Source organism: Bacillus paramycoides (assembly GCF_001884235.1).
GTDB lineage: Bacteria > Bacillota > Bacilli > Bacillales > Bacillaceae_G > Bacillus_A > Bacillus_A paramycoides.
The window spans coordinates 1-57,245 of the sequence record NZ_MAOI01000023.1 but is presented as its reverse complement, the minus strand read 5'-3'; the positions used below and the strand labels follow the sequence as shown (position 1 = coordinate 57,245).

General features: G+C 35.3%; 63 protein-coding genes, 3 pseudogenes and 2 other annotated features (1 of these 68 running past the window's edge). Of the genes and pseudogenes, 45 read left to right on the top strand and 21 right to left on the bottom strand.

Annotation, left to right across the window (positions count from 1 at the left end; genetic code table 11):
• Positions 1–424, top strand: partial view of an ABC transporter permease subunit gene (locus BAU28_RS03720; RefSeq protein ID WP_071717786.1) — the 3' end only. The gene continues 443 nt to the left of window position 1, outside the view; 424 of the gene's 867 nt are visible here — the last part of the coding sequence; the start codon falls outside the window, past its left edge; the stop codon is at positions 422–424.
• Position 425: 1 nt separating this feature from the next.
• Entirely contained in the window at positions 426–1,439 is a 1,014-nt protein-coding gene (locus BAU28_RS03715; protein WP_071717785.1) for an ABC transporter permease, read from the top strand.
• Between the two features lie 40 nt (positions 1,440–1,479).
• Here BAU28_RS03715 and brnQ2 read toward each other — a convergent pair whose 3' ends face one another.
• The 4 genes from brnQ2 to BAU28_RS03695 all read right to left on the bottom strand — a co-directional run bounded on the left by brnQ2 (position 1,480) and on the right by BAU28_RS03695 (position 4,201).
• Positions 1,480–2,796: a branched-chain amino acid transport system II carrier protein BrnQ2 gene (brnQ2, locus tag BAU28_RS03710; protein ID WP_071717784.1), complete on the bottom strand. Its 1,317-nt coding sequence runs from the start codon at positions 2,794–2,796 to the stop codon at positions 1,480–1,482.
• 217 nt (positions 2,797–3,013) lie between these two features.
• Positions 3,014–3,583: a spore coat protein CotJC gene (gene cotJC / locus BAU28_RS03705; protein ID WP_071717783.1), complete on the bottom strand. Its 570-nt coding sequence runs from the start codon at positions 3,581–3,583 to the stop codon at positions 3,014–3,016.
• Positions 3,584–3,713: 130 nt separating this feature from the next.
• Positions 3,714–3,977, bottom strand: coding sequence for a spore coat protein CotJB (locus BAU28_RS03700; protein WP_048373601.1), 264 nt, complete (start codon positions 3,975–3,977; stop codon positions 3,714–3,716).
• A gap of 8 nt (positions 3,978–3,985) precedes the next feature.
• Positions 3,986–4,201: a spore coat associated protein CotJA gene (locus BAU28_RS03695; protein ID WP_002170512.1), complete on the bottom strand. Its 216-nt coding sequence runs from the start codon at positions 4,199–4,201 to the stop codon at positions 3,986–3,988.
• A gap of 108 nt (positions 4,202–4,309) precedes the next feature.
• Between BAU28_RS03695 and BAU28_RS03690 the strand changes: the two genes are divergently transcribed.
• From BAU28_RS03690 to BAU28_RS03675, 4 genes and pseudogenes are all read left to right on the top strand, one after another.
• The gene (locus BAU28_RS03690; protein ID WP_048373598.1) at positions 4,310–4,684 is read left to right on the top strand and encodes a VOC family protein; all 375 of its coding nucleotides are present in this window, start codon (positions 4,310–4,312) and stop codon (positions 4,682–4,684) included.
• Positions 4,685–4,960: 276 nt separating this feature from the next.
• On the top strand, positions 4,961–5,242 hold the full coding sequence (locus tag BAU28_RS03685) for a YkvA family protein (protein WP_071717782.1): 282 nt from the start codon (positions 4,961–4,963) through the stop codon (positions 5,240–5,242).
• A gap of 11 nt (positions 5,243–5,253) precedes the next feature.
• Positions 5,254–5,859, top strand: coding sequence for a DedA family protein (locus BAU28_RS03680; protein WP_048373594.1), 606 nt, complete (start codon positions 5,254–5,256; stop codon positions 5,857–5,859).
• Between the two features lie 169 nt (positions 5,860–6,028).
• Positions 6,029–6,270 (top strand): annotated as a pseudogene (locus BAU28_RS03675) (S-Ena type endospore appendage).
• Between the two features lie 74 nt (positions 6,271–6,344).
• On the opposite strand, the pseudogene BAU28_RS28940 reads toward BAU28_RS03675, so the two are convergent.
• Positions 6,345–6,488, bottom strand: a pseudogene (locus tag BAU28_RS28940) (S-Ena type endospore appendage); the annotation flags it as partial.
• A 149-nt stretch (positions 6,489–6,637) separates the two neighbouring features.
• Between BAU28_RS28940 and BAU28_RS03665 the strand changes: the two are divergent.
• Positions 6,638–9,100 (top strand): LamG-like jellyroll fold domain-containing protein, encoded by a 2,463-nt coding sequence (locus BAU28_RS03665; protein ID WP_071717781.1) that lies wholly within the window; start codon positions 6,638–6,640, stop codon positions 9,098–9,100.
• A gap of 80 nt (positions 9,101–9,180) precedes the next feature.
• Positions 9,181–9,384, top strand: a complete 204-nt coding sequence (locus BAU28_RS03660; RefSeq protein WP_002170516.1) for a hypothetical protein — start codon at positions 9,181–9,183, stop codon at positions 9,382–9,384.
• 132 nt (positions 9,385–9,516) lie between these two features.
• Here the strand turns inward: BAU28_RS03660 and BAU28_RS03655 are convergent, their stop codons facing one another.
• Complete coding sequence (locus BAU28_RS03655; protein WP_116500282.1) at positions 9,517–10,938, bottom strand: branched-chain amino acid transporter BcaP; 1,422 nt, start codon at positions 10,936–10,938, stop codon at positions 9,517–9,519.
• Positions 10,939–11,147: 209 nt separating this feature from the next.
• On the opposite strand from BAU28_RS03655, the gene BAU28_RS03650 reads away from it, so the two are divergent.
• The 9 genes from BAU28_RS03650 (at position 11,148) to BAU28_RS03610 (ending at position 18,900) form a co-directional block, all read left to right on the top strand.
• A complete protein-coding gene (locus BAU28_RS03650; protein ID WP_071717780.1) occupies positions 11,148–12,329 on the top strand; it encodes a cation:proton antiporter in 1,182 nt (393 codons plus the stop codon).
• Between the two features lie 124 nt (positions 12,330–12,453).
• Entirely contained in the window at positions 12,454–12,771 is a 318-nt protein-coding gene (locus BAU28_RS03645; protein ID WP_071717779.1) for an outer surface protein, read from the top strand.
• Positions 12,772–12,801: 30 nt separating this feature from the next.
• Positions 12,802–13,665 carry a MurR/RpiR family transcriptional regulator gene (locus BAU28_RS03640; RefSeq protein ID WP_071717778.1) on the top strand — a complete coding sequence of 288 codons (864 nt, stop codon included), beginning with the start codon at positions 12,802–12,804 and terminating at the stop codon, positions 13,663–13,665.
• Positions 13,666–13,820: 155 nt separating this feature from the next.
• Entirely contained in the window at positions 13,821–14,705 is an 885-nt protein-coding gene (murQ, locus tag BAU28_RS03635) for an N-acetylmuramic acid 6-phosphate etherase (RefSeq protein WP_071717777.1), read from the top strand.
• 23 nt (positions 14,706–14,728) lie between these two features.
• Entirely contained in the window at positions 14,729–16,093 is a 1,365-nt protein-coding gene (locus BAU28_RS03630; protein WP_071717776.1) for a PTS transporter subunit EIIC, read from the top strand.
• A gap of 48 nt (positions 16,094–16,141) precedes the next feature.
• Entirely contained in the window at positions 16,142–17,200 is a 1,059-nt protein-coding gene (locus BAU28_RS03625) for a DUF871 domain-containing protein (RefSeq protein WP_071717775.1), read from the top strand.
• Positions 17,201–17,369: 169 nt separating this feature from the next.
• Positions 17,370–17,774 (top strand): DoxX family protein, encoded by a 405-nt coding sequence (locus tag BAU28_RS03620; RefSeq protein WP_002150357.1) that lies wholly within the window; start codon positions 17,370–17,372, stop codon positions 17,772–17,774.
• 153 nt (positions 17,775–17,927) lie between these two features.
• Positions 17,928–18,329 (top strand): nuclear transport factor 2 family protein, encoded by a 402-nt coding sequence (locus tag BAU28_RS03615; RefSeq protein WP_071717774.1) that lies wholly within the window; start codon positions 17,928–17,930, stop codon positions 18,327–18,329.
• An 88-nt stretch (positions 18,330–18,417) separates the two neighbouring features.
• The gene (locus BAU28_RS03610; RefSeq protein WP_071717773.1) at positions 18,418–18,900 is read left to right on the top strand and encodes a PRK06770 family protein; all 483 of its coding nucleotides are present in this window, start codon (positions 18,418–18,420) and stop codon (positions 18,898–18,900) included.
• Positions 18,901–18,934: 34 nt separating this feature from the next.
• Here the strand turns inward: BAU28_RS03610 and BAU28_RS03605 are convergent, their stop codons facing one another.
• Positions 18,935–19,846 (bottom strand): DMT family transporter, encoded by a 912-nt coding sequence (locus BAU28_RS03605; protein ID WP_002170526.1) that lies wholly within the window; start codon positions 19,844–19,846, stop codon positions 18,935–18,937.
• Positions 19,847–20,051: 205 nt separating this feature from the next.
• On the opposite strand from BAU28_RS03605, the gene BAU28_RS03600 reads away from it, so the two are divergent.
• Both BAU28_RS03600 and BAU28_RS03595 read left to right on the top strand, forming a co-directional pair.
• Positions 20,052–20,546 carry an Lrp/AsnC family transcriptional regulator gene (locus tag BAU28_RS03600; protein ID WP_071717772.1) on the top strand — a complete coding sequence of 165 codons (495 nt, stop codon included), beginning with the start codon at positions 20,052–20,054 and terminating at the stop codon, positions 20,544–20,546.
• Between the two features lie 138 nt (positions 20,547–20,684).
• Positions 20,685–21,140, top strand: coding sequence for an N-acetyltransferase (locus tag BAU28_RS03595; RefSeq protein ID WP_071717771.1), 456 nt, complete (start codon positions 20,685–20,687; stop codon positions 21,138–21,140).
• 78 nt (positions 21,141–21,218) lie between these two features.
• Here BAU28_RS03595 and BAU28_RS03590 read toward each other — a convergent pair whose 3' ends face one another.
• Positions 21,219–21,989: an SDR family NAD(P)-dependent oxidoreductase gene (locus BAU28_RS03590; protein ID WP_071717770.1), complete on the bottom strand. Its 771-nt coding sequence runs from the start codon at positions 21,987–21,989 to the stop codon at positions 21,219–21,221.
• 140 nt (positions 21,990–22,129) lie between these two features.
• Here BAU28_RS03590 and BAU28_RS03585 point away from each other — a divergent pair, with 140 nt between their 5' ends.
• The 5 genes from BAU28_RS03585 to BAU28_RS03565 all read left to right on the top strand — a co-directional run bounded on the left by BAU28_RS03585 (position 22,130) and on the right by BAU28_RS03565 (position 25,857).
• Positions 22,130–22,489 (top strand): MerR family transcriptional regulator, encoded by a 360-nt coding sequence (locus tag BAU28_RS03585; protein WP_071717769.1) that lies wholly within the window; start codon positions 22,130–22,132, stop codon positions 22,487–22,489.
• 492 nt (positions 22,490–22,981) lie between these two features.
• Complete coding sequence (locus BAU28_RS03580; RefSeq protein ID WP_071717768.1) at positions 22,982–23,338, top strand: DMT family transporter; 357 nt, start codon at positions 22,982–22,984, stop codon at positions 23,336–23,338.
• A 2-nt stretch (positions 23,339–23,340) separates the two neighbouring features.
• On the top strand, positions 23,341–23,655 hold the full coding sequence (locus tag BAU28_RS03575; RefSeq protein WP_071717767.1) for a DMT family transporter: 315 nt from the start codon (positions 23,341–23,343) through the stop codon (positions 23,653–23,655).
• A 178-nt stretch (positions 23,656–23,833) separates the two neighbouring features.
• A complete protein-coding gene (locus BAU28_RS03570; protein ID WP_071717766.1) occupies positions 23,834–24,412 on the top strand; it encodes a TetR/AcrR family transcriptional regulator in 579 nt (192 codons plus the stop codon).
• Positions 24,413–24,654: 242 nt separating this feature from the next.
• A complete protein-coding gene (locus BAU28_RS03565) occupies positions 24,655–25,857 on the top strand; it encodes an MFS transporter (protein WP_071717765.1) in 1,203 nt (400 codons plus the stop codon).
• A 47-nt stretch (positions 25,858–25,904) separates the two neighbouring features.
• Here the strand turns inward: BAU28_RS03565 and BAU28_RS03560 are convergent, their stop codons facing one another.
• Positions 25,905–26,243: a winged helix-turn-helix transcriptional regulator gene (locus tag BAU28_RS03560; protein WP_002170535.1), complete on the bottom strand. Its 339-nt coding sequence runs from the start codon at positions 26,241–26,243 to the stop codon at positions 25,905–25,907.
• A gap of 167 nt (positions 26,244–26,410) precedes the next feature.
• Here BAU28_RS03560 and BAU28_RS03555 point away from each other — a divergent pair, with 167 nt between their 5' ends.
• Together BAU28_RS03555 and BAU28_RS03550 are read left to right on the top strand one after the other, a co-directional pair.
• The gene (locus tag BAU28_RS03555) at positions 26,411–26,950 is read left to right on the top strand and encodes an ester cyclase (RefSeq protein WP_071717764.1); all 540 of its coding nucleotides are present in this window, start codon (positions 26,411–26,413) and stop codon (positions 26,948–26,950) included.
• A 22-nt stretch (positions 26,951–26,972) separates the two neighbouring features.
• Positions 26,973–27,518 (top strand): NAD(P)H-dependent oxidoreductase, encoded by a 546-nt coding sequence (locus BAU28_RS03550; RefSeq protein WP_071717835.1) that lies wholly within the window; start codon positions 26,973–26,975, stop codon positions 27,516–27,518.
• Between the two features lie 185 nt (positions 27,519–27,703).
• Here the strand turns inward: BAU28_RS03550 and BAU28_RS03545 are convergent, their stop codons facing one another.
• Both BAU28_RS03545 and BAU28_RS03540 read right to left on the bottom strand, forming a co-directional pair.
• Positions 27,704–28,222 (bottom strand): general stress protein, encoded by a 519-nt coding sequence (locus BAU28_RS03545; RefSeq protein WP_071717763.1) that lies wholly within the window; start codon positions 28,220–28,222, stop codon positions 27,704–27,706.
• 46 nt (positions 28,223–28,268) lie between these two features.
• Positions 28,269–30,011, bottom strand: a complete 1,743-nt coding sequence (locus BAU28_RS03540; RefSeq protein WP_071717762.1) for an SgrR family transcriptional regulator — start codon at positions 30,009–30,011, stop codon at positions 28,269–28,271.
• Between the two features lie 106 nt (positions 30,012–30,117).
• Here BAU28_RS03540 and BAU28_RS03535 point away from each other — a divergent pair, with 106 nt between their 5' ends.
• Positions 30,118–31,380, top strand: coding sequence for an MDR family MFS transporter (locus BAU28_RS03535; protein WP_083594505.1), 1,263 nt, complete (start codon positions 30,118–30,120; stop codon positions 31,378–31,380).
• A 52-nt stretch (positions 31,381–31,432) separates the two neighbouring features.
• On the opposite strand, the pseudogene BAU28_RS03530 reads toward BAU28_RS03535, so the two are convergent.
• Together BAU28_RS03530 and BAU28_RS03525 are read right to left on the bottom strand one after the other, a co-directional pair.
• Positions 31,433–31,635 (bottom strand): annotated as a pseudogene (locus tag BAU28_RS03530) (hypothetical protein).
• 630 nt (positions 31,636–32,265) lie between these two features.
• Positions 32,266–33,084 (bottom strand): class I SAM-dependent methyltransferase, encoded by an 819-nt coding sequence (locus tag BAU28_RS03525; RefSeq protein ID WP_071717760.1) that lies wholly within the window; start codon positions 33,082–33,084, stop codon positions 32,266–32,268.
• A gap of 114 nt (positions 33,085–33,198) precedes the next feature.
• Positions 33,199–33,469, top strand: a binding site (T-box leader).
• 50 nt (positions 33,470–33,519) lie between these two features.
• Here BAU28_RS03525 and metG point away from each other — a divergent pair.
• Positions 33,520–35,154, top strand: a complete 1,635-nt coding sequence (gene metG, locus BAU28_RS03520) for a methionine--tRNA ligase (RefSeq protein WP_071717759.1) — start codon at positions 33,520–33,522, stop codon at positions 35,152–35,154.
• Positions 35,155–35,292: 138 nt separating this feature from the next.
• Here the strand turns inward: metG and BAU28_RS03515 are convergent, their stop codons facing one another.
• From BAU28_RS03515 to BAU28_RS03490, 5 genes are all read right to left on the bottom strand, one after another.
• Positions 35,293–36,195: an EamA family transporter gene (locus BAU28_RS03515; RefSeq protein WP_071717758.1), complete on the bottom strand. Its 903-nt coding sequence runs from the start codon at positions 36,193–36,195 to the stop codon at positions 35,293–35,295.
• Positions 36,196–36,485: 290 nt separating this feature from the next.
• Positions 36,486–37,934, bottom strand: a complete 1,449-nt coding sequence (locus BAU28_RS03505) for a sensor histidine kinase (RefSeq protein WP_071717756.1) — start codon at positions 37,932–37,934, stop codon at positions 36,486–36,488.
• Entirely contained in the window at positions 37,912–38,577 is a 666-nt protein-coding gene (locus BAU28_RS03500; RefSeq protein WP_002174104.1) for a response regulator transcription factor, read from the bottom strand. The genes BAU28_RS03505 and BAU28_RS03500 overlap by 23 nt, the downstream gene beginning before the upstream one ends.
• 364 nt (positions 38,578–38,941) lie before the next feature.
• On the bottom strand, positions 38,942–39,403 hold the full coding sequence (locus BAU28_RS03495) for a L,D-transpeptidase (protein ID WP_071717755.1): 462 nt from the start codon (positions 39,401–39,403) through the stop codon (positions 38,942–38,944).
• 30 nt (positions 39,404–39,433) lie between these two features.
• Positions 39,434–39,877 (bottom strand): DUF3978 family protein, encoded by a 444-nt coding sequence (locus tag BAU28_RS03490; protein WP_071717754.1) that lies wholly within the window; start codon positions 39,875–39,877, stop codon positions 39,434–39,436.
• A gap of 414 nt (positions 39,878–40,291) precedes the next feature.
• On the opposite strand from BAU28_RS03490, the gene BAU28_RS03485 reads away from it, so the two are divergent.
• The gene (locus tag BAU28_RS03485; protein ID WP_048375423.1) at positions 40,292–40,906 is read left to right on the top strand and encodes a DedA family protein; all 615 of its coding nucleotides are present in this window, start codon (positions 40,292–40,294) and stop codon (positions 40,904–40,906) included.
• A gap of 57 nt (positions 40,907–40,963) precedes the next feature.
• Here the strand turns inward: BAU28_RS03485 and BAU28_RS03480 are convergent, their stop codons facing one another.
• Complete coding sequence (locus BAU28_RS03480; protein ID WP_071717753.1) at positions 40,964–41,746, bottom strand: PPC domain-containing protein; 783 nt, start codon at positions 41,744–41,746, stop codon at positions 40,964–40,966.
• Between the two features lie 143 nt (positions 41,747–41,889).
• Between BAU28_RS03480 and BAU28_RS03475 the strand changes: the two genes are divergently transcribed.
• From BAU28_RS03475 to BAU28_RS30835, 9 genes are all read left to right on the top strand, one after another.
• Positions 41,890–42,111 carry a helix-turn-helix transcriptional regulator gene (locus BAU28_RS03475; protein WP_071717752.1) on the top strand — a complete coding sequence of 74 codons (222 nt, stop codon included), beginning with the start codon at positions 41,890–41,892 and terminating at the stop codon, positions 42,109–42,111.
• Between the two features lie 19 nt (positions 42,112–42,130).
• On the top strand, positions 42,131–43,213 hold the full coding sequence (locus tag BAU28_RS03470) for a M50 family metallopeptidase (RefSeq protein WP_083594520.1): 1,083 nt from the start codon (positions 42,131–42,133) through the stop codon (positions 43,211–43,213).
• Positions 43,214–43,309: 96 nt separating this feature from the next.
• On the top strand, positions 43,310–43,450 hold the full coding sequence (locus BAU28_RS03465; RefSeq protein WP_000404783.1) for a DUF3985 family protein: 141 nt from the start codon (positions 43,310–43,312) through the stop codon (positions 43,448–43,450).
• A gap of 248 nt (positions 43,451–43,698) precedes the next feature.
• Positions 43,699–44,427 (top strand): ABC transporter ATP-binding protein, encoded by a 729-nt coding sequence (locus BAU28_RS03455; protein WP_071717750.1) that lies wholly within the window; start codon positions 43,699–43,701, stop codon positions 44,425–44,427.
• Entirely contained in the window at positions 44,424–45,242 is an 819-nt protein-coding gene (locus BAU28_RS03450; RefSeq protein WP_071717749.1) for an ABC-2 transporter permease, read from the top strand. The genes BAU28_RS03455 and BAU28_RS03450 overlap by 4 nt, the downstream gene beginning before the upstream one ends.
• A 10-nt stretch (positions 45,243–45,252) precedes the next feature.
• On the top strand, positions 45,253–46,023 hold the full coding sequence (locus BAU28_RS03445; protein WP_071717748.1) for an ABC transporter permease: 771 nt from the start codon (positions 45,253–45,255) through the stop codon (positions 46,021–46,023).
• Positions 46,024–46,035: 12 nt separating this feature from the next.
• Positions 46,036–46,725 carry a response regulator transcription factor gene (locus BAU28_RS03440; RefSeq protein ID WP_048375409.1) on the top strand — a complete coding sequence of 230 codons (690 nt, stop codon included), beginning with the start codon at positions 46,036–46,038 and terminating at the stop codon, positions 46,723–46,725.
• The gene (locus tag BAU28_RS03435; RefSeq protein ID WP_244158064.1) at positions 46,725–47,732 is read left to right on the top strand and encodes a histidine kinase dimerization/phospho-acceptor domain-containing protein; all 1,008 of its coding nucleotides are present in this window, start codon (positions 46,725–46,727) and stop codon (positions 47,730–47,732) included. Before BAU28_RS03440 ends, BAU28_RS03435 begins: the two co-directional genes overlap by 1 nt.
• Before the next feature lie 9 nt (positions 47,733–47,741).
• On the top strand, positions 47,742–48,158 hold the full coding sequence (locus BAU28_RS30835) for a sensor histidine kinase (RefSeq protein WP_338061963.1): 417 nt from the start codon (positions 47,742–47,744) through the stop codon (positions 48,156–48,158).
• Between the two features lie 106 nt (positions 48,159–48,264).
• Here BAU28_RS30835 and BAU28_RS03430 read toward each other — a convergent pair whose 3' ends face one another.
• Both BAU28_RS03430 and BAU28_RS03425 read right to left on the bottom strand, forming a co-directional pair.
• Positions 48,265–48,651, bottom strand: a complete 387-nt coding sequence (locus tag BAU28_RS03430; RefSeq protein ID WP_002174092.1) for a DUF3938 domain-containing protein — start codon at positions 48,649–48,651, stop codon at positions 48,265–48,267.
• Positions 48,652–48,914: 263 nt separating this feature from the next.
• Positions 48,915–49,808 carry a YitT family protein gene (locus BAU28_RS03425; RefSeq protein WP_048375405.1) on the bottom strand — a complete coding sequence of 298 codons (894 nt, stop codon included), beginning with the start codon at positions 49,806–49,808 and terminating at the stop codon, positions 48,915–48,917.
• Positions 49,809–50,084: 276 nt separating this feature from the next.
• Between BAU28_RS03425 and BAU28_RS03420 the strand changes: the two genes are divergently transcribed.
• The 7 genes from BAU28_RS03420 to BAU28_RS03390 form a co-directional block, all read left to right on the top strand.
• Positions 50,085–50,369, top strand: coding sequence for a hypothetical protein (locus BAU28_RS03420; RefSeq protein WP_025148284.1), 285 nt, complete (start codon positions 50,085–50,087; stop codon positions 50,367–50,369).
• A 28-nt stretch (positions 50,370–50,397) separates the two neighbouring features.
• Positions 50,398–51,180, top strand: a complete 783-nt coding sequence (locus tag BAU28_RS03415; protein WP_071717747.1) for a membrane protein insertase YidC — start codon at positions 50,398–50,400, stop codon at positions 51,178–51,180.
• Positions 51,181–51,309: 129 nt separating this feature from the next.
• Positions 51,310–52,275 carry a hypothetical protein gene (locus BAU28_RS03410; protein ID WP_071717746.1) on the top strand — a complete coding sequence of 322 codons (966 nt, stop codon included), beginning with the start codon at positions 51,310–51,312 and terminating at the stop codon, positions 52,273–52,275.
• Positions 52,276–52,569: 294 nt separating this feature from the next.
• Positions 52,570–52,806: a binding site (T-box leader), on the top strand.
• 65 nt (positions 52,807–52,871) lie between these two features.
• Positions 52,872–54,185, top strand: coding sequence for an APC family permease (locus BAU28_RS03405; RefSeq protein ID WP_071717745.1), 1,314 nt, complete (start codon positions 52,872–52,874; stop codon positions 54,183–54,185).
• Positions 54,186–54,293: 108 nt separating this feature from the next.
• Positions 54,294–55,478: an MFS transporter gene (locus BAU28_RS03400; RefSeq protein ID WP_116500286.1), complete on the top strand. Its 1,185-nt coding sequence runs from the start codon at positions 54,294–54,296 to the stop codon at positions 55,476–55,478.
• Positions 55,479–55,558: 80 nt separating this feature from the next.
• Positions 55,559–55,723 carry a hypothetical protein gene (locus BAU28_RS30320; RefSeq protein ID WP_071717743.1) on the top strand — a complete coding sequence of 55 codons (165 nt, stop codon included), beginning with the start codon at positions 55,559–55,561 and terminating at the stop codon, positions 55,721–55,723.
• Positions 55,724–56,020: 297 nt separating this feature from the next.
• On the top strand, positions 56,021–57,245 hold a 1,225-nt coding region (locus BAU28_RS03390; RefSeq protein WP_116500280.1), incomplete at its 3' end, for a SpaA isopeptide-forming pilin-related protein.

The following is a 57,245-nucleotide window of genomic DNA, read 5'->3' as shown; positions in this document are numbered from 1 at the left end:
AATTGCGGCAATTGGAGATGAATCCATTCGGGGATTGCCAATATTTTGCTTGAGCATCCCGACTACGATTATGTTTGTAAAACTGTTAGTGCTTCGGTTTGAAAATGAGTTAGAAAAAGATTATGTATTATTTGCTAAGGCGAAGGGTTTGGGTCGCTTTCATATTTTAAATCGTCATATTTTCCGAAATGTACTGTTTAGTACACTTTTCTTTGCAAAAACGAATATTTGGTTTATGTTATCTAATTTATATATTATAGAATGGATTTTTAATACGAGAGGTATTTTTATGTTTTTGAAATCATATCCGGCTATGAGTGTTGATTTGTTCATTGTTGGTGTACTCCTTATTTATATTCCGATTTTTATTTTATTTAAACTGTTTCATTATCTCGTTCCAGCTGCGATGAAGGAGAGATTATAATATGTGGACGTATATAAAACGTGATAAAAGGTTTTGGATAAGCATTGGATTTCTTCTCATATTAGTTCTTTTGAGCATCGGAAATACGATATGGAATGATGGACAGATTAGAAAAGTTACACTGCAATATGATGCGGCTGGAAACCCGGAAGTGCCACCATTTTCACCTTCATTACAATTTTTACTTGGGACAGACCGGAATGGTCATGACCTTTTACATTTAGTAATTGAGGGAGCAAAGTGGACGATTGGAATATCGTTTTTAATCGCAGTACTTAGAATGGTAATGGGTGTGTTTTTCGGTGTATTGCTCGGAACATACATAAAAAGAGGATTTTCAAAGATTGAGGCTTTTTTTGATAGTTTTACAGTTATTCCGACAGTTATGATTGCGTATTTCTTTCTTCAAGCTGTTAATAGATTTGGAAGTGGAGAAGAAACAACAACTTTTTTTGAAAGGGCTTCGTTCCAAGTTGTATTACTTGTAGCGCTTGCGATGCCGGTTATTGCACTGTATGTTGCGAAGGAAGTTCGTAAATTACAAACAGAAGAATTTATTGATGCTGCGCGCATATTAGGCGGGTCGAGAAGGCATATTGTTATAAAGCATCTTTTTCCGCATCTCTATATGACATTTATACTGGTATTTCTTCAGCAGTTTACTCAGACTCTGACCGTTTTACTTCATTTAGGGTTACTTGAGGTGTTTTTTGGTGGAACAGTTCAGTTTGGCGGACCAATTCAAGGGATAAACGAAATAGATTCTTACACACATGAATGGTCAGGTTTAATTGGAGTCTATTTTAGATCATTAACAGTGCATCCATGGATCCCTCTTGTCCCAATTACATTTTTCGGGCTTACTATTTTTTCAGGGAATATGATTGTAAAAAGTATAGAAGAAGCGATGATGAAAGTTCGGTTAGGGGGAGAGAGAAAGAAGACCGTTGTAGAAGAGGAACAGCCTGCTGTGCAGTCAAAAGAAGAGTTGTTTACATTTAAACATACGATGTGAAAATAGAAAAGAAGCAAGCATAATCAATGCTTGCTTCTTTTTACTTTGCAGAAACTTCACCTTCAGCTTCTGTTTGCGGAATAAAGTATCCGATTATACCACCGATGATTGCTGGGACAATCCAGCCGATTCCTAAGTTATAAAAAGGAATTGTGTGTACGATATTAGCGATAAAACTTGGTATCATTCCCACATTATCAAGTGCATGAATACAGCTAATCATGAATGCTGCGATCATTGCCCCGATGTAGACAGAAGGTTTACGTTTCGTATATTTATCAATAAATGATACGAAAATTAAAATGATTGTAATTGGATATAAAATAATTAATACAGGTAATGTAATTTTAATCAATAAACTTAATCCTAAGTTTGAAATAACGAAGCTAAAGATACAAACGTATAGTACAAGCTTCTTATATGAAACATTTGTTAGTACTGTTGTGAAATAGTTGGCGAATGCACTTACAACACCGATTGCAGTCGTTAAACAAGCAGCTATAATCGCGATACTTAATAAAACATTACCGCTTGTCCCAAAGAATTGATACATAATTGTTGCTAGTAGCTGACCGCCATTTTCGAATTGTCCTAAGTTTCCGTTTGAAGCCCCGATATAACCGAGTAAGAAATAAACAATTGTTAAGAAAAGGGCAGCAATGCTTCCGCAAATAATTGTATATTTCGCAATGGATTTTTTCTCTTGTATACCGTTTTGACGAATTGCATTTACAACAATTGTTGATAATACGAGAGCTCCGATTGCATCTAAAGTTAAAAACCCTTCAAGAAACCCTTTGAAAAATGGGATGTCTTTATAGTCACCGATAGGCTCAGCGAATGATCCTGGTGAAAGAATTGCTTTTGTTGCCATAATTGCAATAATTCCAAGTAAAATTGGCGTTAATATTTTACCGATATGATCTACTAATTTGGATGGGTTTAATGATAAGAAGTAGACGACTGTAAAGAAAATCGCACTAAAGACTAACATAGAATACCATTGATCAGGGAAAAGTGGTGCAATCCCAATTTCGTAAGATACAGATCCAGTTCGTGGAATAACAAATAGTGGGCCGATTGAAAGATAAATAATGATAGCGAATACTGCTGCGAATTTTGGATGAACACGGCTTGCTAAAGTGTTAAAACTACCACCGGCAAGGGCAACTGCGACGATAGCAAGTAAAGATAAGCCGACGTCTGTAATAATAAATCCTGTAATGGAAACCCACATATTTTCTCCAGAAGAGAGGCCGAGAAGGGGCGGGAAAATCATATTACCAGCACCGAAGAAAACTGCGAATAGTAGTAAACTAATCGAAAGTATTTGCGCTGGTTTTAAAGTTGTACGCATATAAAGAAAATCCTCCTAATGAGTGCTTTTGTCGAAAATTCAAACAATTTGTCGAGTAACTGTTATTATTTTAAAGGTCTGATGACTAGAAAGCAAGAGGGAATTTTATAAATATTAAAAAATGATGCATTAAATTGAATAAATATACTATTTATATGTTAATTAGGAAGTATTTAACTTTTAACGTAAAAAAACACATATCGTTAGGATATGTGTTTTAAAAATAAATTTTTCGATCACGCTCTTCTTTTAAAATTTCTACTGCTTCTCGGAAGCGTTGTGAATGAACAATTTCTCGTTCGCGTAAAAAGCGTAAGCTGTCATTTATGTCTGGATCGTCGGATAAATCAATAAGCCATTGATAGGTTGCTCGTGCTTTTTCTTCAGCTGCGATATCCTCATATAAATCTGCAATAGGATCTCCTTTTGCTTGAATATAAGTAGCGGTAAAGGGAACGCCACCTGCATTATGATAAAACAAAGCGCTATCGTGATTAGCGTATTGCGCGTCTAATCCAGTAGCTTTCATTTGTTCAGGTGTTGCATCTTTTGTTAATTTATAAATCATTGTAGCAATCATTTCTAGATGTGCGAACTCTTCTGTACCAATATCGGTTAGTAAGCCAACGACTTTGTCGGGAATTGTATAACGTTGATTTAAGTAACGAAGGGCAGCGGCTAGTTCACCGTCCGCACCACCATACTGTTCAACTAATAATTTTGCAAGAGCTGGATTACAAGTACTCACTTTAACAGGATATTGTAATTTCTTTTCATAAATCCACATATTTTCTCTCCTTCATCTTGTGTTAATGGACAGTAATAAGCATTCTTCTAGGCGAAGAAATAGCTGGGAATGCATAGTAGGCTTCATAATGATTTGGATTAAAGAATTCAAAACTAATGAAAGTTTTACGTTATATTTGCCATGGCCAAGGTCCTTTGCTCCATTCCCATGGAGCGTTAGAATAACTATTTCCAAATTGCTGAAGTGGACCAAATTTCTCTTCAATTTTTTGTTTTAATACTCTTCGTTTATAGGAGAAATCGTTGAATTGATTTATAGCTGTAGTATCGTCGGGATGCGTATCTAAATAGAGGGTAAGTTCAACTAATACAAAATCAAGTTCTTGTAGTTCTTCAATCCATTTGTAATATTCATCAGGCAATGTTTGTGTCACGTTTTTGCTCACCGTCCTTTTTTGTGAGGGTTTTCATAAAAATCATAAAATGCAGGCCATAGAGTCCCTTTTCTTAGAGCCTCTTTTGGTGGGAATTGGGGTAAATTAGTTGGTTGAAAGCCCATGTATAAGTGGGGGGGAGTCGAGTAATATTTTTTTCCGATTGGAGGGCAAGGATCGTTTGGGCCGTGAAAAGGTATGTAGGATTTCATGAATTCATCCATGTTACACTCCTCCTTTATAAATGAAATATTCATCACTATGTATTGTATTCGTACATAATTGTAAATTATGACTCATATAGAAAACTAATAGAGACAGGGGGAGTGCGGATGGAAAGTATTACAACATGTATTGTATTAGAATCCAAAAACTTAAAGGAAACATTATATTTTTATGAAGGAATTCTAGGTTTTAAACCAAGCGAGGAGAGGCCACAATTACGTGTAACAGGTGTTTGGTATGATATTGATTCAACGAGAATTTGTTTTGTTGTAAATCGGAATTTTGGGGAGAATAGAGAGACTGTCACATCATCAGTTAAGGAAATATTTTTAAAAACTGCAAATATCGAGCGAATAAAGAAAAAGTTAGAATTTTATCATATATCATTTACAGAAGAATGCTGTGGTGAAGAAGTAAGAATAACTTGCTATGATCCAGACCGTTTTAAGCTCCAAATTGTTTCAACAGAGAATATAGAATAGCGTCTTTTATAATGTAATAATCTTAGTGGCAAATGAAAAAAATATTGACAAGCCTCTCCAAATATTTTAATGTGATTGTATAAAATTGTGTATATAAAGGGGAGTAACTTATTACAATAAAGTCGTCATTACAGGGAGAAACCCTCGGCTTTATTGGCAACGTTTCGTTGTTAGTGAGACCTTTACCAGCAATGGTAAAGGCCCCTTATTGTCTTTTTTAGGACCCTTACCATATTTGGTAGGGTCCTTTTTGTATACAAAGAGAGGAGAAATAAAATGAAAAAACTTATAAGTAGATTAAGAGTTGTATTTCATGTCCGCCAGTTTGTTCCATTTTTATTTGACTTTTTCACTTCAAAAGAGGTTTCAATAAAGAAGAAAATCTTATCTATTGTTTTTTTAGTAGGGTATGTTGCTATGCCACTCGATTTAATTCCAGACTTCTTACCGTTTATCGGTATTTTAGATGATATTGGAATTGTTTTATTCATTTTGAACCGAATCGTAAAGATGGCGCCAGTACATTTGCAAGAAAAGCATAATGTGAATATAGGATAGGAGTTAAAAGTGTGGAGCAAATTATTTTAGATATAATTGAGTATTTAAAGCAGTTTTCTTATTTTGGAGTTGTGTTAGCTTTAACTTTTGAATTTATTCCAGCAGAGGTTGTTTTGCCGCTTGTCGGGTATTGGGTGTACGAGGGTGATATGAATTTTTGGCTAGCTGTGTTAGCCGGAACACTTGGTGGAACGACAGGGCCATTAACTTTATACGCGCTCGGTTATTACGGTGGTCGTCCTCTGTTGCTAAAATATGGGAAATACTTCTTTGTTAAAGAAGAACAAATTCAAAAAGCAGATGATTTCTTTGCGAAGTATGGCCCGGTTGTAGCATTTGTTGGACGCTTCGTTCCAGGGGTCAGAACACTTATTTCTGTTCCATGTGGTATGGCGAAAATGAACATATGGCAATTTATCATATATACATTTATAGCAATGTTCCCGTTAACGGCCTTGTATATTTATGTAGGGATGAAATTAGGACCGCATTGGGAAAAAGCAGGGGCTATTGTTGGGGAGTACATGTTACCTATACTAGTAGTTGTTCTTGTGATTGTGGGTAGTATCTTAATCTATAAATATATGAAAAAGAGGGACAAAACGGAATCTATTTAAAGATAAAGTGAAACTTTAATCAGTGGGGGTTTTGTTCATCCCCCACTGATTATCAGCCCTCACCAATCGGGCGTTTACGGGCAGTTGATCTCCCACCTAACTTCCTCGCATTCTCCGAATTTTGAGGTGGGAGTCTTACTGCCCTCAAATAGCGGGATAAAGGTGCATAATTTCTTGTGAATGCTCAGGAGCAGCGTTAACTTGTTGTCCAGATAAAAATTTTATACAAGATAAAGTGTGTAGTCCATGGTCAGGAACTGTAGTTGCTACTGCAATTACAAATGTGCTGTACAACCACAAAGTAGCGGCTCGTTTACAGTAAGGTATTTTACTACAATTCAAATTGTAACAACAGGGACGGCAACGAGCCAAGGGCAATTATGCCTTACAGTGCGTTATCCGATTTCATAAGAAAAGGCATACCAAAATGGTATGCCTTTTCTCTATGGTTTGTAGGTTCATAAGTAAAGAAGAGGAAACTTATCTTATAAACAAAATGAAAACTGACAACAATATTTCCCCTCTATATAGGGGAGTGGATTATTTGGAATATTAATAATTGTAATGGATTGTAATGATTTCCCTGTGTACGACATCGTGTTGCCAGGAAAAACAGTAAAGGTGGTTGTATAAGATAGTACAAGTAATGTTGGATGTTACATAAAATTGACTGTATATTTACAAAAGTAAAATAATTTTTAACTTTAATTTAAATGAAGTTAATATGTGTTCGGTACAATAACCATTGTAATTAATTCATTATATGAGGAGGATTCACGTGGAAAGAACTGCTTTACGAAAAGTAAAAGGCCTTATTGGATTATTGATGGTTTTTGTATTAGCATTTGTATCATTTCCGTGGAGTACATCGGTCAAAGCGGAAGAGAAAAAACAAGAAAAGGCACCAAGTGAGAAGAAGCTTGTTTTTCCAGTTGTAAGTGATGTGCATATTAAAAATAGTGGAACAGATGATACGTTTCGCTGGAAACGAGCGATTGAGCAATTTAATACGCTTGCACCAAAGCAAGATGCTTTTGTTATTGTAGGTGATTTCACGGATACAGGATCGCTGCAACAATATGATCGTTTCATGCAAGTGTATAACGAAAATGCAAATAAAGATGCGGTACGAATGAATTCTCTAGGTAATCATGATTATTGGAATGGCTTATCTGTAGAGGGAGCGCAGAAGCGTTTCTTAGAAAAAACAGGAATGGAATCGATTTATTATCATAAAGTGGTAAAAGGGTATCATTTCCTTGTTATGTCTCCAGAGGATGGGACAACACATGGATATTATTCGGACAAGCAAATTAATTGGTTAAAGGAAGAAATGGCAAAGGCACAAAAAGAGGATCCAGAAAAACCGATTTTTGTGTTTTTACATCAACATATTAAAGATACAGTGTACGGTAGCCAAGAATGGGGAACGCAGGATAGTGCAAAAATTAATGCGGTATTAAAAGAATATCCACAAGTCATTACGTTTTCAGGTCATTCGCATTATCCGTTAGATGATCCAAGATCGATTCATCAAAAAGACTTTACGTCCGTTGGAACATCTTCTGTAAGCTATATGGAAGTTGAAGGTGGTAAAGTACAAGGAAATATCCCGCCAGGAGCTAGTACATTAAGCCAAGGTTTATTAGTAGAGGTAGATGACAAAGAGGTAACAATTAATCGCCGTGATTTCCATACAAATTCTTGGACAGGCGAACCTTGGAAAATTAAGTTACCAACGAAAAAAGAAGGATTCAACTATGTAGAAGATCGTGATAAAGAAAAGCCATACTTTGCGAAGGATGCAAAGCTTGCTGTATCAAATGTAACGGAAAATGCGGCAACAGTAACATTCCCGCAAGCGTTGGACAACCTTCTTGTTCATTCTTATCGCTTGCAAGCAAAGGATAAACAAACAGGTGAGATTAAAAATAAGCTATTAGCGTTCTCCGAGTTTTATCGTGATCCAGTGCCGAAAGAACTTACATTTACACTTGCAGGATTAGATGGCGGGAAAACATATAAGCTTGAAGTGGTTGCGATTGATTCGTTTGGCAATGAAAGTGAACAACCGTTAACAGCGGAAATTACAACGAAAAAAGATAATATTGATCCGAATGTGAAAGTGCCAAAGGCAGACGTTTTTGATGTGAATTTTTTAGATGGTACATTTACAGATAATTCACCATTTGGGACAAAAGGTGATGTGAAAGGAAACGTATCAATTGAATACGATAAAGCCTTGAAAAAACATGTAATGAAGTTAAATGGAAAAGCAAATACGTTTGGTTACATTCCGTTTTCAGCGGCACAAAAAGAAAAAGTAGCGAATACGTTTACGTTAGAAACTGTATTTTCGATGAATGAAATTCGTGGACAAGGGATTTTACAAAATACAGAGAGCGGTGGAATTGGTTTTGAATCTACAGGAAGTGGATATGTAGAATTGTGGGCTCATATTGGCGGAAGCTATAAGCGTGTTGGCGCTCAATTAGAAGCAAACAAAACGTACCATTTAACCGGAACGTATAATGGAAGTGAAGTAGCAATTTATGTAGATGGTAAAAAAGTAAATAGTCAGCCAGCCAATGGGAAAGTGTATCATCCGAACGTACCATTTGCATTTGGTGCAGACCCAGATAGTAATGGAAATGGCGGTATTCCGTTAAATGGACAAATTGCGCTCGCAAAATTATATAGTAAAGCGTTAAGCTCTTCAGAAGTATTAGCAGCGTACAATGAGTTTTCTAACCGTACAAAATTAGAGCAAGTAAATGCGTTATATGAAGAGATTGGAAAAGTGAAAGAAGTATTGGCAGGTACTTATGAATTTGGTGAGAAGCCAGGTCAATATTCACAAGAAGCGTTTAACGAATTACAAAAAAGTTATAGTAATGCAAAGAAAGTATTCGAAAACGCAGCAAGCACAGGAGAAGAAATTGTTCAAACGTATAATGAATTAAAAACAGCAAACCAAACATTTGTACAATCAAAAGTGGCAGAAGAGCAGCCAAAAACACCGAAAGAAAAATTACAAGTGAATATTGAATCTGCAAAAGCTTTAGTAAAGAAAGCGCAAGCTGGAGAAATAACAGATGGATCAGTTAAATCATTAACTCAAAAAATCACAGTTGCAGAAGCGGTGTTAAAAGATAAAAATGTAAAAGATGAGTATGTAGAATCAATGAATCGTACGTTAGAGCATGTTATTTCATTGGTTGAAAAAAGCATTAACAAATAAGGAAGAAGAAAAAGAAGCTTATCATGATAGGCTTCTTTTTTGTTATACTAAAAGTAGAATAGAAAAAGGGAGCGAATAATTTGGAAGAGAAAAAGATAAAAAGAATTCTTGAATATGTATGGATCGCTGTTGTGCTCCTTGTAGGATATTATTTATTAAAAGATAAAAGTATATGGGTTCTATTTTTAATGACATTTTTATTAGCGGGATTAGGAACGCTATTTATTAACTTTTTCTTTGATAGTGTAAACGCGTGGAGAAAGAAAAAGAAGGAGACGAAGTAAGGGGAAATAAGCATGCAAAAGTTGAAGCTTATGAATTAACTAGCATCGGCATATTTGTCATTTTACAATCGTTAACTAAACAACATAATAGAACATGAAAATAGCTCGCCTTTTTTATAGGCGAGCTATTTTTTATGCTTCTTTTTGCTCATCGTTTGTTTTTTCAGTAGCTAAATGACTATGCTTTCTAGAGTAGAAGAAATAGACGCATAAACCGATAATAAGCCAAACTGCAAAGCTGATCCATGTCGTTTTAGACAAATTAATCATTAAATATAAGCAACAAAGAATAGCGACAATTGGTAATACAGGTACGAAAGGTGCACGGAACCCGCGTTTTAAATCAGGATGTGTTTTTCGTAAAATAAGGACAGCGCAGCAAACGAAGGTGAAGGCTGTTAACGTACCGATGTTTACTAAATTCGCAAGTAAATGTAAGTCTAAAAGTCCTGCTAATAAAGCTGCAAATACCCCAGTAATCCATGTGTTTAGTAAAGGAATTTTCACTTTTTTATTTACGCGTGCTAACGCTTTTGGAAGTAAACCGTCTCGGCTCATTGCATACGAAACGCGAACTTGTCCATACATAACGACTAAAAGAACGGTTGTCATTCCTGTCATCGCACCAACTGCAAGTAACCCAGCGATAGTATCTTCTCCAACGAAATGTAGTGCAAATGCAACGGGATCAGAAACGTCTAATTGAGTATAGGGAACCATACCTGTTAAAACGAAAGATACGATCATGTATAAAACGGTACAAATAAGAAGGGAACCGATAATACCGATTGGTAAATCACGCTGTGGTTTTTTCGTTTCTTCCGCAGCGGTTGCGATCGCATCAAAACCTAAAAATGCGAAGAAGACAGTGGCAGCTCCAGTAATAATGCCGTCGTATCCGAATGGAATGAACGGTGTCCAATTTTCAGGCTTTACATATTTTGCGCCTGCTACGATAAAGGCGATAATAACTGCTAATTTTATAAGGACCATAACATTATTAATGCGTGCGCTTTCACGTATACCAAAACTTAAAAGCCCAGTAATGAGAAGTAAAATACAAACAGCTGGTAAATCAATGAGACCACCTTTTCCAGTTCCGGGGGCCGAGGAAATAATGGCGGGAAGGTGTATATTGAATCCTTGAAGCAATGATTGTAAATATCCAGACCATCCAACAGCTACTGCTGCAACTGCGAGTAAATATTCGAGCATTAAACACCAACCAACGATGAAGGCGACAACTTCTCCAACGGTCATGTATGCATAAGTATAAACACTTCCTGAGACTGGTATAGAAGAAGCGAATTCGGCATAACAAAAGGCTACACAGGCACAAGTAAATGCAGCAATAAGGAATGATAACATAATACCAGGACCAGAATGTTTTGCCGCTACAATACCTGTTAATACAAATATCCCTGTCCCAATTACGGCGCCGATTCCTAAAAACGTTAAATCTAATGCAGTTAGTGTTCGATCTAGCTGCCGTGGTGATTCAGTACTAAGCGCTTTTTTTCGTAATAATGATTTCACTTTGGACTCTCCCCCCATTTTTTCGTCTCCATAACTGCGAATAGTGTGAACCCATTGGAAAAGAGTACGTAAGTGAAGGTACAGTTATGGTATATAGTTTTTTGAAATTTCTGGATTAATTTTAATATAATTCAGAATATTTTGTCAAATAAAACTTTAACAAATAAAATGCCGGTTGTAAGGAGAAACTATGTGCAGGCATAGATGCAGGTTAACAATCAGTAGAGATGAAGAATAATCCACTGATTAAAGTTTTACTTTATATAGTAGGAGAAGATGCTATGTTATTTTATTTCGAACTTGTCGTCATTTTACTTTGTACGAAATTAGCTGGTGATATTAGCGTTAGACTTGGTCAGCCTTCTGTACTCGGTAAATTAATCGTTGGTATTATTATCGGTCCGGCAGTACTTGGCATTATTAATAGTTCTGAACTTATTGATGAGCTTAGCGAAATTGGTGTTTTGCTACTTATGTTTATGGCGGGACTCGAAACAGATTTAGAAGAGCTAAATCGGAACTTAAAATCGTCATTTGCAGTAGCGGCTGGTGGAATTATTTTTCCTTTTATCGGTGGATATGTAACGGGACTGCTTTTTGGATTGATACAATCCCATGCTATTTTTTTAGGATTATTACTTTGCGCAACATCGGTTAGTATTACGGTGCAAACATTACGAGATTTAGGGAAAATGAATACGAGAGAAAGTACAACAATTTTAGGAGCAGCTGTATTTGATGATGTAATTGTCGTTATTTTATTAGCGTTTGTAATGAGCTTTTTAGGAACACAAGATGTGAATATAACACTTGTCATCGCAAAGAAAATTATTTTCTTTGTAAGTATTGTTTTTATCGCATGGAAAGTCGTTCCGTGGATTATGAAAATGCTCGTACCACTTCGTGTATCTGAAGCGTTAATTAGCGCGGCTCTTATTATTTGTTTTTCATTTGCTTATTATAGTGAACAAATGGGAATCGCAGGTATCATCGGAGCTTTTGCAGCAGGAATTGCAATATCTCAAACAGCGTATAAGCATGAAGTGGAACATAAAATTGAACCGATTGCATATGCGATATTTGTACCAGTGTTCTTCGTAAGTATCGGAATGGAAATTACATTTCAAGGTATTGGAAGCCAACTTTGGTTCATTATCATTATGACGCTTATTGCGATTTTCACAAAGTTAATTGGATCGGGTTTAGGAGCAAGACTAACAGGATTTAATTTACAATCTTCTATTAGTATTGGGGCAGGGATGGTATCGCGCGGTGAAGTAGCGCTCATCATTGCAGCAAATGGATTAACGGCGAATTTGTTAGCGAAAGAAAATTTCACAGCTATTGTCATTGTTGTTATATTAACGACGATTATTACGCCGCCACTTTTGAAGAAGTATTTTGTATAGAGAGAAAGGGCTTATCTTATATAGGTAAGCTCTTTTTTAATTGCAAAAAGCACTGGTTATGTAGCATGAATAGGTTGTAATTATGTTAAAATCTACGTATATGCTAGGGCAAGGAGAGAAATAGATGAAGATTACGAGGGGAAAAGTTATAGGCGTAGTTATACTTCTTTTACTTTGCATACCATTGATTGCAGGAAAGGAATCAAAAGTGAAAGATTTTCCGGTTTCTATTTTTTCTTCTCACGTGGAAGGCGGTTATCCACATGAATATAAATACACTGCATTTTTACCAGACTTCGCAGTTTGGCTAAATGGATGGGAAAAGAAGTGGACAGAAGGGGAAAGAACCGTTTATCAAAAAGGGAATCGCACTGTAAATGTGTTTCATCCGCCTGGTGATGATGGCTATTATCTTCTTGAAGAAGGAGAATATACGAAATAAAAAGTGGCCACAAGAAGTGGAGGTTAAATGGTGAAAGCTTCAACATTACTATTTAAAATTGAAAATAATATGGATCAATTTTCACCAGCTGAGAAAAAGGTTGCCATGTACATAATGGAGAACGCAGAGATTGTTCCGAATTTAACGACGAAAGAAGTGTCTACAAATGCGGGAGCGAGTGAGGCGAGTGTTGTACGTTTTTGTAAAACAATCGGTATTGGGAGCTTTAAAGCATTTAAGTTAGCGCTCGTTCGTGAATTAACGATTGCTGATTATAATATTAACGATTTTTCAGTGATGAATACAGAAGATGGACCGTACGATTTGTTCAATAAAGTTACATATGTGAATAAAGCTGCAATTGAGGCGAGCGTTACTGCGATAGATAAAAAGGAACTTGAGAAAGCGGCAAATAGTATTGTGAAGGCTGGTAAGATTATATTTTACGGTGTTGGTGGATCAGCGACACCGGCGATGGACGGAGCTTATAAATTTACTAGGCTTGGGTTTACAGCGATGATGCTATCTGATTTTCATATGATGTTGCCACTCGTGACGAATTTACGAGAGGGTGATATATTTGTTGCGATTTCAACTTCTGGACGGACGAAAGATGTGCTCGAAATGGCGCAATATGCGAAGAAACGAGGAGCTACGGTTATTGCGATTACGAAGCTAGATCAATCATCTCCTTTATATAAAGCGGCAGACATTCGCCTTTGTATGCCGGATGTAGAGCAAGATCATCGTATAGCGAGTATTGCTTCACGGATGACGCAACTCAATATGATTGATGCTTTATACGTTATTACTTTTAATCGTATTGGTAATAATGTGATAGATCAATTTATGGAAACGAGAGAAGAAGCAGTACGGTTACGGAAGTTAAAGTAGAAAAAAAGATGAGGAGACTCATCTTTTTTATTATATTTGACACAAATATGTCATGCGTTGAAATTTCATTTCATAAAATAAGAAAGAGTTGTTGATTTTTAATTTCTTGAAGTTATAATAAAAGTGTGAAATAAAATTTCAAAGAAGGTGACAGCATGTTAGAAAATTTATCTACAGAACATCGCAATGAGAAGACGATGAATTTAGATGAGATGAGCATAAAAGAAGTTTTACAAAGTATGAATCAAGAAGATCGAACTGTTGCGTTAGCAGTTGAAAATGAAATAGAAGAAATTGAAAAGGTTGTACAGATTGTTATTAAGTCTTTTGAAGAAGATGGACGATTAATTTATATTGGGGCTGGTACGAGTGGCCGTTTAGGCATTTTAGACGCAGTGGAATGTCCACCGACATTTGGAACAGATGATAAAATGGTGCAAGGATTTATAGCAGGTGGATTGAAAGCGTTTACTAAGGCGGTGGAAGGTGCTGAAGATCGTGAAGAGTTGGCAGAAGAAGATTTAAAAAGTATTGGATTAAACGAGAAAGATACGGTGATTGGAATTGCAGCAAGTGGTAGAACGCCTTATGTAATTGGCGGATTGAAATACGCAAATAGTGTAGGAGCGAGCACAGCGAGTATTTCTTGTAATAAAAATGCCGTGATAAGTAAATATGCAAAACTAAATGTGGAAGTGGAAACAGGTGCAGAAATATTAACAGGCTCAACACGTTTGAAGGCTGGTACAGCGCAAAAATTAGTGCTCAATATGATTTCAACAGCGTCTATGATTGGGGTAGGAAAAGTATATAAAAACTTAATGGTAGATGTTCAATCTACAAATGAAAAATTAGTAGAACGCTCAAAACGAATTATTGTTGAAGCAACAGGCGCTAGTTATGAAGTAGCTACAGAGTATTACGAAAAAGCAGATCGAAATGTGAAAGCCGCAATCGTTATGATATTACTACAGTGTGAATATGGGGAAGCGCTAGAAAAATTAAAAGAGGCGAAAGGATTTGTGAAGAAGGCACTATAAACTCTGGGGAGGGGGATTCTGTTATGAAGAAAGAAGTGAGAATGGCAAGTGAGATTACGGAGCAACTTGGCGGAGTGAAAAATATTCGTGGCATTGCTCATTGTATGACGAGGTTACGATTAACGCTTCATGATGAAAGTAAAGTGAACATGGACCTTCTGAAAAAAGTTGAAGGCGTTATGGGTGTCATTGAAGATGAAACACTTCAAGTTGTCGTTGGTCCAGGAACGGTAAATAAAGTAGCAGCTGAAATGGAAGTTTTAACAGGATTACGAATTGGTGAGGTTGCAGATCATCACCTTGAGGATATCGGTCAAGAGATAAAGTCAGAGATTAAGAAGAAAAACAATACGCCAGTGAAAAACTTTTTAAGAAAAATAGGAAGTATTTTCATTCCGTTAATTCCCGGTCTTGTTGCATCAGGAATTATAAACGGAGTTGCTAATTTTGCGAAAAACGCAGGTGCTGATCCGAATGCAACATGGCTACAAATGTTACTTTTAATTGGCGGGGGTATCTTTACATTCTTAGGAATTTTAGTCGGTTGGAATACAGCGAAAGAATTTGGCGGAACACCGGTTCTTGGTGCGATTGCTGGTATTTTAATTTTCAATCCGGCGATGGCAAATGTGAAATTATTTGGTGAAGCAATGGTACCTGGACGGGGCGGTTTGTTTGCAGTTATTTTTGCAGCGTGGCTTATGGTTGTAGTTGAGAGACGAGTACGAAAAGCAGTGCCAAATGCAGTGGATATTATCGTAACACCACTTATTACCGTATTAGCTGTAAGTATAGTAACGATGTTAGCGATTCAGCCAGTAGCCGGATTCTTATCTGATGGTATTACGAGCGGTATTAATGCAATTTTAAATGTTGGCGGAGCATTTGCCGGAGCTGTGCTTGCTGGAACATTTTTACCTCTCGTTATGGTCGGGTTACATCATGGTTTAACACCGATTCATATGGAATTTATTAATCAAACGCACGTAACGCCTTTATTACCAGTTTTAGCAATGGCTGGCGCTGGGCAAGTAGGTGCAGCAATTGCGATTTTTGTAAAAACAAAAAATAAACGACTTCGTAATGTGATTAAAGGTGGATTACCAGTTGGATTTTTAGGAATTGGTGAACCGTTATTATACGGGGTTACATTGCCACTTGGGAAACCGTTCCTTACTGCTTGTTTAGGAGCGGCTGTCGGTGGTGCATTCCAAGCAGTTATGAAAACGGCTTCACTCGGAATTGGCGTATCAGGATTATCTTTAATCCCGTTAATTGCTGATAATAAATATTTACTATATTTCTTAGGGTTAGTAATTGCATATACTTTCGGATTTATCTTTACGTACTTCTTCGGATTTAAAGAAGAAATGGCAGAAAACATATAGAGAAAGGGATTCCTTTCTCTTTTTTTAATAATAGAAAGGGAGATTCATATGATAGGAGTTTCAATTTATCTTTCAAAAGAGCGAGTAGAGAAACAAGAAGAATGGTTGGAAATAGCACAGAAAAACGGATTTTCATCTATTTTTACATCTCTTCACATTCCAGAAGACGATCCAAATACGTATAAAGAGTTAATACAAATACTTGGGAAACAAGCGCTGAAGTATGAAATGGAATTAATGGTCGATGTCTCTCCGAAATCTTTACATCATTTAGGAATAGCGTATGAAAATGTGGAAGAGTTAGTGGGGTGGGGCATTACTGGATTACGAATGGATTACGGCATTGCGCCAAAAGAAATAGCACGTGTATCTCATAAGATGAAAGTAGCTTTAAACGCGAGTACGATTACGGAATCATTTTGGAAAGAGTTAATGGCAGAAAATATACGAGTAGATCGTGTAGAAGCGTGGCATAATTTTTATCCGCGTCCAGAAACAGGATTAGCAAAATCATTTTTGCAAAAACAAAATAAATATTTACATGAGTGCGGAATAAAAACGATGGCATTTATTCCAGGAGATGGTGAAAAACGAGGTCCTTTATACGAGGGCTTACCTACTGTAGAAAAACATCGACATATGCGCCCACTTGAAGCGTATTTAGAGCTTGTTCAAGAGTGCGATGTTGATAAAGTGTTAATTGGAGATATAAGCGGGAGCCTAGAAAGTGTACAAGAAATCGCGAGTGCGAGTGGTGGAATTATCCCGGTGCGGTATCAATCATTTATAAATGATAGCGACGCGGTACAGCTTATAGAACGAGTGCATACGAACCGGCTTGATCCAGCGCGCGATGTAATTCGCTCTGTAGAATCGCGAGAAGAAAATAATGTTGTATTACAACCGGTGAATACAATTTTAAGAAAAAGAGGCAGTATTACAATTGATAATGAATTGTACGGTAGATATGCGGGTGAAATGCAAATTGTTATAAATGATTTACCTGCAGATAAGAAAGTGAATGTTGTTGGAATGGTGATTGAAGAAGATGTATCGCTATTGTCTTATATAGGTGCTGGGAAAAATTTTCAACTTTTTTCTAAGTAATAGAGCGAAAGCTTGAATTAGCACTACTTTGAAAAAAAACATTATCCGTAAAATAGATAATGTTTTTTGTTTTCTTTCAAAAAAGTGTTTGACGAATGAAAGGAAATACCGTATTGTTTTGTCTTGTGAATAAAAGTTCACCATAACAAAACAAAAAGGAGAGTTCAGAATGAATCAATATATTGGTAATTTAATTATTCGTATCGTGTTAGGAGTTACTTTTTTTGCACACGGTTTAGCAAAGTTTCAATCAGGTATCGATAACGTAGCAGGATGGTTTACAAGCATCGGCTTACCAGGTGGTCTTGCATACGGTGTAGCAACAGTTGAATTAGTTGGTGGTATATTATTAATTATCGGTTTAGGTGTGAGATATGTAGGATTGTTATTTGCTCTTATTTTAGCTGGAGCTATCGTAAAGGTAAATGGAGCAGCAGGATTATTAGGAGATGGAAAGAATCCGGGATATGAATTAGATCTTGCATTATTGTCAATGGGTGCGTATTTATTTATTGTAAAAGCAGAAGGATATGTAGATCGTTTCTTAAAAGAGAAAGTAATGAAAACGAAGTAAATTTCATTTTTTAAGTGTTGACTTGACGACTAGATGTAACTATAATAGTTACATATAGTCGCATAGTTACGGAACAGCTAATATTTTTTGTTATAAATGTAACTTAATCAGTTACAACTGAAGCTGAAAAATAAAAAATGTGGAGGAAATAGCATGACTAAGTCAAATTTAGAAATGATTCGAAGCACATATGAAGGACCATCTTCTTCAAATGCAAAACATTTAGCGGAAGCCCTTTCTAGAAAAATAGAATGGACAGAGGCAGCGGGTTTTCCGTACGGCGGAACGTATATTGGTGTAGAAGCAGTAATGAAAAATGTATTTAGTCGTTTAGGATCAGAATGGAATGATTATAAGGCTAATGTAAATACGTACCATGAAGTAAACGGAAAAGATGTGATTATTGCTGAAGGTGTTTACTCAGGAGTTTATAAAGAGACGGGAAAATACTTTGAAGCAGACTTTGTTCACGTATGGAAACTTGAGAACGGAAAAATCGTGAAGTTTAAGCAGTATGTGGATAGTTATATTGTACGAGAAGCGATGAAGGCTTAAAATGAAATAAGGAAACAAATGGAATCGACTATGTGCAGGCGATTCCATTTGTTTATGTAATTATTAGGGGGAATGGGGAGTACATAATATGAAAAAATGGATAATAGGGACAATTACAATGATTGTAATTGTGATGGGGGCTTTATTCGGTGTTACTAAATTTCTTAATTATATAGAGGAAGAGGAGAAGAGCCTTAAAGTACAAAAAGTAATGGATCAACAGGAGAAGAAAGTAAAGGAAGAGAAGCCACAAGTTAGTGAAGATGAAATTATTTCTACAATGCATAGGATGGTACATCAAAAAGTGAAATCCTCTGAGAAATGGGGATTTATCGAAATGACAAATAAGGAAATTAGTAGTGCGAAGAACGCAGTAGAAAGCAGTAGAAATTTTAAATATAAATCAAAGCTACTTTCTACTTTGGAGCGTTGGGAGAAAGGGGACTTTTCACAAACGGTTGAGGAGCATAACTTTTTGTGGGAAATTCAAGGTGGTGATACCGGAAAGGCAACAGAACGTTTATCGCCAGAAGAAGAAAAACAGTATGTGAAAGAAATGAAAGGTAAATAAAAAACATCGCCACTCTGGTGGCGATGCTTTTTTATTAAGAATGTTTTCGTACTAAAGTTCTAGTCGTTTGAGGAGAAACAGTTTTAAAATGAGAAAATAAATAACATCCTGTCACGACGATAATTGTTCCGAAAATTTGAATCCATGTTAACTCTTCTCCGAGGAAAATAAATGCTAAAATAGCTGTGAAAATTGGATTGAAATTTAGAAAAATCCCCGATGTAGTAGCTCCTAATTTCTGTACACCAATGTTCCAAAACACCATACAAAGGACTGTTGAAATCAATCCTGTATATAAAAGTGATGTAATGAAAGAAGAATTGATATTGGAAACAGTGAAGTTGCCTATGTTAAATGGGAGTAATAAAATAACGCCAAAAATACCAGAATATAAAGTTGCCATGAGCGGTGTAGTTGTTTTTGTCGCCCATTTACTGCAAACAGAATAAATGCCCCAAATACAAACAGCCGCAATCATCCATAAATCGCCGCTATTAAAATGTAGTGAAAATAAAAGAGCGAAATTTCCTTTCAAAAGAACGAGGATGACGCCGAAAAATGAAAGAATCATAGAAAGAATTTGAAGCGTATTTACTTTTTCTTTTAAAAATAAAGATGAAAATAGTGCAATTGAAATAGCGTTCAATGTAGAAATAAGCCCGACATTCGTTGCGGATGTTTTTTCTAATGCTAAAAATTGAAAAATGTTAAAAAGAGCGACTCCTGATATTCCCATAAGTATTAACGGAAGTATTGCAGAGCGTGGTGGAATGATTTTCTTCTCTTTAAACCATACCATTGGTAATAAACAAACAATCGCAATCAGCCATCTTAAACTTGTCAGTGTCATCGGAGACGCATGATCGACGAGTGATTTCCCAACGACGAAATTACCTCCCCATAATAAGCTCGTTAATAATAATAAAAAGACGTAAAAGTAAGGCATGCTAAAAACCCCTTTGTTGAAATAAGAATGAACTGTAAATAATTTTAGCATTTTTCTTTATTGTCTAATATATTCTTTTGTATAATGGTGAAAACTCGGTAAAATGTTTTGTTATATATATCATTTATAGAAAAACATTCAGTTTTATATAAATTATGAGATGTTTCTTCGAATAATCGTCGGTAAGAAAAAAGGGGGAGTTTTGATGGAGTCATCTGTTATTAAGGTGCTAGATGATTTGGATATACAAATTTTAGATATATTACAAAAGGAGTCACAAGTAAGTAATGCAGGGCTAGCACGCCGCGTTAATTTATCGCCGGCTGCTATGCATGCAAGAATAAAAAGGTTAGATGGGGAAGGTTTCATTGATAAACAAGTGGCGATTTTAAATCAAGAAAAGCTTGGATTTGATTTATTATGCTTCATTTTTATGAGCACGAATATTCATCAGTCTGAAAAGCTTGAGGTGCTAGAGCGAGAATTAGAATCTATGCCTGAAGTGTTAGAATGTCACTGCTTAACAGGGGAATATGATTATTTATTAAAAGTGGCGAATCGTGATCGAAAAGAACTAGAGCAGTTTATTAGGAAGTTAAATAAATTAGGCATCACGCGTATACAAACGAGTTTAGCACTTCGTGAAATTAAATATTCTACGGTATTGCCGATACGAAATGAGGAACCAAGCATGGATTAGATTGCTTGGTTTTTTGTTTGTGTAAAATTCAGAAAAGTGATTGACGGAGAGAAAAGAGGAATGTATTATTATATAAAATTACGAATTAATATTCATTTATTTTTATAAATATTAATGTGCTGGTTAAGGGGATATAATATGGAAATTTGTAATGCTGTTACAAGTGATGTGAAAGAGGTTTATAACTTAATTGAAGTGTATGCGAAAGAGGGAGTTGTTTTACCACGTTCTCTCTTGTCTCTTTATCAATATTTACAATGTTTGTATGTTGTGAAAGAAGAAGAGAGCATTATTGGAGTCGCTGGTTTACACGTATTAGGAGAGGATCTTGCAGAAGTACGATCGTTAGTAGTTTCGCATATATATGCAGGGAAAGGGATTGGGCGTATGTTAGTGAATCATGTAATGAATGAGGCAGCAAAAATAAAAGTGAATAGAGTAATTTCTTTAACATATGAAACAGAATTTTTTCAAAAGTGTGGGTTTGATTTTGTGAATAAAGAATCATTGCCAGAGAAAGTGTGGGTTGATTGTAGACATTGTCCAAAGTTTGATTGCTGTGATGAGGTGGCGATGATTCGGTATGTTGGGTGAAATTTTTAGAGAAAAAAAGTGCCCACTATTATTTAGATAATAGTGGGCATCTGTATTTTAATAAGAAATGAGATGTTATTAGGAATTTGAATTCGTTTGTCTCATGGCAAAATTATAAAGTGGATCTCTAAGTTCATAGTTATACGTAGAACCATCGACAAGCCCTACAACTTTGTCGTTATCATAAAGGTCGAGCATAAATTGTGCCATTTGTTTTGCAGTATGGAATTTCGGCACAATATTATCGTATTGGAACTCATCAATATCAAATGAACGTTTCGCGAATTCTGTTTCAGTTGCACCAGGAGCTAAAACTTTTGCTTGTAGTTTTGCACCTTGTTCTTTAAGTTCGTGAGACAGTCCTTCTGTAAATGCACTTACATAGAATTTCGTAGCGCAGTACGTAACAGCGTTAGCAACAATCGTGTATCCACCGCCTGATGAAACGTTAATAAGCTGTGTTCCTTCGATCATTGAATAATCTCGAACGAAAAGGGAAGAAAGTATTGTTAGTGCTTCTATATTTACATGCAACATCGTTTCGATTTTGTTTAAATTTTGTTCAGCAATTGAGGCGAAATTACCAAAACCTGCGTTATTAATCCACGTTTCAATTTGAAAACTTTGGAGACTTTCATAAAGTTTATAAACATTTTCAGTGACGGATAAATCAGTTCTTCGAATGACAACATCCAATTCCGGATTCATTTCGTTAATTTTTAATTTTAATTCTTCTAATTCTGCTTGTCTTCGTGCTACAAGTATTAAGTTTTTTCCGCGAGATGCAAAGGCTAAAGCTGATTCATAGCCGATTCCTGAACTAGCACCAGTAATAACAGTATATTTCATATAAACTCCCCCTGAATTCAAATTGACTTATTTATGTTTAGATTGTATTAGTTAGAGTACACTCTAAGTCAAATGTTTTTTGAAATTTAGATAAGGTAGTAAAATATATGAGGATACATATCGTGTGGAGGAGAATAATTATGTACACAATTAGCGAGGTAGCGAAATTATTAGGAGTGAGCACACATACATTACGATATTATGAAAAGGAGAATATATTAATTGCAAACCGTGATGCCAATGGGAATCGACTGTATGAAGAGTCACATATAAAGTGGTTGCAATTTGTAATGAAGTTAAAACAAACGCAAATGCCGATAGCGAAAATAAGAGAATATGCTAGATTATATGTAGAAGGGGAGCATACAACTGAAGCTCGGTTACAACTTTTAGAAAATCATAGGAAATCTATTCAAATGCAAAGGGAAAACTTAGTAATTACAGAGAAGATGCTTGAAAATAAAATTATTGCTTACAAAGCCTCTTTGGAAAATAAATAGCGTACAAAACACTGTGTTTCCTTTTTTATGTGGAAAAGGGAATTCAGTTTTTTTGTTTTGGAATTGATTTATGAGCATTTCATCATAATGTAATGAAAAATTAAAAAAGAGCAGCTAGCTAAAAGCAACTGCCCGATTCAAAGGGATCTCCAAGGGGGAATGGAGAAAATATTTTGTTACTACCATTATTGACAGATTATTGAGAAATATACATATGGATTTAGGAAATTTAAAATATTTTTTGGTTAATAGAATCCGGGTGTTGACACTTTATCAATTGGTCATGTAGAATGTTTATGAATGACATTCAGTCATTTTTTATGTGAAAGGGTGTAGATAAGCAACTTTTATATGTAGTTAGCTTAATAACGGAACAAATATAAGGATAAATGAGGATGATATTGATTTTTTAAATAGTAGTTAGCGTGAGATTATATTTTTTTAATTAAAAATGACTGACGGTCAGTCATTGAATAATAGAAGGTGAGAGGTATGAAAAATAAAGCTTGGTTATATGTCATATTAACATGTATTTTTGAAGTCTTTTGGGTGTTTGGTTTTAATACGGCCCACACTTGGTGGCATTGGATCATCATTGTAGGGATTATCGCTGTTGATTTTCACTTCCTTTCTAAAGCGTGTGAACATCTTGCGACAGGGACAGTATATGCGGTATTTGCTGGGGCTGGTACTGTAGGAACTTTCTTAATGGATGTTTTTCTTTTCGGTGGAAGTTTTAGTTTAGGAAAATTATTCTTCATTGTGATGGTTGTAGCCGGCGTTATCGGTTTAAAGCTGGCTGATAATAAGGAAGAAACTGTGGAAGAATCTGTGGAAGGAGCTGCTTAAAAATGGGTTGGTTTTTCGTATTTTGTGCTGCGATTAGTGAAATAGTTGGTGTAATAGGTCTTAAAATGTATAGTAAAGATAAGACGTTAGCAAACGGAGCTATTTATATAGGTGGATTTGGAACTTCTTTCGCATTCCTATATACATCTTTCTTATTTTTACAAGTAAGTGTAGCTTATGCGGTTTGGATCGGTATTGGGACTGCAGGAGCAGTTTTATTAAACATGTTCCTGTTTGGAGAATCGAAAAGTAAAGCGCGTATTATTAGTGTGGCTCTTATTGTATGCGGAGTGACGGGATTAAAGGCTCTTTCTTAAGAAGTATACTATAGCACAAATTATATATTATATTTTTGTCTCCTAATAGAACAATGAATCGTCTATTAGGAGATTTTTTCTATATAATAAGATGATATAATACACTATGATTGACAGTATAATACACTTTCTTATAAAATGAGTGACAGTCATTCAATACGCGTGTGAAAGGGTTTAGATGATGAATAAAAAAGAGAAAATTGTCTTTGCAGCTATTGAAGTGTTTCAGGAAAATGGCGTTGAAAAAACAAAGATTTCTGATATCGTGAAATTGGCTGGTATTGCACAAGGAACTTTCTATTTATATTTTCCTTCTAAGTTATCTGTTATGCCTGCAATAGCAGAAGTGATGGTTGAAAAGATGATACTTGCAGTAAAAGAAAGAGTACAGAACGATGAACCTTTTTCAAGTAAAGTTACGCAAGTAATAGATGCAGTGTTTGATTTCATAGCGGAATATCGTGAGATACAAGCTTTAATGTATGCAGGTCTTGCATCTACTGAGCATATAAAAGAATGGGAAGCTGTATATGAACCTCTTTATAAATGGCTAAGTGAATTTTTAAGCGAGGCAAAAGAATCAGGTGAAATTCGTGATTCGATTCATGCAGAAAGAACAGCAAAGTTATTTATCGCTCTAGTTGAATCAGCAGCTGAACAAGTTTATTTATATGATCATAAAGAAGATGAGCAAGTCGAACTACAAAAAGCGGAAGTGCTAGATTTTTTAACACATGCACTACATATAAAAAAATAAATGACTGAGTGAATCCATCAGAGATAAAAGGATGGATTCATCCCAAGTATAAACTGAATGATAATCATTCAGTTTGTTTTTATGCATATGCTGAAGGGTAAAGTGAAACTTTAATCAGTGGGGGGGTGTCCATCCCCACTGATTATTATCCCTCACCAATCGGGATAAAGTAAAAACTTCTTGGGCATTATTTTTGAGAGGAACTGTACAGAAATGAGTTTTACGGGAAGAGGTATTAATAAGTGAAAAAACCAATAAAAGAACAAAAGATGGTATTAATCATTCTTTTAAGTAATATATTTATCGCTTTTTTAGGCATTGGATTAATCATTCCAGTTATGCCGTCCTTTATGAATGATATGAATTTAACAGGGAAAACGATGGGATATCTCGTTGCAGTATTTGCAATGGCCCAGCTTCTTACTTCACCAATTACGGGTCGATGGGTAGACCTTTACGGTAGGAAGAAAATGATTATCATTGGATTATTTATTTTTGGTGTTTCAGAACTTATTTTTGGATTAGGAAAAGATGTATGGATGCTTTATGTGGCAAGGGTACTGGGCGGGATTAGTGCTGCGTTTATTATGCCTGGCGTTACAGCATATGTTGCTGATATTACATCTATTCAGGAACGTCCAAAAGCGATGGGATATCTGTCAGCGGCTATTAGTACCGGTTTTATAATAGGACCTGGAATTGGTGGATTTATTGCAGAATATGGTATACGTGTACCGTTCTTTGTGGCAGCAGTTATTGCCTTTATAGCATGTGTTATTTCTATATTTATTTTGAAAGAGCCGTTAACGAAAGAGGAGCTTGCAGAGATTTCTGCTAATACGAAAGAATCAAGTTTTATCGGGGATTTAAAGAAATCTTTAAATCCAATGTATGCAATTGCATTTATTATTGTATTTGTACTCGCTTTTGGTTTATCGGCATATGAAACTGTGTTTAGTCTGTTCTCAGATCATAAATTTGGTTTTACACCGAAAGATATTGCTGCAATTATTACGATTAGCTCAATTTTTGGGGTAGTTGTGCAAGTATTTATGTTTGGAAAATTGGTAGACATGTTCGGTGAGAAAGTGTTAATTCAGTTATGTTTAATTGTAGGTGCAGTTTTAGCATTTGTTTCAACTATAGTCTTTAATTATTGGATTGTACTTCTCGTTACTTGCTTCATTTTCCTAGCATTTGATTTACTTCGTCCAGCTTTAACGACATTTTTATCAAAAGCGGCTGGAAAAGAGCAAGGGTTTGTTGCCGGAATGAACTCAACTTATACGAGCTTAGGAAATATTGTTGGACCAGCGATGGGCGGAATATTATTTGATGTAAATATTCATTATCCATATCTTTTCTCAGGAGTTGTTTTAATAGTTGGTCTCGGTATTACATTTATGTGGAGAGAGAAGCAGTTAGCTGAAAGTTTGGCGAGGTAATTTAATAAGTAACGAAAAACCCCTTACCGTTGTAAGGGGTTTTTATTTTATAAATTTAATCCAAACCGTTTTAATTCTATAAAGATACTTTCTAATTGCTTTCCTTTATCCGTTAATGTGTACTCTACACGAGGCGGAACTTCTGGATACACTTTTCTCGTTATAATCCCTTGCGTTTCTAACTCTTTTAGTCGAAGTGACAATGTTTTCGGACTAATGCCATCCATTGATTTTTGTAAATCACTAAAGCGTAATGTTCCTTCAATAAGAAGGTCACGAATAATTAAAAAAGTCCATTTTGTACTAATTACGTCAAGTGTTTTGGCGATAGGGCATGGAATACCTGGTGAACCTTTCGTTAATATAACCGGATCTATATTGCTCATGGAACTAGCCTCCATAAAAAAAATATATGAATTTGCTTTATAGTATCACAAAACTATCCTTTTGGTAACTATATGAAAAAAATATCACTACTTCCAAAAGGGAAGTTAGTGCATATACAATAGCAATACGAAATACAAAGGGTTTGTATGAGGAGGAGGTGATTTCCGTGGGTATAAAAAAGTTGTTTACGTTCCTTAGTTTTTTTGTCATTTGTATTGTGCTTGCAGCATGTAGTGGGGAACAAAAAACTGAAATCCAGTTATTGAAGGAAATGCCGAAGCCAAAAACAATGACAATCGATCCTTCACTAAGCAAAAGAGAAGCGACAGAAATGGTTCATGCAGCCCAGCGTTTTTACGCATTTTGGGATACAGGTAAGGAGGAACTTATTCCGCAGACTGTTACTGATACATTCTTTGATAACACACTACCGAAAAATCGCCCACAAGGTACGGAAGGATTAAAGTTTGCAGCGCAAAATTTCCGTAAAGTAGTTCCAAATATACATTGTGAAATTGAAGATTTATTAGTGGTTGGTGATAAAGTAACAGCCCGTCTTTCTTTTACAGGAACTCATAATGATAAAAAAATTAGTTTTTTTGCGATTGATATTTTGCATGTGAAAGACGGAAAGATAACGGAAGATTGGCATTTAGAAGATAATCTTACGTTAAAACAGCAACTTGGCTTAATAGCTGAAGAATAAAAATATAGGGGAGAGAAATGTGATGAAAAATATATTCATTATAAATGGGCATGAGAAATACGGTTCAAAGGAAGGGCGATTAAATAAAACGTTAGTTGATTATATGATAACTTTATTAAGCGAAAATCATCACGTGAAAACGACAACGATTCAGGATGGATATAGTATTAAGGAAGAACAAGAGAAGTTTTTGTGGGCGGATGTTGTTATTTATCAAACACCAATTTACTGGTTTAGTGTACCGGGATTATTTAAAACGTATATGGATGAAGTATATGAATATGGTTTGTTCTTTAAAGGTACTGATGAATACGGAACAGGTGGTTTATTAAAAGAGAAGCAGTATATGTTCTCTACAACTTGGAATGCACCTGAAAAAGCATTTGGGGATAAGACGAAGTTCTTTGAAGGGGAAAGTTTAGAATCAGCGATTGGTCATTTACATCGTGTGCAGAAGTTTATTGGTATGAGTTCGTTAAAGAGCTTTGCGTGTTATGATGTGGTGAAAAATCCTAATATAGAGCAGTTTTTATTAAACTTGAAGAATCATTTGGATGAAGTAATTTAATAATAGTTTGCATCTTTGTGCGTAAGAAGGTTCATCTTTAAAAATGTAAGAGAAGGTACTACTAAGAGTGTACTACCTTCTCTTGCATTCATAAAAGTTGCTTAGTTCTTATTAACCTAAAGTCTTCGTAAGTAGAATTTAACCTTTTATCCCGCTATTTGTGGAGTCGGGCTGCCAGTAAAACTTTATGAAATACGTTGAAAATCTTTACTCATACAGGACTGTTTTAGTTTTTTTGATTTTATTAAATATTTAATATCAGAGGTGTTATCATATGAAAGCTGAATATGATAATAGTTAATATACTCAAATAATGCAAAAATATAAACAAATAGGGCGAATGATAGTCCGCCTAAAGGTAAGTGGGGATACCAAATTAAAAAATCGATAATAAACATAATAAGTCCTGTGATAATCAATCCTATATTTATTTTTTTTAGCATTTTTAAATATTGAATAACCCCAATAGGTGTAACAGATGTTTTTTCTTTTTTTAGTCTTTTCCACTTTACGTACCAGTAAACAGTTCCTTGTAGTAAGAGAAACTCTAAAAGAAGGAATGAGACCCAAAAAGAATACAGGGAATATAAATATAATGTAGGATAAGCATAATTAAGTAAGTAACTTGTAAAAATAAAAGTAATGACTGAAAATAACTCACCTGTGTATAGATAGGAAAGCCTTCTTTCTATGTTTCCTCTCATAGTTTCTCTCCTTTTATAAAGAATATATATTCGAAACCCTTACATTTTAGTGCGGGGATGGGTGAATCCATAACTTCGCAAAATTGGCCCAACCGAATGAATCAATTGTTACGTTTTTTAAAGAAGAGGGATATGTTTTTCTTTTTAAAACGTGATAGTTAAATAAGATAATGTGTTCAGCTTGCAAAAACTCTTCAATTTCATATATGAGCTCATAGCGCTTTTCTTTATTTTCTTCTAATAAAAATGTATCTAGTAAACAATTAATTTGTTTTTCATAGTGCGGGTCCATGAATCGATTTATAAAGCAATTTTTATTTTTAAATACGTTTAAAAATGCCATTTCATGCTCAGTGGCAAATACTTCTCCCATTAAAATGATATCGGCATGTTTATCAATAGAACGATCCATATAATCTGAAACGAGAAATGGGTGAAGTTCTACTTGCACTCCTAATTGTTCGCAACGTTCTTTTAGGAAGTCTGCGTCGTTTGCACTATCTTTAAATGCGAAGAAGTAAATATGTATTATTTCTCCATTATATGTGCTGTTTTTCAAATACTCTTTCGCTTTTTCTAAAGAGTAGGATCTTCTCGGGGTTTGATGACGGCTTCTTTCAGGAAAGAAGCTTGATGCAGCAATTGTTCGTCTTCCTTCTATGTTACAAAGTATCGTTTCAACATCATATATTTCTCTCCAAGCTTTACGAAAGTAAATATCGTGATGGGGACCAGTTTTTTTAAAATTGAAGCCAGCATAAATGCAACCTATTTCTTCTATTTGGATATCGTGTCTTTCGTTTTCATTTTCATTTGGCAGTTCATAATCAGAATGTATTTTTACATGATCTGGAATACGCCAAAACTCAATACGGTCTAGTAACGCACGCTCTTTAAAATAATGGGTAAAAGCTTCGAGTACGATATTATCTTCAGAGTAATGAGCAAGTTTAAAAGGTCCAGTACCTATGTAGTGATGATTTTGAATGACTGCATCATGTGGCAAGATTGCGAGCTGCATTGAACTCACATAATGTAAGAAAAATAAATTCGGTTTTGCTAAATGGAATCGTATTTGCAGTGGTGATGGTGTTTCAATTTGAACAATTTCTTCTGTTAACCATTCGAAAGGAGATTGGACTTGCTTTAATCTTTCAAATGAAAATTGAACATCTTTAGAAGTTAAAAGAGTTTCGTTATGAAAATGTATATCTTTTCGTAAATGAAAGGTCCACGTAAGTTGATCCTGACTTAATTCCCACGTATGAGCAAGATGTGGTTCCATTTTTTCTGTAACATCGTTATAAACGACTAATGTATCAAAAATTTGACTAGTAAGATGGCTCTCCGTAGTTACAGCCGCAAAAGCCGGATCTAACGGTAATATCTTTCTTGATATAGGGATCTTTAATATGTCGTACATATCATTTGAAGGTTCATAGCCAAAATGATGATGTAGTTTACTTTCTATTTTTTTCTGAAGTGCAAGAGGAAGGGGTTCTTTTAAAAGAAGAAAGATATCTTTTAACTTTTCTTGCTCTAAAAGTTCATCTGTATATACTTCAATTGCTTCTATTAAAGTATGTGAAAATATAATTTCCGTCTTATTCCCGCGGCCTCGCCCTGGAGTCCAGCAAATTAATTGTTCTTCGCTCATTTTCTTTAATAAAATCTTCACGTTTTTCGTACTGCAATATAAAATATTCGCTAATTCTTGTAAGCTATTTCGCATATGCTGTTGATCTTGTACATGCAGCCTTAGTCTAATATAATAGTCCATAATTTTCATATGTATACACGTCCTTCTGTATAAAAGGGGAAACTCTTTAGAATATTCTAACCTTTTTCTTCCTCTTTTTCAAAGTAAAATGAATAAGCATAAGGAGGGAGAAACGATGGGGTTTTGGAGTATGCATCGAAATATAAAAATTAGAATTATAACATCATTTTTAACACGAACTGTATCAACGATGATTTTTCCATTTATGGCGATTTATTTTTCAATAAAATTAGGCAGTGCGATTGCTGGCGCTTTACTACTAATTAATGTGTTAGCTTCATTAATAATTGGTTTATATGGCGGGTATATTGGAGATCGGCTTGGACGTAAAAAAGTAATGATTATAGGTCAAAGTATACAGGCCGTTTCCATTGCTTGTATGGGAGTTGCGAATTCGGATTACGTAGACTCACCGTGGTTAACGTTTTTATTTATGTTAGTAAATAGCTTAGGATCTGGACTTATGAATCCAGCGACCGAGGCGATGTTAATAGATGTGAGTACACCTGAAAATCGAAAGGTTATGTACAGCATTAACTACTGGGCTATTAACTTATCCATTGCAATTGGAGCGATATTTGGTGGATTACTATTTGAAAACTATCGCTTACAATTGTTTATTGTATTAACGGCTGTTGCTGTAATCACTTTATATGTTATGGCTGTATATATGGAAGAAGTGTATGTAGCGCGAAAAACAATAGAGAAGAAAAATGTATTAAGAGATATGGCGGAAAGTTATAAAGTTGTTATGAAAGACCGAGCGTTTTTAATCTTTTGTGCAGCGAGTATATGTACGTTATCTTTAGAGTTTCAAATTAATAATTATTTAGGGGTGCGTTTGCAGAAGGAATTTGAAACGGTTCACTTTTTATTCGGAAATGGTTTTACTTTTGATTTAACAGGTATTCGAATGCTGAGCTGGATATCTGCAGAGAATACAATTTTAGTTGTTTTATGTTCGGCGCTTATTATTAAGATGTTAAAGCGTTTCAACGATTTGAAAATCTTGTATGTAGGTTTATTCATTTACACAATTGGATTTACAATACTCGGAACGAGCAATAGCTTATGGATTTTATTAATTGCAGGGCTATTCCAAACAGTAGGAGAGATGATGTATGTTCCGGTTCGTCAATCCATTATGGCAGATATGGTGCCAAATGAGGCGAGAGGTTCGTATATGGCGATTAACGGAATGGTCTTTCAAGTAGCGAAAATGAACGGTGCATTAGGTGTTATGTTAGGTTCATTTATTGCATCTTGGGGAATGAGTGCTCTATATTTTATCGTTGGTATGAGCAGTATTTTATTATTTATGAAGGCAATTGGGAAAGAGAAGTATCAGGATGAGAGAGAAGTTTCGCAGATTGGATAAAACTATATGAAAAGTGAACTAGCTATACGGGGACTCGCTTTTTATATAGCCCCTAAAACGGATCAACTTCAGCTAAGTCAGGATTGGCGTTAGGATTAGTTAACAAATTCTTCAGTACACCTACTTCAGAGAGAGCGACGAGAATATAACCACTAATGAGGACGATGATTCCGATGATCCGTAATGTTTGTAGTGTAATGTCACGGCTATTTTCTTCTGAGTTGTTTTTGGGGGAGAAGGTGGATTGTTGTTCATAGTAGAGCTCCCATCTTTTTTATTTGTCCCGCATTAACGGGCAGTAAGACTCCCACCTCAAAATTCGGCTGTAAAGCAAAGGAGTTAGGTGGGAGATCAACTGCCCGTAAAAGCCCGATTGGTTCAACTAATAATCAGTGGGGGATGAACAAAACCCCCACTGATTAAAGTTTCACTTTATGCATTTGTTTTGAAATGAGAAACGAGACCTTCAAGTTCTTGAACAGCAGTTTTCATTTCTGATGACTTTGTAGCAATGTCTTTCATTACACTTACTTGGTCACCAGCTGTATGAAGTTATTAATCTGTTCAATGAAAATTATAGCAGGTAATGGAAAGAGGCAGATGAGTATGAGTAAATGTTCTTAAAATGTATACATTTATATATCAAAAATTCTTAAATAAAAATAAGAAATACTATTGTAATTCGAAATAACATCATGTATACTTCTAATTAGTTGATAACGATTATCACTATCAACTGAAACATTACTCTTCGTTATGTTGGTCATACCCCTTTTTGACGACGTAAGTCAGAGACGAATGTTGAAATATCTTGTGTCCTATTCTACAGAATTATGGTAATCTCCAACCTCAACTTATATGCGTAAGCATGCAAAAAAAAGGATCCTATCCGTGAAGGGATCCTTTTTTGCATGTTGTCGCAATTAATGTATATAGACCTGGTATACGTTCTTCAATTCCTTCGGGTGCAGTAGGAGGGAAGACCCATCTTTGATGAGGTCCATGTTCTTCAATTAGCTTTTCAACTTTGAAATTTGTTTTTGCCATTGCCGTAATAATTTCTCCAAGTGTCCAGCGCCTAATCTTTGTTCTCGGTAAAGCCTTTTTCTGTGATTCCGTAAGGAGAGTACTATAAGCTACGTCATCTTCAATAAGTTCCTCACCAAAATAATTTCCATTTGCTCGAAATGCTGGATGATCTACTCCTAATAATTTTGTATAAACAGGATGATAGTCACGCAGTATAAATGTCCCATCTTGTTTTAGTAAGTTAGAGATTATATGAAAGAGTGGCTTTAAGTCTAAAAAGTAATGAAGTACACCAAGTTCCAGTAATACGATATCAAATGATTGGGATAGATTTAAATCTAGTACGTCGGAAACGATATACTGAATAGAGACTCCAGCAGCTTTTGCTAATTCCGTTGCATATTTTTCATTGCTTGCTGAAATATCTACAACTGTTACATCCGCCCCTAAAAGGGCAAGAGCAACTGCTTTATTTCCTTTTGATCCGAGTAAATTAATAATACGTTTCCCTTTTGGAGAGTGTATGTAAGGTAAATAATAAGCTACTTCATGAACAGGATCTTGCATGAGCTTTTTTGCATATTCTGCCGGTGCACCGTGGCGATTTGTCCAAGCTTCATAGGCAGCTGCATTCCAGCTTTTTTCATTAATAGTACTTAGTTGCTTTTGATTCAAGCTTATCACTCCTTTTGTGAACGTATACTTATTCGGTGGGAGAATGAGATTTCCTGTTCTTTTTGAATAAAAGTTTGATTTTTCTGTTCTTTAGTCGTAAAATACGTGTTATACATAAAAGCGTTGAAAAGGAAAAGTAGAATGAAACCATTCTTTCCAGAGAGCTTCGGTAGCTGAGAAGAAGCAAGAATATTCATTTGAACAATGGCCTTTGAGCTTCGTCCTGAACTTATCAAATGATAATAGTAGGCGGCGACGAGAGTTGGTACTCGTTATCAAAACCACAGTATAAGAGCATATAGCTCCGTACTTGTTAAGGTTAGTTATGTGAATGACTGACGAAATAAGGTGGTACCGCGACTGTTTATACAGCCCCGCCCTTATCTTTTTTAAGATAGGGGCGGGGCTTTTTATATTTTTAAGGAGGAATGTAAGATGAGTATTTTTATTGGAGGCGCTTGGCCGTATGCAAATGGTTCGTTACATCTTGGGCATATTGCAGCTTTATTGCCAGGAGATATTTTAGCTCGTTATTACCGGGCTAAAGGTGAGAGTGTGTTGTATGTTTCAGGAAGTGATTGTAATGGAACACCGATTGCAATTAGAGCAAAACAAGAAGGGGTTACAGTAAAGAAAATAGCTGATCAATATCATGAAGAATTCGAACGATGTTTTCATAATCTTGGTTTTACGTATGATTGCTATACACGTACAGATAGTGAACACCATCATGAAACTGTTCAAAAAGTTTTTTTGCGACTATTAGAAGAAGGTCATATTTATAAAAAAATAGTCGAACAAGCTTATTGTGAAACGTGTACGCAATTTCTACCTGATCGTTATGTGGAAGGTATTTGTCCGCATTGTCATGAAGGGGCGAGGGGGGATCAATGCGATGCTTGTTCCGCTATTTTAGATCCACTCGATTTGTTAGAAAAGAAATGTAAGTTATGCGGTAGTACGCCATCAGTACAGGAAACCGAGCATTTCTATTTTGCATTGCATAAGTTCCAGCAGCAAATTAAAGCGGCTGTAGAAATTGCAAAGCAGAAAGGAACATGGCGCGACAATGCAATTCAATTAACAGAGAGATATTTAAAGGAAGGATTACAAGACAGGGCAGTATCACGTGATTTACCAATCGGGGTACCAATTCCAGTGGAAGGATATGAGGATAAGAAAATTTACGTATGGATTGAAGCGGTGACAGGATATTATTCAGCGAGTAAACATTGGGCTGAAGAAACAGGGAAAGATGATCAAGAGTTTTGGGATAGAGATGTGAAAACATATTATGTGCACGGAAAGGATAATATTCCGTTTCATTCAATCATTTGGCCGGCGGTATTACTTGGAACAGGAGAAGAAGCGATCCCTCGTCATATCGTTTCGAATGAGTATTTAACAGTAGAAAAAAGGAAGTTATCTACAAGTAAAAACTGGGCAGTATGGGTACCTGATATATTGGAACGCTATAATCCAGATTCTATTCGTTACTTTTTAACAGTAAATGCACCAGAAAATCGTGATACTGATTTTTCATGGCGTGAATTCATTTACAGTCATAATAGTGAATTATTAGGTGCATACGGGAACTTTGTGAATCGGACGTTAAAGTTCATTGAAAAGTATTATGATGGCATTGTACCAAAGGGGAGTATTAATACAGAGCTGAAAGATAAGGTTGAAGGATTATATAAAAGTGTAGGAGATGCGATTGAACAAACTAAATTTAAGGTGGCGCTAGAAACAATATTTGATGCAGTACGCTTTGCAAATAAATACTTTGATGAAAAGCAGCCTTGGAAACAAAGAGAAGACGACCCAGTTTCATGTGAGGAAACAATTTATAATTGTGTTTACCTTATCGCTAATTTTGCAAATCTCCTTGAACCATTTTTACCGTTTTCCAGTGAAAGAGTTAGAAACACATTGTCGATTGTTAAACAAAGTTGGGAACCACAAAATACGTTGCCAAACCGAATTGATAATGTACAGCCATTATTTGAGCGAATCGATGTAAAACAAATTGAGCATGAGGTAGAGAAGTTATATGGAGCGGTAAAGTGAAATATAAGGAAAAGACCTTTCAAGTAAATGAAAGGTCTTTTGTTATGCTGTATGACTTCTCTCAAAAAGATTTACTTAGCTCTAATTATATACCATATATTAACTTTATTTGTAGTTTCATACAAGTGTCATGTTCTCTCATGCGCTATGCATTGTATTATGTTTTCTTTCTTTCCTATAATCAAGCAGTTGCGGTGTGAAAATACCAAGCAATATAAAAATAATACCAAGCCACTGCATAGGTGATACTACTTCATGAACGAGTGTAATGGAAGCGATAATTGCTGTTGGTAATTCAGCTGCACCTAATATGGTGCCAAGTCCTGTTCCTACTTTTGGTACGCCAATTGAGAAGCAAATGACAGGTACAATAACTCCGAAAAATCCAAGAAAGAATGCGTATTTCCAAAGGCCAGCTTGCAAGGCACCGTCTGTTAAAAAGGTCGGTGGGAAGAATAAGCATACAATGATTGTAGCACTTGTTGTCATAAGGAAGCTTTTCGTATAAGGCGGAACATCTGTAGCGACTCGCCCGCTTGCGAAAACATAAAATGAAAAAGAGACGGCAGCTAATAGCCCGAAGATAATACCTTTCGTAGAAAAATTTTGTCCAAGACCTTCAAATACTCCACCTGCAAATAGAGTACCAGTAAATAAAATAAGAATAGATATAACTTTCTCACGGCTTGGCAACGTGCGATTTGCAATTGCTTCGATAACTACACCAATCCATGTGAACTGGAAGAGTAAAACGACAGCGATAGATGCTGGCAGTTCTTCTACAGAAATAGCATAGAAAATACCAGTCATACTCATTGTTGTGCCGACCGTTAGTAACGAAAAGAATTGTTTTTTTGTCACTTTATGACGCGAAAAGAAAAGAACGAGAAAAAGTAGTCCAATCCAACCGAAGACATATTGTCCACCTAATAGCTGATGGGCTGAAAAGCCATCCATAAAACCGAGCTTAAAAATAGTAGAAAGTACGCCGTAGCTACAAGCGCCGAATAAAACGAGTAATGAATACTTAAACTTCTCCATAATGATCCTCCTTATAAAGTGAAACTTTAATCAGTGGGGGTTTTGTTCATCCCCCACTGATTATTAGCCCACACCAATCGGGCGTTTACGAGCAGCCCGACTCCCACCTAACTTCTTTGCTCCAGCTGAATTTTGAGGTGGGAGTCTTACTGCCCGCAAATAGCGAGATAAGAAATAAAAAACGCCCGCTATCCAAATAAGGACAACGGGCGAACGAAACAGAGTAAGACACTCTACAAAATTCCGCCACTCATACGAAGTATGAGTTTGGGGTATGAAATTATAGTAGTTTACATTGCTTTTGGAAAAACAATCGAGCATTTTACACCTTGAGGTGTGTTTTGTATTCCATAAGGAAACTGATGTTTATCTAGTATTTGTTTTACAATATATAAGCCAAGACCGCTACCTTGTACTAAACCATTGTTTCCAGGGTTAGCACGATAGAAAGGCTCAAATAAATGAGCGAGTTTGTCTTCATCGATTTGTGAACCTGTATTTAACACTTCTAATGCGTAACCGTTTGGTTTTTCATACAGCTTTATATATACATGCTGATGATCGATTGTATAATGAATTGCATTTGAAATAATGTTAAAAATAGCAGTTTGAATAAACTGAGGATCAGCTAAAATTTGTACATCTTGTTTAATATTAGATTGAACTTTTAATTGCTTTACAGATATAAAGTAATCTACTTTTTTCATCACGTCCTCAATGATATTAGATAGTGAAATAACTTCTAAATTCGGTTTAAATTGAGGGTTTTGTATTTTGGATAATTCTGACATTTTTTCCGTTAATACGTTAATATCTTGCATCATCTCGTAGGATCGCTTTAAGTATTTGTCTCTATCTTTGTAAGCACCGATTCCGTGAATCATGCCATCTAGTTGTCCCATAACGGCTGCGATTGGTGTTTTTAATTCATGGGACACCATAGACATAAATTCTTTCCGAGATTGTTCTAATTGTTGTTCTTTCTTGAGTTCATTTCGTAAATCTTTATTTGTTTCATGTAAATTTTTCACAATATGTGGGACCTGTGAAGCGGCTACTTGCAAATTAAAATCTGTTTGATCCGCATTTTTGTTAAGTGATTGTTTATCTGAAAAGTCCAGCTTCATAATGTCCTTTAAAGTATCACTCATATATTGGAAAGGTTTGGCAATTAATTTTGCGTAAACTAAAGAACCGAGTAAAGATAATGCAAGCATTGTTGCACCAATATGCGGAGCTAATTGGTGCAGAGCATCTGCTAAACTTGGATTATCTTGCGATTCACTTGTTTTATTCGTTGCATTTTGCGTATGTAAGACATTATTGCTAGCGGCGTTTTTTTCAAGCCCAGTAGGTGAATCCGTTTTGTTACTTTCCCCCGAAATATTTTGCGTATTTTCTTTCGCGTTTGCTTTTGCAGTTTGGCTAGGCTGCAAAATATGATTGATGGCTGTAGAGAGTGTTTTAATATCTATACTAGAAGGCTGAAAATTCGAGATGCTACTCTCTGATACAGCTTTATTTTGTTCCTTTTTACTTTGATCGTTTTTCTTATCTGACTCCGCATGTTCTACATTTTGTGTTTCAGGATTTTTCGTATAATGCCCTTTATCGTAGTTTAAGGCTAAAAAATAAATAATTTGATAAAGGCAAAGTGATAAAAGGATACAAAACAATAAGGTTTTGATGAAAATATTTTTGGTGATGTTGTCTTTGCTACGCTTCGATTTTGTAGCCAATGCCTTTCACCGTTTTAATATAATTAATTCCTAATTTTTTTCTTAAGTTTTTAATATGTGTATCTATTACTCTTACATCACCATAATGTTCATAGCCCCATACCTTATTCAACAAATCACTTCTTGATAATACTTTTCCACGATTTTGTAGCAAAGTATATATAATTTCAAATTCTTTTGTTGTTAATTCAATTTGATTACCATGAACATAAGCTGCGTATGCTGTAGAATTTAACATCAATTCATGGAATTGTAGTATAGTTGCGGTTTCAGCTTCCTTCGTTGTTGTCCTTCTTAATACAGCTTCTACTCGTTTAATAAATACCGCGTAATGGAACGGTTTCGTAATATAGTCATCAATACCTAATTCAAATCCTTTAATTTCACTTTCTTCATTATGTAAGCCTGTTAACATAATGATTGGTACATCAGATTGTCCTCGCATAATTTTACAAATACTATAGCCATCTATATCTGGTAACATTACATCGAGGAGGACAAGATCGTATGAGTTTTTTTGGAAAAGAAGAATGCCTTCTGTTCCAGCACCAACTACATCAACAGTAAAGTTTTGTGCCATTAGAAATTCACGAATAAGTTCTTGTATATCTGGGTTGTCTTCAATCACCAGTATATGCGTCATAGTAACACCTCCTAAATAACGCTTTTTACTGCAATATTCGAATTCATCATTTTTCGGATGACTCAGATTGTTTATACATATAATAAGCCCCCGCTATAAAATAATCATGAAAGTAGCAAGGGGAATTGTTTAGTGTCACTGAATAGTTCAGAATTACAGCAATTCTATTATAGTATGTATTGTAAAATTTATAAAATATTATAACTGTATAATTTTAATATCTATGTTTATCAATGTTTCGATGATGTTTAACACAATATATTTTCATTATATATGTAAATACAGTTGTTTTGCTACTGTAAATGAATAAATAAAATAAGCCAAGACATAAAATTCTTGGCTACACGTAAATCTTGTTCTTAGGTTAGTTTACAGTGACAGTAGCTTGTTCATGAATACGCTCAAATAACCAGCGTACATCATTGTTATACATACGAATACAACCAAGTGTTGTTGCTTTTCCAATTGCTTGATTATTGTTAGTTCCATGAATCGCATAAGTTGTTCCGTAAGTTCCTGCCATATTTAATCCGAGCCAACGGTCACCAAGGGGATTACGCGGATCGCCACCTTTAATTTTCCCTGTATAATAAGGACGGTTTTTAATTTTATTTACGATTTGAAAAGTACCTTTAGGTGTAGGTGTTGCTGCTTTTCCAGTAGCGACAGTGAAACTTTTTATGAATTTTCCATCTTGATAATAATCCATTTTATTTATCTGCGTGTTTACGATAAGCTGATCTTTCGTTGTAGCTGCCTCTGCAGTAGTGAATGGAAGAGTTAAAAATCCTAATGATAATAGCGCACTTAATAATAGTTTTTTCATTATATTCTCCTTTTTCTTATTGTAATAGTCTTACATACAATGGATTTGTAACCCTCGTAATGCTTGATTGATATTTTCATCTAATGCCTCAAAGAAGGCAGTAATCTTTGTATTGTGTTTGTTGTTTTTATCAATAAGTAATCTTTCATTTAATAAAAGCTCACCGTGTAGTCCAAAACTTTGAACTTGAATATTTAGTTCATCTTCAGTTTCAGAAATAATCGGTAAGAAATAGTGAAAAGCTTTCGTTGGAATGATGTAACTTTTGCCAATCATGCTTTCTTGCTTGGAATTGATCCATTTTCTCGTGACGATCTTAATATTCTTTTTTGAAACGATAAAAGACAGCGTTGTAGATTTTGTTAAACTTACGTCAAACTCATTTGTTTCACATATGTGTAAATTAAAAACGGTTTCATTTTGATGAGATTCAACATTTGTATTAATAAAATCATGCACTTTATAAGCTTCCATTTCTTATTCACCCTTTTTTCAATTTCGAAAAGCGACTTATATTTATTCAATTTAATGTTTAGTCATATATTGGTTAAATTTTTCAACAAATTCCGATATAATCTTACAATACGTATATGAAGCTAATATGAAGTTTGTATGAGTTTGTGATGGTTTTTTATAGAGAACAAAATAAGGTGATTTTCGAGTGTTAAAAACTGGATAAAAATTGTATATTAATGGATTTTCTCCGTACGATAGATAGTTGTTAGCTTGTTTTAAAATGATAATGAATATAAGCAAATAGAGAACAGGAAATTTTAGTGTTAGCCTTACAAAAATGTAATAAAAATGTAAGCTATTGTGATAGTTATTTCGACAATTTTTTTATACAATAATAGTAAGAAATTGCACGTGATTGGAAGGAGAGATGACATGGAATGGGTTCATGAATTATTTCAGCAATACGGGTATTATGTAGTACTTGTAGGCTTGCTGTTAGAATATATTGCGCTTCCTTTTCCGGGAGAGCCAACATTAGCATATGCGGGATTTTTAGCACAGAAGGGTGATTTAAGTTTACCGATTTTAATTATCCTATCCTTTATTGGGACAAGTGTAGGAATGACAATTCAATACTTTTTAGGAAATAAATTAGGTATGCCTTTCGTTCAAAAATATGGGAAATACGTATTTTTAACACAAAGAAAAATTGATTTAACGAGAATGTGGTTTGATAAGTATGGATATTTTCTTATCTTTATCGGCTTCTTCATTCCAGGCGTACGCCACTTTACAGGATACTTCGCAGGAATTATTAACCTACCATTCCGGCGCTTTGCAATCACAATTTATTCCGGTGCTTTATTCTGGGTATCATTCTTCTTAATCGGTGGCTACTGGCTAGGTGGTAACTTACATGATATTTTCGGAGCACTGGAAGAACATATCGGCAAAATCATCTTTGGAGTAGTTGTTATTATAGCAATCACGCTAGGCGTTCGTTTCCGCAAACAGCTAAAACGAGTATTCGTACAAAACGCAAGTTAATATGGAATCCATTCTATGTCAGAATTTAGGAAGGCAGTGCTTTTGGGCACTGCCTTTTTATTTTATGTTCCAATCTACTTTCAACTTTCCTTTTAACTTATTTCCACTAACTATAATGTAATAAGTTCCTGTTTTAATTGCCGCGAATTGGTACGTATTAGGACCGTTTGAAGCTAAATAGTTTTCTTCCTCTTGAAATTCACTAGACATTTTTATGTCTCCCATGTAGGCATTCGGATTTTCAGATGGTGATTCAATGGTAAATTCTAATATGTCACCCCGTTTTAGTTCAATTGGGATTTTATGTTTACCACTGAAATGTTGAAAAGATGCTTCGAAAGAGTTTTGGGTTCTTTTCTCGGTCCATTGCTCCTTCTGTGTGACATCAACGAAGTTAATAGTGATGAGTGTAATCAAGATAACAATAGGAATGATATATCCAATCCATATAAATTTTTTCGTTATAAGTGTGCATAGATAGAAAAAAACAGAAAAAATTGCTCCGATAGATCCTGCAAAAAGTACAAAGAGAAAATTTGTTTCTTTAAAAATTAGGAATGGAAGAAAGAATAAATAACCGCAAAGAATGTAAAGACATACTTTTTTTAAGGTGCTATGATTTTTAAATTTTACTTTATCAATGAAAACGGAACAAAGGATTGCATAAGAAACAATAACAAGTGTAGGTAAAGTAAAGAGTAGTTCATGTAATCCGGTCAAAAATTTATATCTTGTTAGCCCGCTACCGCCGGAGAGTGTGAGACTAGTAAGTAATAAAGATAATAAGCAAGCTGCTGTAAGTTTAGTGAGAATATAAGAAAAGATAGATGTTTTATTCATATGTCACCTCGCATGTTTAATATTCCATGTTCATTATATAGGGTATGGATGTAATAATATAGAAGTTGCTTTGTCAATTATAATTGAAGAAAATAAGGATATTATTTACAATTTTAATTGGATAAATGAAAAAGAGGTAAGACATGAAGCTTCGAAATCGAGTGAGGGAATTTCGAGCAAAGCATCGTTTATCACAAGGGGATTTAGGGGAAGCGATTGGCTCATCACGGCAAACCATTAGTTTAATTGAGCGCGGAGATTATGCGCCATCTATTGTGTTATCGCTAAAAATCGCACAGATTTTTAGGGCGCCGGTAGAGGAGATATTTACATTAGTGGAGGGGGAAGATGGAGATGGAGAGTAAAGCGAAGGGGAGAAAAACGTTGGACATTTTAAGAAGACCTGCCTTTTCAATGTTTGTTGCCCTTGTTTGCTCCGTTTTATATGGAGTTATTCGAATAGAAAAAGTACAGCAAGTCATTGAAATATGGACGTTTTTTGGAATTGCATTGTTAGTGTTAGCTATCCATGAATTAGGGCATGTAATATTTGGTTTGATAGGTGGTTTGGAATTTAAATTTATGACAGTAGGCCCCATTACTGTCCAAAAAGAAACGGGAAAAATACGAATTAGAGAAAATAAAATGTGGATGTATGTTGGAGGCGTTGCAATGCTGGTGCCGCCTTCTCCATACACACCGAACCTTTCAAGAAAATGGGCATGGATGACTTTAAGTGGACCATTAACGAGTTTCGTATTCGGCATTGTATCAGGTTACATATATATGGTGAGTTATTACCACATGCTTTTATACTTTTCTGTGTTACACCTTGCAATCTTTGTCGTCACAGCAATTCCAATAAAGGGAACGCTATTAAGCGATGGCATGCAATTTCTCATTTTAATTAAAGATGATGAAAAGGCTAAGCAACATTTATATAACATTCAAGTATCGGGCGAGTTATTAAGCTATAAAAGGCCGAAAGATTGGGATGAGAGTTTAATAGAAATAAGCGAAGAAAAATTAAAAGAGGATAAAGATATAAGAGATATCATGAGTGGACTCATGCTCGTCTTTTTTGCTCGATCTGATCAAGAGGGAATGGAAAGAGCGATACCGTATTTAGAACAAATTGTTCAACTACCTGTAACGAAAGAAAATAAATATTTCGTTGGCAGTTTTCATAGTTGGTATCTTTTATATAGAGTACTTTATCAGAAGAAAAGCCTTTCTCTGCAAGAGGCGAAGGAACACGCAAAGGCAATTACAAAAATGGACTTATATGGATATTACCGTACACAAGTAATTCTTAAATATTTAGAGAATAATGTGGAAGCTTGCTGCATTTATATGAAAGAAGCGGATAAAGAATTGAAGAATAGTGAAAAGAGTGAAATGGGCTTTTGGCGACTAGAGCGAGAATGGTTCGAGCAGTTGAAGGAAAGGGTATCTTACGATGGATAAGGTATCCTCTTTTTTATATGTCATCTTATGCCGTTCCATAAAAAGTCTGAGGCGAGTAAAATGAGATAAGAAGAGCAAAGCTTGGAGGAAGTAAATATGGAAATTTTAACGATTATTTTGATAGTCTTGCTTATTTATGCTGTTTTTAAAGTAGCATATGTAGCATTAAAGATACTCGCGATCCTATTAGTTATCTTTTTAATCGTAGAGTTCGGCAGTAAGTTACTTGGGGGATAGGGTATGTTGTGCGTTTAAGATGTCGAAGAGTGTCGGTACATCGATATCCTGTATCGAAGCGTCGATATAATGAAAAAATCGTTGATATAAGTGGAGAAATGATCGATATATTTGAAAAATCGTTGATATATTTTAATAAATACTAAGTGGGGTATGTGGAAAAGAAGTTGCCGTGGGGTAACTTCTTTTTATTTGTTTATAAATTGTTTATTTTTACCTTCTATTCTTGTAGTAAGGAGGCGGTAAGGATGAAAAAAGCGGTTTTAGAAGTAAGAGATGTGACGAAGAGGGTTAAGGGAAGAACGTTGCTAAGTCATATGTCTTTTTCTATTTATAAAAATGAAATTTGTGGTTTTGTTGGTCCGAATGGTTCTGGGAAGACGACACTTATTCGGACGATTATGGGGCTGATTCGACCAAATGAAGGAGAGGTTTTCATTAATGGAATGAGCGTGCAAAAGAATCGGAAAGAGGCTCTTCAGTATGTAGGAGCAATTGTAGAGGCTCCAATTTTCTTTCCTTATATGTCGGGACGAAAAAATTTAAGGAATTTGGGAAGGATTACATTAAATGCGGGTGGAGAAGTTCTTGAAAAAAAAGTGCAGCAAGTGTTAGAAATCGTTGGTTTAGAAAATCGTGCGGACGATAAAGTTGGTACGTATTCGTTAGGGATGAAACAGCGTTTAGGGATTGCACAGGCACTTCTTGGGGAGCCAGATTTTATCATTTTGGATGAACCGTCTAATGGATTAGATCCAGTTGGAATTAAGCAACTTCGTAAAATTGTACTCGACTTACAGCGTGAGAAGGGAATTACTTTTTTTATTTCTAGTCATTTAATTCGTGAATTGGAACTTATGTGTGACTCGTGGGTCATGATTCGGGAAGGATCACTTATTTGGCGTGGAACGACAGAAGAGCTGCAAGGTGAAAATAAAGAGTTAGAGGATATTTTCGTGGAGATGATGAGTTCATGATGAGGCTAGTACGCTCTGAATGGGAGCGGCTTTGGGCGAAGAAAGTAACATGGCTTTGTTTTTTGATGATACCGGTAATGTTACTTGGGGCTGCGAAGTATTATTTGAAACATAATCAAGAGGTAGAAAGGATAGCGGTTGATTATACATATGCAAATTCATTCCCCGTACTTTCATTGTCTGAAATGCTTATGAGTATATGTAATCTCGTTTTACTCGTTTTGATTGTCCTTGTGTTTGCTCAAGAATATCATAGCGGTCAAATTCGGATGATAATCCAAAGGTCATACACGTATTCTGAGGTTCTTATTGCGAAAATAATTACGGTATTAACAGTAAGTTTGCTATTTATAGGTGCCTATTTTATTTGTAGTTATTGTATTGGCTACATTTTCTTTGAGCATGAACCGAGCATTCTTTTGTTTTATCATACGGAAAAAATGAATGCACTTGGCGTTTTCTTATACTGTATTTCTTATTATGGAATTGCTTATCTTACCTTAATAGCGATGGCTAGCATATTAATTATGCTATCGGTTATAAGTAAATCGACAACAAGTGCAACCCTTCTTGGGATGGGATTCATTATATTTTCTTTTGGATACCCAGCGATGGCGTTAGTGATAGGGAAATCACCGGCTTTTCTTTATATTAATTATTCTTCTTTAATTAAATTACAACATGAAGGAATTGCTATATCTTTATCTGGTAGTTCACGAATGATCTTTTTTGGATCTGTAATTTTACTTATATACATTGTTGTTTGTAACACTGTAACAGTTTATTGGATAGGAAAAAAAGATAATTTTGTGTGAGGTGTGAAGAATGGGACAAATACTTATAAGTGAATTTGAACGGATTTTTGATAGGAAGAAGACGAAAGTATTAATTGTTATTTTTGGCCTGCTACTTATTTTGCACAGTGTATGGGTTCATACTTTTGGAGTTGCTATTTACGATACAAAAGGGACGGAAGCAATCTTAAGTAATTTGAACTTTCCTGTCGCAGTTACAAGAGAATGGTATTTTACTCTATTCTTATTAATTTTTCCGATTTTATTTATTGATAGCTTTAATAGTGAAATTTCATCTGGCGCATATCGTCTTATCATGATCCGTCCGGTAAGTAGATGGGAATTATTATTGGCAAAATGGATTACTCAAATGAGTATCGTAAGTTTGTTTTTGTTAATAGCATTTATAGAGAGTTATGTATATGGAACATTTTTTATAAGGCATGCAGAGGAGACATTCTTTTTGGATAAACAAGTCATTTATGGGACAGGTGCCTCTATTTTATATACTCTAAAATATTATTTAATATTATGGTTTATCGCAAGTGCTTTATTAATGTTGAGTAGCTTTGTAAGTCTTTGGTTTCAAAACGCTATTATTACGTATTTTGTGATAGTTGGTTTACTAGTAGCTGGTTTGTATGTGAATGAAGAAATAAGTTATTTTGTAATTGGAAGCGAATCAATTCTAAGAATATTAAGTGAGGGGAAAGTAACATTTTACCTAATAAATGGTACAATTTTAGGAGGATGTGCAATAGCAGCTATGTTTAGCTGGCGTAAAAAAGATGTATTTAATTAGGAGGGAATTACCGTGGCGGGCAAAGTATTACTTGTAGATGATGAACCGGATATTCTTACATTTATTAAAGATAGTCTTGTCATGGAAGGGTATGAAGTAAGAAGTGCATTAAGTGGTGAAGAGGCTTTGGAAAAATTGGATAGTAGCGTGGATCTCATTATTTTAGATGTTATGTTGCCGGATATGAATGGATTTAAAGTGTGCGAGAAGATGAGAGAGTTCTATACATGCCCTATATTATTTTTAAGTGCAGATAGTAGTGAGCAGTCTCGTATAGAAGGTTTATTGATTGGTGGAGACGATTATATTAATAAGCCGTTTAGTTTAAAAGAGTTGAAAGCGAGAATTGTTGCCAATTTACGCCGTACGACAGAATTGAAAATGATGGGGCAAAAGAATTTTCTGCGTTATGGCGATTTAGTAATAGATTTGCAGAGTTATGAAATAATATTAGGCAAAGAAAAAATTCACTTTACAAAAAAGGAGTATGAAGTCGTGAAAATGTTAGCACTTCATACCGGCCAAGTTTTGACGAAAGAGCAGCTGTTTGAAAAGATTTGGGGATATGATAGTGAAAGTGATGTTTCTACTGTAGTTGAGCATATCAAGAAAATTAGAACAAAGCTTGGTGTATATGACAGAGAATATACATATATTCAAACTGTATGGGGAATCGGATATAAGTGGAGTGTACAGAATTGATGCAAAGGCTACGAATTAAACAACAGCTAGTAATTGGTTTTTTAATAGTTTTAATTGGTAGTTTAATACTGACAGTTTTAACGGCGGCTAGTGGTTGGTATTGGCTAACGAAGAGTGGGAAAGTATTTCCTGCAAATTATTATGAGCAGAAAATTCCTATGATAAAAGAATACGTAAAAGATAAAGGCACGCTATTGTTAAATGAGAAAGAGCGAAATGAATTAGAGAAAGTTGTCCCTAGAGAGGGCATTCAATATCAAATTGTTAATAGGCAAGGAGATATTTCTTATGGTACATATAAAACAAAATTGATAACAAATGAGAGACCGATTTTGAGTGTTATTAATACGAATATTCATGAGGAAGATGATGATAATGAAGTTACGACATATCTGCCTTTAGTGGATAAGGATGGAGAGCTACAGGGAGCAATAGGGCTTAATTATCATTTGACGCTGTCAACCGCCTCGTCGGTTGATTTCTTGTTGGTAATCTTATTTTTAGCCTCACCCTTTATATACATTACAATTTTATCCTACATCGTTTCAAACCGAATGGGGAAAAGAATAAAGAAACCACTCGCTGAATTATCAGAGGCTTCAAAAAGAATTCAAGAGCAGGATCTAGATTTTCATTTAGAATACAACGCACAAAATGAGATTGGTGAATTAGTCGGTTCATTTGAAGATATGCGTGCAGCATTAGCTACTAGTTTGTCACGGCAGTGGGAGTTAGAAGAAGAAAGAAGAGAATACATTAGAGCAATTTCTCACGATTTGAAAACGCCGCTAACGATTGTGCAAGGTCATACAGAAGGCTTGCAAAGTGGCTTATGGAAAAACGAAGACTTGTTGCATCGGTATTTACAAACGATTGAACGAAACACAAACAGAATGACAAAACTTCTTGAGGAGTTTCAAACAGTAAATGAGTTAGAAAGTTTCTCGTTTCAATTACGTTTAAATAAAGTGCATATAAATCCATTCTTTCTAAAAAAACTAGAATAATATGAATGTATAGCTAGGAAAAAAGAGATTGAGTGGGATGTTACCTTTGAAAATAATGAGGATATACAGAGTTTAGTATTTGACCAAGAGCGGATCAGTCAAGTAATGGATAATATCGTAATGAATTCAGTTCGGTTTACGCCGGTGTCAGGGAAGATGCTCGTTAAAGTATGTGCTTGGCATGACACAATAGATTTTCATGTATATGATTCAGGACCTGGTTTCCAAGAAGGAGATTTGAAAAAAGTATTGCAACGTTTTTATCAGGGAGATCAGTCACGCTCAGGAAGTAAGGAGCATTTTGGACTTGGTTTATATATTGCCAAGACAATTGTTGAGAAGCATGGCGGTAAAATACAGGTAGAAAATAGTAAGGTGCGAGGCGGGGCACATGTTTCGTTTCGAATTCCAAGCGGGGGTATATAGATAGGAGTTAAGCATCGATATAATGAAAAAATCGTTGATATATTTCGGTAAATACTAAGTGGGGTATGCAAACCAATCTAAAAAAGCTGGAAGAATATCTTCCAGCTTACGAGTTACTTTCAATTTGTTGACCATTTTCTTCTTCGTGGTCTTGTAATAGGTTGAATACGTCTGCTAGGCAGAATGCAATAAACCAAGTCCAAAGACCGTGGAAGAAAGCTGAGCTTAATTGAAGTGGTAATGTATAGTTTGTCATTGAGTAGGAAATACATCCGCCAACGATTCCGATCATTGTTAATAACATTGTTTTTTGAGCATTTTCTTCTGGATTGAAGAGGAAGAAAATGTATCCACCTAAAATTGAAGCGCTTACAAGTGTTTCGATTCCATTAAAGATGATATTCTCTCCAAGCTGAGTGTTTGTCCAGAAGCAGATTACGCCGCCGATGATGGCAAACAAGATAGCTATTGTATATCGTATATATTGATTCATATGTTCATCTCCCTATGTAATAAGATGATTTGGAAGTTAACAAGGTAGGTATAGTATATTGAAGTGAATTGTTAAAAGGATATTGAAGAGTAACTATGTTGATTTGTGTATACCTGGCTTCGCGTTTCTAAAGAGAAACTCCCAAAGTCTATACGTGCTTTTTTGTATTATAACATATTTGAGCGCATAATAATAGAATTATCTGATTTTGTAATAAGTGTAAAAAATAAAAAGCGCAAGGAATTGTAGTTCCTTGCGCCTTTTTATATACGTTTGAAACGTCCAACAATTTCAACGGTTTCAGTAATATTCATAAATGCTCGATTGTCTACTTGGCGAATGATACGTTTCATTTCGCCTAACTCGTAGCGAGTTACGACAGTGTAAATCATTTTTTTCTTATGGTTTGTATAGCCGCCGACAGCATCTACCATTGTTACGCCACGTATGCCGCGATGTAGTAGTGCGCTTTTTATTTCCTCGCCTTTTTCTGTAACTGTCATTATCGTTAATTTAATATGTTTCGTATGCACAGCATCAATTACTTTGCTGACTACAAACCGGCTAATTAACGTATAAAGTGTAATATCCCATCCGAAAATAAATCCTGCTGCAACAAGTAAAATTAAGTTGAATCCAAAGATGATTGCTCCAATTGAAACATCGCGATGTTTCGCTACAATCAATCCAACAACATCAAAACCACCTGTTGAAGAAGCAAATCGGAATATAATTCCTGAGGACGCGCCGCAGATGACACCACCGAATACAGAAGATAATAAAATATCGTCTGAAACTTGATGTACCGGGATAATATTCATCGCTAAAGATGATATAGCTACAAAGTATGCTGTTAAAAAGGTTGTCTTCTTTCCTAAGTAAAAGTAACTTAAAATAAGAAGAGGAATGTTTAGTAAAAAGATAAGTGCACCGATATTGTAGTGCATTAAATAACCGATAATCATCCCTACGCCAGCGAATCCACCGCTAATCATATTATGCGGGATAAAAAACATATTCATAGAAATTGCATACAAAATAGAAGCTATAAAAATAACAATCAACTGTATTATAAATTCTAGGTGAAATGTTTTAGCTGCTGGGAAGGATAAAAAGGCGGTGTCGGGAACGTAATCGGCGTCTCCTAGTTGACCCATAGTATGTTTCATCTCCATATTCATTTTTGATTACAAGAAGAGAATAAAGCTTTTTTCAAAAACTGGCAATAGTTTTATTATAATGCAAAAATTTTATAAATTTCTAACAAATTAAACCTATTCAAAGATGTGTGTGAATATACTAAAGAAAGCGAATACATTGATTTTCTAGCATAGTTTTTTTGAGAAAATATGCAAAATTCTTTTTTGAAAATAAAAGGAAATAGAGAATGTTTGTTGAATGTGCTAAAATGACTTTATTAAGGATGTGAAGCGATGGAATTTTTATTGCAGGATGCAATTCTATATATATCGTTTGTAACGACAGCGCTTTGTTTATTAGAAGTCTTTTTTCTTGCTAACGTTTCTCGTTTCGTACGCCAGCAAGCATCGAGTGGTAGACAGAGAGCTTTTAAACTAGTTGATACATGTGAAGAGGGTATAGGAAATGTACCGCTATTTTCTATTTTTTATAAATATGGAATGATTCGTTCTGTTCGCAGACAAGAATCGAGTGGAGAGAGTGACGAGGTAGGTCCGTATACACCAATGTTTCGCTAATTAATTACGAAACATTGGAGGAATGAACATGTTAAAATCATACCGAGCTGCGCTCATTAGTTTATCATTATTACTTGTTTTTGTTTTATCTGGCTGCAGTAATGCAGGCACAATTGATTCACATAGTACGGGGATTTGGAACCATTATTTTGTATATCCAATCTCGTTTATGATTCAATTTGTTGCTCATCATATACCTGGTGGAAGTTTCGGGATTGCTATCATTGTCATTACACTTGTTGTTCGTTCAGCAATGATTCCATTAGCTGTTTCGCAATATCGCAGTCAAGCGAAAATGAAAAAGATGCAACCTGAATTACAGAAGCTGAAAAAGAAACACGGTGATGTGAGTAAAGATCTTGAAAAACAAAAGCAGTATCAAAAAGAAATGTCAGAACTAATGAAATCAGGCGGTTGGAATCCGTTAGCTGGGTGCTGGCCAATCTTTATACAAATGCCAATTTTCTCTGCTTTGTATTATGCGATTAGCCGAACTGAAGAGATTCGTACATCTTCGTTTTTATGGGTGAACTTAGGACATGCAGATCCATATCATATATTACCGATTGTTGCAGCGTTCACAACATTTATCCAGATGAAGGTGTTTCAATCTAATATAACGCCTGGAGAGCAAGTACAAATGCTGAAAATACAGCAAATTATGATGCCGGCAATGATTTTATTTATGGGATTTGCGGCACCGTCAGGACTTGTGTTGTATTGGATTACAGGTAACTTATTTACAATGACACAAACAATTGTATTAAGAAAAGTAATGGAACGTGAAGAATTACAATTACAAAAAGCTTAGAAATACACCGCTCGTGATGAGCGGTGTATTTTTTTTAACTCGTTAAGGAAATTTTAAGAAATCAACATTACTATTGGCATTGTATACGAAAGTGTACATGCTTTAGAAATATGAAGGAGGAAATTTCCTATGAAGAAGAAAACAGTTGGGTATTTAGCAATTGCAGGTGCTCTATCATTTGGAATTATAGGAGGAGTTGGTGTACCGGCGTTTGCGGCAACTAATACCCCAGCAGCTGAGCAAGTTACAAAAGGAACTGCGAAGAAGAATTTAGATGAGGCAACGAAACAAAAAGTGAAAACAATTATGGATGATACAAAGAAACAATTAGAGGGACTAGGTGTGAAATTCCCAGAGAAGGATAAGCACAAGGACATGTTTGCGGGATTAGATGAAGCGACAAAAGCAAAATCAAAATCAATTTTAGAGCAAGAAAAATCCGGGAAACTAACTCGTGAACAGGCAAAAGAGGAATTGACAAAACTAGGTGTGAAATCCCCAGAAAAGGGTAATCACAAGGATATGTTTGCAGGATTAGATGAAGCAACAAAAGCAAAAGCGAAGTCGATTTTAGAACAAGAAAAATCCGGGAAACTAACTCGTGAACAGGCAAAAGAGGAATTGACAAAACTAGGTGTAAAATCCCCAGAAAAGGGTAATCACAAGGACATGTTTGCAGGATTAGATGAAGCAACAAAAGCAAAAGCGAAGTCAATTTTAGAACAAGAAAAATCCGGGAAACTAACTCGTGAACAGGCAAAAGAGGAATTGACAAAACTAGGTGTGAAATCCCCAGAAAAGGGTAATCACAAGGACATGTTTGCAGGATTAGATGAGGCGACAAAAGCAAAAGCGAAGTCAATTTTAGAGCAAGAAAAGTCCGGGAAATTAACTCGTGAGCAAGCGAAAGAGGAATTAACAAAATTAGGTGTGAAACTTCCTGAGAAAGAGAAGCATGAAGACATCTTTGCGAACTTAGATGCAGCAACAAAAGAAAAAGCGAAAGCGATTCTAGAAAATGAAAAGAAACAACTAGCGGCATTGAATGTTGATCTGCCACATCATAAGTTTTTTATGAAAAACGAAGATAAATAATTGAACTATGTTGTATCTTTCGTGTGGGCAACCGAAAGGTACATATGCGAGGGGGCTGTCTTTGGAACAGCCTCCTCTTATTATTGTCGTTTTTTGTTGGATAATCGATGTGTTTTGAAAATCGCCGATATATTTTTATGTACCATCTCATGTCGTTCATGGAAGAGGAGATTAGAGAAATGTAGTATCTTCTGTTATAATATAAGGAGAGAAATATTTCTTATGTTATATAAAATATATATTGATTTTTTCTAACAATTCAATATAATGAACAATAACTACAAAATTCGACATCAAGAAGTGATGATGAGGACATGATCAGTTTTTTACGATTCTCAGAGAGGGAAGCCTTTGGCTGTGAGCTTCCTAATACGGGGAAATTGATTACCACCTCTGAACTGCAGCAGTGAACGGATACCTAGTAATTGCTTGCCGGCAAAAACCGTTATTTAGACTTGAGAAATTGGTGAAGTGTGTAACTTTACGAATTGAAACAAGGGTGGAACCACGAATATAACACTCGTCCCTTTTTTAGGGAGGAGTGTTTTTTTATTTCATTTTTGCATCACACTAGAATTGGAAGGAGGATACGCAGCATGCATCATGATGAGAAAAATAAAATTGGTTTAACAGTAGCACTTTCTATCGTAGTAGGAACTATTATTGGGTCTGGTGTGTTTATGAAACCAGGGAGCGTATTAGATTACTCAGGGAGTTCTAATATGGCTATTCTTGCTTGGGTAATTGGTGGTTTGTTGACGTTAGCAAGTGGTTTAACAGTAGCCGAAATTGGAGCACAAATTCCGAAAAATGGTGGGTTGTATACGTATTTAGAGGAGATTTACGGAAGCTTTTGGGGTTATTTATCAGGTTGGATGCAAACGATTGTTTATGGACCAGCTATTATTGGAACATTAGGTTTGTACTTTAGTTCTTTAATGATTAATTTTTTCTATTTAGATAAAGTATGGAATTTACCAATCGCAATTGGAACAGTTGTGTTCCTAGGCGTTGTAAATAGTATGGGAACAAAATACGGAGGTATCGTTCAAACAATCACGACAATTGGGAAGATGATTCCGATTGTATTAATTGTTGTGTTAGGTTTTTGGAAAGGGAATAGTGATATCTTCAACGTAGTTGTACCGATATCAGAAAATCAAAGTATTGGGATGGCAATTTTAGCAACTTTATTTGCTTATGATGGCTGGATTTTACTTGCTTCTATTGGCGGAGAAATGAAGAATCCAACAAAGTTATTACCGAAAGCAATGACGGTTGGGATTTTAATTGTAACAGCTGCCTACGTATTAATTAACTTAGCGTTATTAAATGTATTACCAGCAGCGAAAATTGTAGACCTTGGAGAAAACGCAACAGCGACAGCTGCGGGCATGTTACTTGGAGAATATGGCGGGAAAATTATTAGTATCGGTATTATTATTTCTATTTTCGGTTGTTTAAATGGAAAGATTTTAACGTTCCCACGTATTCCGATGTCGATGGCAGAGCGTGGACAACTTCCATTTTCTAAGTTTATTGCAAAAGAAAATCCGAGATTCAAAACACCAGCAAATGCGATTACTGCTGAAATCATTTTAGGAATTATTTTAATGATTATTAGTGATCCGAATAAGCTATCTGAGATTTCCGTATTTATTATTTATATTTTCTATGTAATGACATTTATTGGTGTATTCATTTTACGAAAACGTAACAAGGATAAAGAGCGTGCATATAGTGTACCGCTATTCCCAATTGTACCGATCGTTGCGATTTTAGGTTCGCTCTTTGTAATTGGTAGTGCGATTATTAACGATCCGGTAAGTTGTTTCTTATCAATTGGAATTGTATTTACTGGACTGCCGGTGTATTGGTATTTAAATAAGAAGAAAGAAAGTGGAGTTTAATGATTGGAAGGCAGGCGTATAATACGCCTGCCTTTTTATTGTGAAAAAATTATACTTGCGTCCACTTTTCTTTTAGGTTACTATAGCGGTAGTAACCTAAAAGAAAGCGTGGGGAAAGACTTGAATTTTCGTGTATATATTTTAGCTATTGCGGCTTTCGTAGTCGGGACGGTTGAGCTAATTATAGGAGGAACGCTTGATTTAGTTGCCAATGATTTAGGTGTGTCGATTAGTGCAGCTGGTCAGCTTATTACAATATTTTCAGTAGTATTCGCTCTATCAGGGCCTGTTTTATTGGCATTAACAGGTAAGGTTGAAAGAAAAAAATTGTATGTTGTGGCATTATCAATTTTCTTAATTGGAAATATCGTTTCGGCATTTAGTGTGAATTACGGGATGTTAATGCTCTCGAGAGTAATTTGTGCAGCGAGTGGATCGCTTATTATTGCACTATCGGTAACACTTGCTTCTAGTGTAGTAGAACAGCATTTTCGTGCGCGTGCGATTGGAATCATTTTCATGGGGATTAGCGGATCACTCGTACTTGGAGTACCGCTCGGTCTTGTACTAGGAAATGCATATGGATGGCGTGCGCCATTTGTGCTAATTTCGATATTAACAGTTATGGCAATTGCTTGTATTTCGTTGTTCTTAACGAAAGTACCAGCGACATCAGTATTATCAATAAGAGAGCAAATTGCTACTTTAAAAGATAAAAAAATTGTAAGTGCACAGTTAACATCATTTTTATTTTTAACGGGGCATTTAACACTGTATGCATATTTAACACCGTTTTTAAAAGATGTCATGCATGTTGAAGCGAACTGGATTAGCGTGTTTTACTTTATTTTCGGAATCGCAGCAGTAATCGGCGGTGGCTTCGGTGGATGGCTTGCTGATAAATGGGGATCGAAGAAAAGTATTATTTCCATCATTATCGTATTTGCATGTGCAATCTTTATGTTGCCAATGATGACATTCTCATTCCCACTATTTATTATTATGATGGGAATTTGGAGTATGCTAAGCTGGGCGATTTCACCTGCACAGCAAAATTATTTAATTGAGATTGCGCCGGAATCAGCTGGTATTCAGCAAGGCTTAAATAACTCCGCACTTCACTTAGGTATTGCGCTCGGTTCAACAGTAGGCGGAGTTGTTATTGAGAAATCATCTGTTATAAATAATGCGTGGGTAGGCGGCGGTTTTATAATATTGGCACTGCTTTGTGCGATTTTCTCTATTACGAGAGGGCGTTCTACTCAGTTTGGGAAAGAAGAATCTATCGTTTGATAGGTTCTTTTTTTATTTATAAAAAATTGCAGGTTTTAGTGAATGAATGGAGAAGGGGGTATATAGCGAGGTGATAGAAAATGGCATATGATGTAGTTGGAGCTATATTGGCGCTACTACCGATATTTGTAGTCGTGTTTGTTTTTAGGTGGATCCGTTTCATCTATCAAAATTCAGAGAAACAAGTGGAGCAAAATGAGAAAATCATTGAGCTATTGACGGAGATAAAGGAGAAGAATAAGTAATAGTAGTTATTTTTAAAATGGTTATATAAAGATATAAAGGAATATAATTTTAGCAAATTTGAAAGGTACTTTTGAAAGTGCCTTTTTATTATGTTTAAAGGGTTGAGCACAAATTATCTTTATTTATCGATAGTAAAATGAAAATGAGAAATCCAAAACTCGTAGTTTATCTGTTTAATTTTCTCAACATTTCGACGATATGTTACAAAAAAACCACCTATTCTCTTTTTTTCACTATAAGTACAATGAAACAGTAAGATTGCTTCATGTAGAAATTTATATATGGTGGTGGAGAGAGTGGAACGAAAGATGGTAGGAAAATGGTTTAGTTTTTTAAGTGCTCTTATTATTTTGTTAGGAATTGGAATGCCACAAGTAAAGGCAGAAGTAATGAACAGAGAAACATATGAAATGGATTGGAGTTATAGTAAAGCAAAAGATCGTGAAATAAAGACGGAAATAATTAAAACTGCTTCGGGTAGTATTGCGTATTGTTTAACGCCTGATTTACGTTCTCCTAATGGAGATGATTTACCTGAGATGGGAAAAACATCGGATGCTGTATATCGTGTTTTACTTAATGGGTATCCTCAAAAAAGCCCATCTGAATTAGGTGTAGCTACAGTGGAAGAAGCACATTATGCTACACAATTAGCAGTATGGATTGCAGCGAATGAATTAACTGAAGAAGATTTAGTTGCAAAAAATAAACAAGTACATAATCTTATGAAGCGTTTAGTAGAGGCTTCGAAAAAAGAAACTGGATCACAAGATGTATTTTTTAAAGTTAATCCTATAGATCCACAAACTGCAATACAAAAAGGCGATTATTTAGAAACAGGGTTTTATGCAATTCAAACAAATGCAGTTTCTGGTTCCTATACAATTCTTCCTGAAAGTGCTCCTAAAGGCATTCGAATTGTAAATGAACAAGGAGAAGAGAAAAGTACACTATCAATTAACGAAAAATTCAAAATTATAATCCCGAAAGATACGATTAGTGGGAATTTTAAAATGAAAGTGAAATCTACTTTAACAAATTTACAGGCAATTGCTTTTAAAGGTTCGGGGAAAATTCAAAACACAACGATATTGCTACAAAGAAATAGTGAGAAAATCAGTACAGATTTAATCGTAAACTGGGAATCAGTAGGATCTTTAAAGATTATGAAATTAGGAGAACAGAAGGAAGTATTAAAAGGGGCTATCTTTGAAGTTTCTAATGAAACCTTTAAACAAAATGTTACTACAAATGATAAGGGGATTGCGGAGTTAGGGAATCTTCCAATCGGTATATATAACGTAAAAGAAATTCAAGCGCCAGCTGGATATGTGTTAGACAGCAATGTTAAAAAAATTGAAGTGAAAACGGGTGAAACTGCTGTATTAGAGTTAAAAAATGAAAATGTAAAAGGTGAACTAGAAATAACAAAAGTAGATGTAGCAGATGGAAATACGAAACTGCCAAATGCAGAGTTTACAATTTATAACGAACAAGGAAAAGAAGTAGCAAAAGGAAAAA

Bases quoted from the DNA above. Each gene is read 5' to 3' on its own strand.
- BAU28_RS03420 (WP_025148284.1), top strand. From the start codon at position 50,085: ATGGAATTTTTATTGCAGGATGCAATTCTATATATATCGTTTGTAACG.
- BAU28_RS30320 (WP_071717743.1), top strand. From the start codon at position 55,559: ATGGCATATGATGTAGTTGGAGCTATATTGGCGCTACTACCGATATTT.
- BAU28_RS03435 (WP_244158064.1), top strand. From the start codon at position 46,725: ATGCAAAGGCTACGAATTAAACAACAGCTAGTAATTGGTTTTTTAATA.
- BAU28_RS03485 (WP_048375423.1), top strand. From the start codon at position 40,292: ATGGAATGGGTTCATGAATTATTTCAGCAATACGGGTATTATGTAGTA.
- BAU28_RS03415 (WP_071717747.1), top strand. From the start codon at position 50,398: ATGTTAAAATCATACCGAGCTGCGCTCATTAGTTTATCATTATTACTT.
- BAU28_RS03430 (WP_002174092.1), bottom strand. From the start codon at position 48,651: ATGAATCAATATATACGATATACAATAGCTATCTTGTTTGCCATCATC.
- BAU28_RS03610 (WP_071717773.1), top strand. From the start codon at position 18,418: ATGAAAAAATGGATAATAGGGACAATTACAATGATTGTAATTGTGATG.
- BAU28_RS03455 (WP_071717750.1), top strand. From the start codon at position 43,699: ATGAAAAAAGCGGTTTTAGAAGTAAGAGATGTGACGAAGAGGGTTAAG.
- BAU28_RS03480 (WP_071717753.1), bottom strand. From the start codon at position 41,746: ATGAATAAAACATCTATCTTTTCTTATATTCTCACTAAACTTACAGCA.
- murQ (WP_071717777.1), top strand. From the start codon at position 13,821: ATGTTAGAAAATTTATCTACAGAACATCGCAATGAGAAGACGATGAAT.
- BAU28_RS03590 (WP_071717770.1), bottom strand. From the start codon at position 21,989: ATGAAATATACTGTTATTACTGGTGCTAGTTCAGGAATCGGCTATGAA.
- BAU28_RS03630 (WP_071717776.1), top strand. From the start codon at position 14,729: ATGAAGAAAGAAGTGAGAATGGCAAGTGAGATTACGGAGCAACTTGGC.
- cotJC (WP_071717783.1), bottom strand. From the start codon at position 3,583: ATGTGGATTTATGAAAAGAAATTACAATATCCTGTTAAAGTGAGTACT.
- BAU28_RS03650 (WP_071717780.1), top strand. From the start codon at position 11,148: ATGAAGAATAATCCACTGATTAAAGTTTTACTTTATATAGTAGGAGAA.
- BAU28_RS03715 (WP_071717785.1), top strand. From the start codon at position 426: ATGTGGACGTATATAAAACGTGATAAAAGGTTTTGGATAAGCATTGGA.
- BAU28_RS03605 (WP_002170526.1), bottom strand. From the start codon at position 19,846: ATGCCTTACTTTTACGTCTTTTTATTATTATTAACGAGCTTATTATGG.
- BAU28_RS03535 (WP_083594505.1), top strand. From the start codon at position 30,118: ATGGGGTTTTGGAGTATGCATCGAAATATAAAAATTAGAATTATAACA.
- BAU28_RS03695 (WP_002170512.1), bottom strand. From the start codon at position 4,201: ATGGATGAATTCATGAAATCCTACATACCTTTTCACGGCCCAAACGAT.
- BAU28_RS03625 (WP_071717775.1), top strand. From the start codon at position 16,142: ATGATAGGAGTTTCAATTTATCTTTCAAAAGAGCGAGTAGAGAAACAA.
- BAU28_RS03495 (WP_071717755.1), bottom strand. From the start codon at position 39,403: ATGAAAAAACTATTATTAAGTGCGCTATTATCATTAGGATTTTTAACT.
- BAU28_RS03690 (WP_048373598.1), top strand. From the start codon at position 4,310: ATGGAAAGTATTACAACATGTATTGTATTAGAATCCAAAAACTTAAAG.
- BAU28_RS03655 (WP_116500282.1), bottom strand. From the start codon at position 10,938: ATGGGGGGAGAGTCCAAAGTGAAATCATTATTACGAAAAAAAGCGCTT.
- BAU28_RS03475 (WP_071717752.1), top strand. From the start codon at position 41,890: ATGAAGCTTCGAAATCGAGTGAGGGAATTTCGAGCAAAGCATCGTTTA.
- BAU28_RS03540 (WP_071717762.1), bottom strand. From the start codon at position 30,011: ATGAAAATTATGGACTATTATATTAGACTAAGGCTGCATGTACAAGAT.
- BAU28_RS03410 (WP_071717746.1), top strand. From the start codon at position 51,310: ATGAAGAAGAAAACAGTTGGGTATTTAGCAATTGCAGGTGCTCTATCA.
- BAU28_RS03585 (WP_071717769.1), top strand. From the start codon at position 22,130: ATGTACACAATTAGCGAGGTAGCGAAATTATTAGGAGTGAGCACACAT.
- BAU28_RS03600 (WP_071717772.1), top strand. From the start codon at position 20,052: ATGGAGTCATCTGTTATTAAGGTGCTAGATGATTTGGATATACAAATT.
- BAU28_RS03575 (WP_071717767.1), top strand. From the start codon at position 23,341: ATGGGTTGGTTTTTCGTATTTTGTGCTGCGATTAGTGAAATAGTTGGT.
- BAU28_RS03515 (WP_071717758.1), bottom strand. From the start codon at position 36,195: ATGGAGAAGTTTAAGTATTCATTACTCGTTTTATTCGGCGCTTGTAGC.
- BAU28_RS03560 (WP_002170535.1), bottom strand. From the start codon at position 26,243: ATGAGCAATATAGATCCGGTTATATTAACGAAAGGTTCACCAGGTATT.
- BAU28_RS03645 (WP_071717779.1), top strand. From the start codon at position 12,454: ATGAAGATTACGAGGGGAAAAGTTATAGGCGTAGTTATACTTCTTTTA.
- BAU28_RS03570 (WP_071717766.1), top strand. From the start codon at position 23,834: ATGATGAATAAAAAAGAGAAAATTGTCTTTGCAGCTATTGAAGTGTTT.
- metG (WP_071717759.1), top strand. From the start codon at position 33,520: ATGAGTATTTTTATTGGAGGCGCTTGGCCGTATGCAAATGGTTCGTTA.
- BAU28_RS03405 (WP_071717745.1), top strand. From the start codon at position 52,872: ATGCATCATGATGAGAAAAATAAAATTGGTTTAACAGTAGCACTTTCT.
- BAU28_RS03550 (WP_071717835.1), top strand. From the start codon at position 26,973: ATGAAAAATATATTCATTATAAATGGGCATGAGAAATACGGTTCAAAG.
- BAU28_RS03425 (WP_048375405.1), bottom strand. From the start codon at position 49,808: ATGGGTCAACTAGGAGACGCCGATTACGTTCCCGACACCGCCTTTTTA.
- BAU28_RS03615 (WP_071717774.1), top strand. From the start codon at position 17,928: ATGACTAAGTCAAATTTAGAAATGATTCGAAGCACATATGAAGGACCA.
- BAU28_RS03620 (WP_002150357.1), top strand. From the start codon at position 17,370: ATGAATCAATATATTGGTAATTTAATTATTCGTATCGTGTTAGGAGTT.
- brnQ2 (WP_071717784.1), bottom strand. From the start codon at position 2,796: ATGCGTACAACTTTAAAACCAGCGCAAATACTTTCGATTAGTTTACTA.
- BAU28_RS03580 (WP_071717768.1), top strand. From the start codon at position 22,982: ATGAAAAATAAAGCTTGGTTATATGTCATATTAACATGTATTTTTGAA.
- BAU28_RS03450 (WP_071717749.1), top strand. From the start codon at position 44,424: ATGATGAGGCTAGTACGCTCTGAATGGGAGCGGCTTTGGGCGAAGAAA.
- BAU28_RS03545 (WP_071717763.1), bottom strand. From the start codon at position 28,222: ATGAGAGGAAACATAGAAAGAAGGCTTTCCTATCTATACACAGGTGAG.
- BAU28_RS03500 (WP_002174104.1), bottom strand. From the start codon at position 38,577: ATGACGCATATACTGGTGATTGAAGACAACCCAGATATACAAGAACTT.
- BAU28_RS03445 (WP_071717748.1), top strand. From the start codon at position 45,253: ATGGGACAAATACTTATAAGTGAATTTGAACGGATTTTTGATAGGAAG.
- BAU28_RS03595 (WP_071717771.1), top strand. From the start codon at position 20,685: ATGGAAATTTGTAATGCTGTTACAAGTGATGTGAAAGAGGTTTATAAC.
- BAU28_RS03490 (WP_071717754.1), bottom strand. From the start codon at position 39,877: ATGGAAGCTTATAAAGTGCATGATTTTATTAATACAAATGTTGAATCT.
- BAU28_RS03465 (WP_000404783.1), top strand. From the start codon at position 43,310: ATGGAAATTTTAACGATTATTTTGATAGTCTTGCTTATTTATGCTGTT.
- BAU28_RS03685 (WP_071717782.1), top strand. From the start codon at position 4,961: ATGAAAAAACTTATAAGTAGATTAAGAGTTGTATTTCATGTCCGCCAG.